Below are 57,671 nucleotides of genomic sequence, written 5' to 3' on the forward strand. Positions count from 1 at the left end.
GCCGGGAAGGCCCCGGTCGCCCGTCACCGCTGCACGAGCGACCGGGGGCAAGCGGACGGCCCCGCCAGCAGACAGACCCCGGAGTCCGCGACATCGCCCACGCTCCTCCGCCGGGACGCTCCTCCGGCCCCACGGCCCTACCAACGGCGGCGGCCACGGGCAACGGCCGGCCCTTGGGCGAGCCCAAGGCGGCTTCCACAAGGGGTAGTTGCCCAAGGCCCCCGCGTTCATCGGCGAGGGGCTCGAAACAACCCGGAGTCCGCGCGGGGATCCCTCCGCGCCCCTGACCGACCGGTGCGCCCACGCGCCGGCGACCACCTCGGACAGCTCAGTATCGAGAGGCTTCGATGCGTACCATCGACACATCCGTGCTCATTGTTGGGGCAGGTCCGGCCGGTTTGACGGCCACGGCCCTGCTCGCCCGCTCGGGCGTTCAGACGATCACCGTGACCAAGTACGGGGGCACGGCGAACTCGCCGCGCGCCCACATCACCAACCAGCGCTCGGGCGAGGTCTTCAGGGACCTCGGCATCGAGGACCGGGTGGCCGCGTTGGCCACCCCCCACCACCTGATGGGGAACAACGTCTGGGCCACCAGCTTCACCGGCCAGGAGATCGCCCGACTGATGACCTGGGGCGCGGGCATCGAACGCAACGCCGACTACCAGGCCTCCAGCCCCTCCCAGATGTGCAACGCACCCCAGCACATCCTTGAACCAGTGATCCTGGAAGCCGCCCGGGAGTCGGGCGCGGACATCCGGTTCGCCACCGAACTCGTGGCGATCAGCCAGGACGAGGACGGCGTGCTCGCCACCGTCCGCGAGCGCACCACCGGCTCCGAGTACGCCATCCGCGCCCAGTACGTGATCGGGGCCGACGGGGGCCGCAGCACCGTCGCCACCCGGCTCGGCTTCACCTTCGACGGCGAGAGCGGCCTCGGCGCCGCGGTCAACGTATGGCTGGAGGCCGACCTCACCCCCTACACCGCGCACCGGCCGGGCACCCTGTACTGGATGTGCCAGCCGGGCAACGACTACTGGGTCGGCAGTGGCACCTTCATCTGTGTGAAGCCGTGGACCGAGTGGGTCATGCTCTTCATGTACGACCCCGCTGACGGCGAACCCGATATCAGCGAGGAGGCGATGCTGGCCCGCGCCCGGACCACCATCGGCGACCCCGAGGTCGCGGTACGCATCAAGGCGGTCAGCCGCTGGGAGATCAACCACCTGGTCGCCGCCGAGTACCGCAAGGGGCGCGCGTTCCTCGTCGGTGACGCCGCACACCGGCACCCACCCGCCAATGGACTGGGCTCCAACACCTCGATCCAGGACTCCTACAACCTGGCCTGGAAACTCGCCGCGGTCGTCCACGGGCAGGCAGGCCCGGAACTGCTCGACAGCTACGACGCGGAACGCCGCCCGGTGGGAAAGCAGGTCGTGGACCGCGCCATGAAGAGCGTGGCCGACATGCTCCCCATCTCCCAGGCCCTGGGATTCAGACCTGGGCAGAGCGCGGAGGAGGGCTGGGCGAGCCTGGCCGAGGTCTTCGCCGACAGCGACGCCGCACAGCAGCGCCGCACCGCGCTGAAGCAGGCCGTGGCACTCCAGAACTACCAGTTCAACAGCCACGGCGTGGAGATGGGCCAACGATATGACTCCGGTGCCGTCATCGACGACGGCACCCCGTATCCGCCCTTTGAGCGCGACCCCGAGCTCTACTACCACCCCACCACCCACCCCGGGGCCTACCTCCCCCACGCCTGGCTGCAACACGGCACCCAACGCCTCTCCACCCTCGACCTCGCCGGAAGAGGGAGCTTCTCCCTGATCACCGGAGTCGGCGGCGAACCCTGGCTGGACGCGGCGAAGAAGATGGCCGCCGAATACCGCATCGACCTCCCCGCGCACAGCGTCGGCGCCCGGTGCGCCTACGACGACGTGTACGGGGACTGGGCCGACCTCCGCGAGATCACCGACCACGGATGCCTACTCATCCGCCCGGACCGGCACATCGCCTGGCGCAGCCATGACCTGCCCGCCGACCCCGAGCAGGCACTGCGCGAGGCACTGGACCGGATACTGGCCCGCCCTGCCGCGGTGCGCCGCCCGGCGAACTGACCCCGCGGCCCCGCGCGTTCCCTCACCGGCCAGACCCTGGCGTCCGCGCGAGCCGACCAACGCCAACCGCGCCTTTCCCCGAAGAGGTCCCATGGACAAGACACTTCCCTCCGCCGCACTGGCGGTCGGCGACATCGGCGATGGAGCATCCATCGCGGCGGGTGGCTTCGGCCTCTGCGGAATCCCGAGCTTGCTGATCGGAGCTCTACTGGACACCGGAGTAAGCCGACTCCATGTGGTGTCGAACAACTGCGGTGTCGATGACTGGGGACTCGGCCTGCTGTTGACAGCCGGCCGCATCGCCCGGGTCACAGCGTCCTACGTGGGTGAGAACAAGGAGTTCGCGCGTCAGTATCTGGCGGGCGAACTGGAGTTGGAACTCACCCCGCAGGGCACCCTGGCGGAGCGACTACGCGCCGGTGGGGTGGGAGTCCCGGCCTTCTACACCCCCGCTGGCGTCGGAACGCAGATCGCCGAGGGCGGACTGCCGTGGCGGTACGGGCCGAACGGACAGGTCGCGGTGGCCTCCCCCGCCAAGGAGTCGCGCACCTTCGGTGACCGGGTCCATGTCCTGGAGCAGGCCATCACCACCGACTTCGCACTGGTACGGGCGGCGAAGGCGGACCGGCACGGCAACCTCGTCTTCCACGCATCCGCACGGAACTTCAACCCGCTGGTGGCGATGGCCGGGAAGATCACCATCGTCGAGGCCGAGGAACTGGTCGAACCGGGCGAGCTGGAACCCGACGAGATCCATCTGCCCGGTGTGTTCGTCCAGCGCGTCATCGTCGCCTCGCCCGGGGACCCCCGGGCCGCCAAGCGCATCGAGCGACGGACCGTGAGTACCCCTTCCGGCGCAGGCTCACCAACGCCGCGGTGACCGCGAACAGACCTCGCTCCGGCGTTCCGGGGCCCCACTCATCGGTGTTGTGCGCAGAAGGAGAACGACCGTGGCTCTGACCAGGGACCAGATGGCGGCCAGGGCCGCACAGGAATTGGCCGACGGACAGTACGTCAACCTCGGCATCGGCCTGCCCACCCTCATCCCCAATCACCTCCCCGACGGTGTCGAGGTGATGTTGCACAGTGAGAACGGCATTCTCGGGGTCGGCTCCTACCCCCTCCCGGAGGATGTGGACCCCGACCTGATCAATGCGGGCAAGGAGACGGTGACCACGCTGCCGGGCGCCTCGTTCTTCGATTCTTCCCTCAGTTTCGGGATGATCCGGGGCGGCCATCTCGATGTCGCGATCCTGGGCGGGATGCAGGTCTCCGCCACCGGCGATCTGGCCAACTGGGTCGTCCCCGGCAAGATGGTCAAGGGCATGGGCGGGGCGATGGATCTGGTGCACGGCGCCCGGCGGGTGATCGTACTGATGGAACACCTCACCAAGGACGGCGCGCACCGGATCCTCGACAGCTGCACTCTGCCCCTGACCGGTCGCCGCGTGGTCCATCGCGTCATCACGGACCTGGCGGTCCTGGACATCGGACCGGACGGTCCGATACTGCGGGAGACGGCACCGGGCGTCACCGTCGACGACATCCGGGAAAGGACCCAGCCGGCGCTCCTGGTGCCGACTCCGCCGGTGACCATGGCGGTCTAGCCCCTGGGCCCGATGGGGCCCCGGTGACCATGGCGGTCCAGCCCCTGGGCCCGATGGGGCGGGCCCGCACCCCTGGACTTCGCCGTCCTGGGGTGCGGGCCTCGTACGCGTTGGACCGACCCGCTCGCAGCAGCGTGCCGCACCGAGGGCTTCGCCCCCTCTCAGGCCGCCCCCTTCGACGCCACAGGGCTGCTCACCACCCTCGTGGAGCCTGCCGCGCCCTATCCCGGCAACAGCGGGACGACCCGGCATCCGCTGGCGCGGCACATCCTCGGCGTTCTCGCAACTCGGGCAGGAATACCCGCCAAAACACTCATGTTACATTCATGCGCATACAAAAGGATTCGGATGGGAACTGCCCGAAGCGGCACCTGGGCAGTGACACCGCAGGGAACCCGGCCACCGGTACGGACCGCACGCCCCGTCGTGGCGACGGAACCTTCTCCCACTTCCGAATCACGGCAGCCCTCAGTGCCGCGCGGCGGCTGCCCTCTCTCCTCGATCACCATCCTCTGAGGTCTGAGAGAGGACGACGATGCTCCCCTCCGACGGTGTGAACACCCCGACCGCCGCCATCCCCTGCCCCCGGCCCACGAGCCCTCACGCCCTGCTGGCGCTCCCTTCCCAAGGGGAGTGGGTGGCGACCGCGCGCCGCTTCACCACGGACCTGCTCCGCTCCTGGAAGGTCACCGACGAGGACCAGGAGTCCGCGGTGCTCATCGTGGACGAGTTGACCGTCAACGCGGTGCAGCACGGCCACGCCGACACCACACTGGCCGTGGCGCTGGAGGACGGGATGCTGCTGATCGCCGTCGCCGACTCCGGGGCGTGTGTGTCCCATCAGCCAGCGGAGGGGTTCGACCCCGACGAGCACGGGCGGGGCACCCACATCGTGGAGTTCCTCGCGCACCGGATGCATGTCCAGCTGGAGGAACACGGCTGCCGGGTGAGTGTGGCACTGCGGGTGGCAGCCGATGATCCGAGCGGGCAACGGTAGGCGGCCCGCATGTCCGCCGGCCTGTCGATTCACGCCCCATGGGCGGATTCCCCCGCCGATTCCCCTCCTGGCCCGGAAGCGCGGCCCCACGTCAGGGCAGGAACAGGGGCCGCGCTCCCGGAGTCGGCGGCGTCTCGGTTCGCCCGCTGTCCGCGGGCGATGCCACCAGACGCCTCGATGGCCACGATCGCGCCGGGCGCGGCTCAGCGCGGCGGGCAGCGAGGGGCCGCGGAAGGCCGGCGGTGGAGCACGCCATACACCCCTGGAACCGTTATAGACCTATCTTTTTCGATAGGTCAATCAATTTTCGAATGTTTACTAGATATTCGACTATCGTGGCCGCTCTGCTCTCCGATCGATCGTCTGGGTGCGCACCCACTCCCCCTCCGGTCGATTCACGCAGGTCGGGCACCGAGTCCCGCTCACTCAAGGGTCCGCCAGGCCGGACGCCGGCCCTCCCCGGCACACCCAGCCCACCCAGCCCGATCAGGGGCGCCGCTCCCGCTTTCCGCCACGGCGATCGACGTCGAATCAAGGTCACAGCGAAAGTGCAGCAAACTTTCGAAAGCTTATTGACTCGCCGAATGTCGTGCCGTACACATATGACATCCGGATGGCAGCCGATGCGGCGGTCGTCCGACAAAGGAGTCGCGAGCCTCGCCCCGCGAGCGTCGTCCGACCGCCCCCGGCGGTGGACGCGCCCCCGGTACAGCACCGCTCGACCGGCTTCACCAACCACATACGGGACATCCGCGAACGGCGCACCAGAGGACCGCAGAGCGGGCTTCTGAGATCACTTCAGCATCCGTAAGGAGTGTGGAACGATGCCGCTCCACCGCCTCAACTCTCTTGTCATCGGAGTGCCCAACGTCGGCGAGACATCCGCCTACTACTCCGACTTCGGCCTCACTCAGGACGACGCGGGTTGGTTCACCACCCGCGACGCCGGGCGGCAGCTCAAGATCGTGCACGCTCCCACCAGACGTCTGATCGAAGTGAGCATGGGCGTCGACGACTCCGACGACCTGGACCGGATCGCCGGCCGCCTCGCGAAACTGGACATCCCCTCCTGGCGCGAGGGCACCGCGTTGGTGACCCATGAGCCCGTCGCCGGGTTTCGCGCGGTGATCCGCATCGCCGACCGCATCCAACAGGCCGAGGAACCGCCGACGCCCTACAACGGGCCCGGTCGACTGGAACGCGGGCCCGGGCGTGCCCCCGGAGTACTGCGCAGCCATCCCGTCCGCCCACGCAAACTCGGTCATGTCGTCGTCGGGTCGACCGACCACGAGGTGACCCGGCGGTTCTTCACGGATGGGCTCGGCTTCAAGACCAGCGACGCCATCAAGGGCCACGGCACCTTCATGCGGTGTTCGACCGACCACCACAACGTCCTGGTCCTCGCCGCCCCGGTGAACTTTCTGCACCACACGTCCTGGCAGGTCGAGGACATAGACGAAGTCGGCAGAGGTGCCTTCAGCATGTTGGAGGAGCACCCGGAACGTCATATCTGGGGGCTCGGGCGCCATCACGCGGGCTCGAACTTCTTCTGGTACCTGAAGGACCCGGCGGGCAACTTCTCCGAGTACTACTCCGACATGGACAGCATCCTCGACGACCAGCTGTGGACTCCCGAGACGTTGGAGGGCGCCAAGGGGCTCTTCAGCTGGGGACCGCCGCCGCCACCGTCCTTCCTGCGTCCCGAAGACCTCGCGGCGCTGATGACCGGCTCCCACCAGGCCTCATGACCCTCCCATCAGCCCGATCCCCCCGGCACACCGCCCGGCAGAGAGGTCGATCCACCCATGCGCACTCTTGAGACCGACGTCCTCGTCGTGGGCGCGGGGCCGGCAGGCCTCACCGCCGCCGCACTCCTCGCGCGGTCCGGCGTCGACGCGGTCACCGTCACCAAGTACCCCGCCACCGCGCACACTCCCCGCGCGCACATCACCAATCAGCGCGCGATGGAGGTCTACCGCGATCTGGGCGTCGAGGACGGGGTCCGCGCGGTGGCCACCCCGGGCGAACTGATGGGCGACAACGTCTGGGCCACCAGCTTCGCCGGCCAGGAACTCGCCCGAATGAAGGCATGGGGAACCCGCGTCGACCGCAAGGCCGACTACGAAGCGGCCAGCCCCTGCGAGATGAGCAATGTGGGACAGCACCTGCTGGAACCCATCATCCTCCAAGCAGCCCTGGACAACGGGGCGGACATCCGCTTCAACACCGAACTGGTGGAGATCAGCCAGGACGAGAACGCGGTGTACGGCACCGTACGCGACCGGGGCACCGGTGAGACCTACACCGTCAGGGCCAAGTACGCCCTGGGCACCGACGGTGGCCGCAGCACGGTGGCCGAGCAGCTCGGATTCCGCCTGGAAGGTGAGACGGGCCTCGGCCACGCGGTCAACGTATGGCTGGAGGCGGATCTCACCAAGTACCGGGAGCACCGCCCCGGCACCCTGTTCTTCACCATCCAGCCGGGGAAGGACTTCTGGCTCGGAGCGGGTACCTACATCTGTCTCAAGCCGTGGACCGAGTGGGTCCTCATCGTGGTCTACGACCCCGCGGTGGAGCAACTCGACATCAGCGAGGAGGCCATGCTCGCCCGGGTGCACGCCACCATCGGCGACCCCTCCGTCGAGGTGCGCATCAAGGACATCAGCCAGTGGCAGATGAACCATGTGCTCGCCACCGAGTACCGCAAGGGGCGCGTCTTCCTCGCCGGGGACGCGGCACACCGCCACCCCCCGGCCAACGGCCTCGGCTCCAACACCTCGGTCCAGGACTCCTACAACCTCGCCTGGAAGATCGCGCTGGCGGTGCGCGGCAGGGCCGGTGACGGTCTGCTCGACAGCTACCACGCCGAGCGCCATCCGGTCGGCAGACAAGTGGTCGACCGGGCCTTGGCGAGCGTTGGACTGGTCGCCGAGATCCCCTCCGTACTGGGTATCCGCGCGGGCCAGAGCGATGAGGAGGGCAAGGCCGCACTCACCGAGTTCTTCAGCCCGAGCGAGCAGGGCCGGGAGCGCCGGCACAAGCTGGAGACCGTGCTTCGGGAGAACGACTACCACTTCAACGCGCACGGTGTGGAGCTCGGGCAGTGCTACACATCCGGCGCGATAGTCCCCGACGGCACCGAGGAACCTCCCCACCTCCGCGACGCCGAGTTGTACCACCGCCCCACGACCTACCCGGGCGCAAGCCTGCCGCATGTCTGGCTCGAACACCGGGGCCAGCGGATCTCCACCCTCGATCTCGCGGGCCGCGACAGCTTCACCCTGCTCACCGGCATCGGTGGGGAGAAGTGGCTGGACGCCGCAGAACGGATCTCGATCGAGTTGGGTGTCGAGATCGTGCCCCGCGCGGTCGGCTATCGGCTGGCGTACGACGACGTCTACGGCGACTGGAGCCGGCTGAGGGAAGTCGACGACCGCGGCTGTCTGCTCGTACGCCCGGACCGGCACATCGCCTGGCGCTCTCAGGACCTGGTCGATGACCCCGTACAGACCCTGCGGCACGTCATGCGGCAGCTACTCGCTCTCGGCTGAGCGCCCCCAAGGAGAACCATCATGGAAATCGGCCTACTCGTGCTGCGACTGCTCCTCGGCGGGCTCCTCTTCGGGCACGCCGCCCAGAAGATGTTCGGGTGGTTTCGCGGGCACGGCCCGGACGGAACCGGCACGGTCTTTGAGACCTGGGGGTTCCGGCCCGGAAAACCGCTGGTCATCCTGGCTGCGGTATGTGAGTTGACCGCCGCGGCTTCGATGGTGCTCGGACTGCTGACCGCCCTGGGAGCGGCGATCGCGCTGGGCACGATGCTGGTCGCGGGCTCCGTCAATGTCTCCAAGGGCCTCTGGGCGCAGAGCGGCGGTTATGAACTCCCCCTGGTGTACGGCGGCCTTGCCATGGGGCTGGGCTTCACCGGGCCCGGGGAGTGGTCGCTCGACCACGCCTTCGGACTGTCGGAGCTGTCCGGCGCGGGCTGGGGCTCGGCGGCCGTGGCCCTCGGCCTTGCCGCCGGATTGATCCCCATCGCCAGGGCGGCCCGTGAACGCCGTAGCCAGCCCGCTTCTTAGCCCTCCCGCTGTCCCCACACACCCGGGCTCCCCCGCGGTGAGAGAGAAAGGCACCACTCATGGTCGGACCAGGTAGTCACGTTGTCGTCATCGGCGGCACCAAAGGACTGGGATTCGAGGTGGCGAAGGCCTGCGTCGCGCGCGGCGCTCGCGTCACCCTCACCGGCCGTGACCAGGCCACCGCACAAGCCCGTGCGAAGGAACTCGGCGATCTCGCGGTCGGCGCCGTCTGTGAACTGACGGACTGGAACTCCATCAGAGCCCTGTTCGCCGAGATGGACGTCGTCGACCACATCGTGCTCACCGCTCTGGACCGGGACTTCAACACCATCGCCGACTTCCGCCCGGACGACTGCGCCCGGACGACGCTGATGAAGACGGTCGGCTATGCCACCGCCGTCCATGAGGCGTTGCCGAAGTTCTCCGACGACGCCTCCGTTGTGATGTTCAGCGGACTGTCCATGTGGCGCCCCGTCCCGGGGTCCACGACGATCTCCATGGCGAACGCGGGGATCATCGGACTGGTCAACTCCCTCGCGGTGGAGGTCCCGCCGGTACGGGTGAACGCGATCACCCCGGGAATCGTCACCGGAACCGCTGCCGTGGACGACGCGGACGACGTCCGCGCAGACTGGTTCGAGACGATGCGTCAGCGCACCCCCGCGAAACGTCTGCCGACCGCTGACGACATCGTCGCCTCGACGTTGTTCCTCCTGGAATGCCCCGGCGTCAACGGAGCGAATCTCGTCGTGGACGCCGGAATGCACCTCGCCTGACCGCCGTCCCTCGGGTGCGGGCCACCGGGAACAGCCCGCACCCGAGGGCGCACAACGCCAAGGACCCAGCCAAGTCCGCACTGATCTCCCTACCGTAAGGAAGACCCGCCATGACCGACACCGGCCTCCCCCAGTCTCCACGAGCCATAGCGGATGCGTACTTCAAGCGAATGGACGCGGGCCAGGACTTCCTGGACCTGTTCGCCGACGACGCGTACGTCGTTTTCCCCAAGCACGCTCCGGCCAGGGGCATCGAGGAGGTCCGCGGCCTCTTCGGTGACATCTTCGTGCTGTTCACCTCAGTGGTGCATGAGATCGCCTACTTCAACCACATCTCCCAGGGGGACCTCCTGGTCGTGGAGGGGACCACCCACGGAGTCCTGGCCGATGGGACGAAGTGGCGTGCTACCGAGGGGCTCGGCGGGCGGTTCTGCAATGTCTTCGAGATCCGCGACGGGAAGATCCATCGGCTGCACATCTACCTCGACCCCGACTACGGCGACGCCGACACCGCTCGCTACCCCTGGCTCTCGGCCGCCTGACAACCGCGTCACACGGACTGCGGGGACTCCACCGCTGTGCGCCGGGCGCTCAAGTCCACCCCAACTGACACCGGCCCGGCGCACCAGGACCTCCTCTGCGAAGGCACCGAACCAACGGCCTCCACGCCTGCCCGCGCAGGAGCTCTGCCCGCGGAAAGCCGACCCGACCTGCCGCCTACCCCGTCTACCCGAGCGGGACCGAGCCCGGCCCGGCCGCCCCCGCTACGCCGCGGGCGGACCATACGCGTCCCTGGGCATCGCCGAACGCCACTCGGCCAGACCTTGGGCAACAAGCCGAGGGCTGTTGGAAAATCACCGTGCGGGTCGTTCTGCTGGTCAGCGGTGTGGTTCCGGTGTGTCCATCAGCCGGCTCTCCCAGGCCCAGGCGGCGACCTCGACACGGTTGCGCAGGCCGAGTTTGGTCTGGATGGTCGACAGATGGCTCTTGACGGTGCTCAACGAGATAAAGAGCCCGGCTGCTATCTCCCGGTTGGTGCGACCTCGCGCTATGGCGCGGGTGACTTCCAACTCGCGGTCGGAGAGGGGACGATCGGGTCGGGGCGCGTTCGCCGCCTTGACCGGGGCGAGTTGGCGCAGCAGACGAAGGGTGATCGAGGGGGATATCAGTGCGTCTCCGGTGTTGGCGGCGCGGATGGCCTCGACAAGCAGGGCCGGGCCGACGTCCTTGAGGACAAAGCCAACAGCCCCGGCCCGCAGTGCTCCGTAGACATACTCGTCGAGGTCGAAGGTGGTGACGATGACCACGCGAAGCGGATCAGGAAGGCGGGGGCCGGCCAGAGCGCGGGTGACCTCGATGCCGTCGAGGCGAGGCATGCGGATGTCGACGAGGCATACGTCGGGCCGTAGCCGCCGGGCCATGGCGACCGTTTCGGCGCCGTCGGCTGCTTCACCGATGACGGTGATGTCGGGCTGGTCCTCAAGGATGAGCCGCAGGCCGCGGCGGATCATCGCCTGGTCGTCGGCGAGGAGGACCTTGATGGTCAACGGCGGTCTCCCACGGGGATCGGAACGGTGGCGAACACGGCCCAGCCGCGACGGGGTTCGGGGACCCCGAGCGTACCGACGGGGGCCTCGACGCGCTCACCCAGGCCCGATGATGATCGCAGTCCCATGCCGTCCGCCCGGTGGTTCCTCCGTGTTCACGCATGCCACGCTAGGCGATTCCCCCGAGCAGCACACCGGCCGAAAGTACGAGCGGCCGGGTGGCAAGGTACGGGGCTTCGCTTTCGCCCAACACGCACCGTCATGGAGGCGAGGAGACCCGCTCCGGCCGCCCGCTCCCTATCCCGCTCCCTATGAGGTGGAGCGTGCCCTCGATATGGCAGACGGGCCCCGTGGAGGTCGCGAGATCAGACCCTCGGTGGGTCGCCGGGCGAGCCCGTGGTTGATCTCAGAGGCCTGCGGGGTGTTCGCCAGGGGCGGGTGTTGTCAGTCCTGGATGCCAGGATCACACCATGGTTATGTGCAACTACTTCTCCGCGCCCGATGACGGCACGGCTGTCGGCGTTCTTGAGCAGCCCGGTGGTCCGGACACCGCGAATTTCGATGTGGTGTCCCTGAAGGGGATCGATCCGGTCGTGGTGATGGCCCAGCTCGAAGCGATCCTGACCGACTCCACCTATGACGAGGCGATCCAACGCCCTCGCTCGGGGCAGCTGCTCTCGTCCCCGGACGCGGAGAGCGCGTTCATCGTGAGTGTGTCCGACACCCTCCAGGAGGCGCTGGCATCGGCCTCGCCCGGCGCCCTCGTCGAAACCGCCGGTCCGTGGTCTGCGAGCGATGAACTCCAGGCGTCCGGCATCACCTCCGAAACGGCGGTCCAGGTGTTGGTTCTGCTGTCGGGACTGGCCAGCCGCGCACGATTGGCTGATCGCCGGATGTACTGCTGGTGGGCCCTGTGAGAGGTGCCGGTACGGACCCGCTCGCGGGAGGGGACACAAGAGAAGGAACCCCTTCACCGGGCGGAGTCAGGTCGCGCCGACCCAACCGACCGACCAGGAAAGTAGTTAGGGTAACCTAACTTCATGTCGGTTGCTCATGTCTCCGGTCGTGACCGCGTCGAGGCGGCGCCGGTCGTCTCCCTGCGGTGGTCCTCGCCGGTGATCGGCGGGGCCGAGGTGACTCCCCCGTATCTCCTGACCACCGCCATCTTCGACGGCAGCGAGCGCATGGGCCCGGTCTTCAACGGCGCGCACACCCACAGCGACGCACTCCTGGTGTGGCCGCACGTCGGGTCCATGACGCTGCACACCCAGACCGGGGTACGGCGGCTGGTCCCGGGGCAGGGGCTCTGGGTGCCGCCCGGCACCGCGCACGCCTCCGCCGCCGATCCCAGCGGCGTCGGCTGCTACACCTATGTGGCCCGGTCCGCGATCCCCGCCACCTGGACATCGCTGCGGGCGATGAAGGTGGGACGGGCGCTCCAGGAGATGCTGCTCCACCTGGACGCGACCCCGATGATCGATGACCTACGGCTGCGCACCCAGCGGGTCATCCTGGAGATGCTCCAGGACGACCCGCTCCCCGTCCTGGAGGTACCCCTCCCGGCGGACTGGCGCATCCAGGCCCTCGCGGACGACGTCCTGCGCGACCCGGACAGCGACCGCTCGCTGGAGGAGTGGGCGGCACGGCACGCGCTCAGCGTGCGGACGGTCACCCGGGTGTTCAGCCGTGACATCGGGATGTCGTTCACCCGCTGGCGCTCCCTGGTGCGGATGTCAGCCGCGACGGCACTGCTCGCCCAGGGACATCCGGTCAACCTCGTCGCGCACCGCTGCGGCTACTCCACGACCAGCGCGTTCAGCGCGGCATTCCGCCGGGTCACCGGCGCCAGCCCGACCGAGTACCTCAGGGAGCGATCCGTCCCCGCGACAGCGGATTTGACCACCGATGGGCACTGACCATTCGGCCGGTGGCCGATTCGCGACGCACCCTGGCCGGGACGCGACGCCCGACCGCCGCCAAGTTCCCTAGCGTTGGTCGAAGTGAGGGTTACCTAACCTCCGGTACGGCAGCCAAGCGCCCCGTACCCGGCCGCGCACACGTATGTCCTGCACCGCTGTGACGGCTTTCACCCCCGACCGCCGTCGCGCGCCGTCCCCGCGGTGCGCAGAACCGAGGAGAACCATGTCCGTACCCACGGCCGCCCCGACCGCCGCCGCACCACCCCCGGCACCCCGGCGTGCCAGGGCCTGGGCCCGTGTCGCGGGGCTGGCGGTCGCCGCCGCCCTGGTCCTGACGGGCTGCGGCACCACCTCCTCGGGCTCGGACGGCGCCGGGGACGGCAAGTCCGCCAAGGCCGACTCCTCCGCCGCGTTCCCGGTCAGCGTCAAGCACGCCCACGGCACCACCGAGATCCCCGAGAAGCCCAAGCGTGTCGTCGCCATCAGCTGGATGAACCAGGACATCGTCGCCGCGCTCGGAGTCATCCCCGTCGGTGTCGACAAGCAGTGGGGCGGCGACAAGGACGGCCACCTGCCCTGGTTCCGCACCCAGGTCGAGAAGCTCGGCGGGAAGCTCCCCGAGACCCTGAACTACGGGGACGCCGGTGAGATGGACTTCGAGCAGATCCTCTCCCTCGACCCCGACCTCATCATCGGCCTGTACTCCGGTGTCTCCGACGTCGACTACAAGCGGCTCACCGAGATCGCGCCCACCATCCCGTATCTGGAGAAGGCCTACGACGGGGGCACCTGGCAGGACATGACCCGCACCATCGGCAAGGCCCTGGGCGAGAGCAAGAAGGCCGAGGCCCTGGTCACCGACGTGCAGGGCCAGCTCGCCACGGTCGCCAAGGAGAACCCCGAGTTCAAGGGCAAGACCTTCACCTTCGGTCCCGCCCTCACCGCCGGCTCCACCGAACTCGGCCTCTATGTCGACTACGACCCCAGGGTCAGGCTGCTCACCGAGATGGGCTTCGAGAACACCCCCTCCATGAAGGCCATCGCCGACACCGTCAAGGGCACCAACTTCTACGGCGGCGTCAGCCTGGAGAAGCTCGACACCATCAAGGCCGATGTCTTCGTGGGCTGGGCCTACGAAGCCAAGGAAGTGCCCTACTCGCTGAAGGACCCCCTCTTCCAGCGCTGGGAACCCATCAAGAACAAGCGCTACGCGTTCATCCAGGACGCCACCCTCGGCATGGCCGTCAGCGCTCCGACCGTGCTGTCGATCCCGTGGGCCATGGAGCGCTACACCCCGATGCTCGCCGACGCGGTCGCCGGCAAGGGCGTCACCGGCGCCCCGGCGAGCTGACCCTCCCACCCCTCTGCCGTACCCGCACCGCCCACCCGCGAGGAATCTCCCGTGACGACGACCGCATCACCTCCCGGTGAGACCACTCCCGCACGGCGTGACGCGCCAGGCCCGCACTCCGGTACGGGCCTGGTCCCGCGTCGCCGGCACCGTTTCCTGGCGCTGCTGGCCGCCATCGCGCTCCTGCTCGCGATGACCGTCCTCAGCGTCATGGTCGGCGCCCGCGGTATCGCCCCGGGCACGGTGTGGGACGCCCTGGTCCACTTCGACTCGTCCGCCGACGAGCACGTGATGGTCCGCGAACTGCGGGTGCCGCGGACGGTGATCGGTCTGCTGGTGGGCGCGGCCCTCGGGCTGTGCGGCGCGCTCATCCAGGCGTTCACCCGCAACCCCCTGGCCGACCCCGGTGTCCTCGGTGTCAACGCCGGCGCGGGCTTCGCCGTGACCTTCGCGGTCGCCGTACTCGGTCTCACCGACCCGGCTCAGTTCGTATGGTTCGCGCTGGCCGGGGCGTTCGGGCTGACCGTCCTCGTCTACACCCTCGGCTCACTCGGAGCCGACCGTGCGACCCCGGTGAAACTCACCCTCGCCGGGGTCGCGCTCACGGCCGTGTTCGGCGGACTGACCTCCGCGCTCACCCTCAAGAACCTGGGCGCCCTCGATCTGATGCGGTTCTGGGGCGTCGGCTCCATCGGCGGACGATCCCTGGACATCCTCCCCGTCGCCCTCCCCCTCATCGGTGCCGGACTGGTCCTTGGCCTGTTCACCGCGGGCTCCCTCAACGCCCTCGCGCTCGGCGACGACAACGCCCGCTCCCTGGGCGTCCCCCTCGGCGTCATCCGGGTGTGTGTGGTCCTCGCCGTCACCCTGCTCGCCGGGACCGCCGTCGCCGTCGCCGGTCCCATCGCCTTCGTCGGACTGATGGTGCCCCATGTGGTGCGCTGGTTCACCGGTCCCGACCAGCGCTGGATCCTGCCCCTGACCGTCCTGGTCGCCCCCGCCTTCCTGCTGGCCGCCGACATCGTCGGGCGGGTGGTCCTGCCGTCCGGGGAACTGCGGGTCGGTCTCGTCACCGCGCTCGTCGGCGCCCCCGTCCTGATCGTCCTCGTCCGGCGCCGGAACGTGAGCGGACTGTGAGCACCCACCCCACCCAGGAACGGGAAACCGTCGTGAACCCCGCTCGAAACCCGGCTCCCGGACCGGCGTCAGCCACCGAGCAGCCGCCCCTGTACGTCGACTTCGGACGCCCCACCTGGATCTGGCGACGGCTGGGCACCGCACTGCGCGTGGACCGCCGTACCGCCCTGGTCTGCGGGGTGCTCACCGCCGCCGTCCTCGTACTGGGCGTCCTGACCCTCGGTACCGGGTCCATCTCGCTGACCCCGGCCCAGGTGCTGACCGCACTGACGGACCCCGGATCCGACCGCCGCGCACGGCTCGTCGTCATGGACTGGCGGCTGCCGAGACTGCTGTTCGCACTGGTCTGCGGCGCCGCCCTGGCCATCAGCGGGGCGCTCTTCCAGTCACTCACCAAGAACCCGCTGGGCTCCCCGGACATCATCGGCTTCTCGTCGGGCTCGTATGCCGGGGCCAGTGTGGTGATGCTGCTCCTCGGCACCGCCAACTACCTGGCGATCGCGACCGGCTCGCTGATCGGCGGGGCCGCCACCGCGCTGGTGGTCTATCTGCTGGCCTACCGCCACGGACTGCACCCGTTCCGGCTCATCATCGTCGGTATCGCCGTCGGCGCCGGTCTCAGCTCCCTGACCTCGATGCTGCTGCTCTCCGTGAGCCCGCAGCAGGCGATGCTCGCGGCCACTTGGGCCGCCGGGTCGCTCAGCGGACTCGGATTCGAGCAGCTGGGGCCCACCATCGCCGTCTTCCTCGTACTGCTGATCTGCTCCACCGCCACCGTCCGGCCCCTGACCCAGTTGGAGCTGGGTGACGACGCGGCCGTCGCCCTCGGCGTCCGGGCGAACCGCGCCCGGCTCGCCGGAACCGTCGTCGGGGTCGCGCTCACCGCCCTGGTGACGGCCGCCGTCGGCCCGATCGCCTTTGTCGCCCTGGCCGCCCCGCAGATCGCCCAGCGACTGACCCGGAGTTCCACGACGCTACGGATCGTGCCCGCCGCACTCACCGGCGCCCTGGTCCTGGTCGCCGCCGACTTCGCCGCCCAGCGCGTTGAACTGCCGGTGGGGGTGGTGACCGTCTGCGTCGGCGGGGCCTACCTCGCCTGGCTGCTCGCCCGCCAGTACGCGACCCGCCGATGAACCCCGCCCCGCTGCCCTCCCGAGGACCCCTCATGCCCCCGAAGACCGACCAGCCAGGGCCGAACCGCCCGCCCAAGGCTGGCGCTGTGTCCGAACCCGCCCAGACCACCGGGCCCAACCGGGCCGCCACGACCGTGACGGACCAGCCGACTGCCCCCACCGCAGCGGTCCTGCGCCCCGCACCGCTGGAGATACGGGACGCAACCTTCGGTTACGCCCGCCGCCCCGTCTCCGAGCACTTGGACCTGCGGATACCGGAGGGCTCGTTCACCGCCATCATCGGTCCCAACGCCTGCGGCAAGTCCACCCTGCTGCGCGCGGTGGCCCGACTGCTCGCGCCCACCGCGGGTCAGGTGCTCCTCGACGGCCGCTCCATCGCTGAGTACCGCTCCAAGGAAGTCGCGCGCCGCCTCGGACTACTGCCGCAGACCTCCCTCGCCCCGGACGGCATCAGCGTCGCCGAACTCGTCTCCCGGGGCCGCTATCCGCATCAGAAGATCACCCGCCAGTGGACGTCGGACGATGAACGCGCCGTCGCCGAGGCGATGGCCGCGACCTCCGTCACCGAACTGTCCGGTCGGCTCGTCGACGAACTGTCTGGTGGGCAGCGTCAACGCGTCTGGGTCGCCATGGTGCTCGCGCAGCAGACCCCCCTCCTCCTCCTCGATGAGCCCACGACCTTCCTCGACATCGCCCACCAGATCGAACTGTTGGAACTCTTCACGGATCTGCACCGCTCCGGCCACACCCTGGTCGCCGTCCTGCACGACCTCAACCACGCCGCCCGCTACGCGACCCACTTGGTCGCCATGCGGGACGGACGTGTCATCGCGGAGGGGCCACCGGCCGAGGTCATGACGGCCGACCTGGTGCACGAGGTGTTCGAGCTGCCCTGTCGGGTCGTGCCCGACCCGGAGACCGGTACCCCCATGGTCGTGCCGCTGGCCCGCCGAAGGGACACCCCGTGAGTCGGGCGGAGGAGATGGAACAGAACGGTCAGACGGTCCCGGCAGGACAGTTGTTCAAGATCGCGCTGCTACGCGGCGGACGCGGTCTGCGGCTGGGCCTGACCACCCTCGCGTTCATGGCCCACCAGCTCTGCGAAGCCCTGGTTCCCATCGTCATCGGCGTGGTCATCGACCGGGCGTTGGAGCCGGGCGACTCCGGGGCCCTGTTCCGTTGGCTCGCCGTGCTCGCCGTGGTGTTCCTGGTGCTGTCCCTGTCCTACCAACGGGCATCGAAGGCGATGGTCGGCGTCTATGGCTACGCCGAACACGAGCTGCGCCAGCTGACCATGACCCGCCTCCTCAACCCCTATGGGTTGCGCCGCCGCCCCGGCCCCGGTGAGGCCCTGTCCCTGGTCACATCCGACACCTACCGGGTCGCGGGCGTCTCCTGGAGCGTCGTGGAACAGGCGGCCACCATCACCGCGATCCTCACGGCGTCGACCGCGCTGCTCCTCATCTCCGTGCCGCTGGGGCTCGGGGTGATCGTCAGCACCGTGCTCGTCCTGTTTCTGATGCGGCGGATAGCGATGCCACTGGAAGCCCGTGGCCTGACCGAACAGAGCTCCGCGGCACGCGCGGGGGAGGTCGCCACCGACATGGTCACCGGCTTGCGGGTGCTCACCGGGATGCACGCCCAGAAGGAGGCCGCCGACCGGTACCGGACCGCGAGCGACGCGTCCAAGCGGGGCGCGATCGCCGCATCGCGCGCCGTCCTCGCGTACTCCGCCCTCAGCTTGCTGCTGTCCGGCGTCTTCCTCGCCGCGCTGGCCGGCGCATCCGGCTACCTCGCTCTCGACGGGCAGCTCACCATCGGCCAGCTCGTCACCGTCCTCGGGCTAGCCCAGTTCCTCCAGGGCGCCCTCGCCCATGTCGGAACGTTCGCCTCCAACTGGGCCCACAAACGGGCCTCGGCCAGGCGGATCGGCGGTCTGCTGGCCGAACCGGCCCTGATCACCCCGCCGGTGGCCGCTCCGGGGACTCCGCCGGGCGGGGCGCCCGGATCGAGTGCGGGTGCAAGGACCCCGGCGGATACCGAGCCCCACCCCGACGCCCGCGTTCCCCGTCCTCGTCACGTGCCGGTCGTCTGGCATCCACCCGGCCACGGGAAACCGGTCACCCTGGTGCCCGACTCATCCGACGCCCACGGCACCCTGATCGGGATAGTTCCCCGGCACCCCGCGCACGCTCGCCACCTCAGCGACCGGCTGGCCGGCCGGGTCCCACCGGACCGGGGGGAACTCCTGATCGACGGGGCTGACGCCGTCGATCTCGGCCCCGAAGTGGTCCGCACCCATGTCGTGGCCCCGCCCCACCAGGGCACCCTCTTCTCCGGCAGCCTGCGCGCCAATCTGACCACGCCGGGCGGCGTTCCCGACCCGGACGTGATCCGGGCGGCCGTGCTGGACGACGTACTGGAGCACATCGGCGGTGCGGACACCGACATCGGCGAACACGGCCGCAGGCTCTCCGGCGGTCAGCGGCAGCGACTGCTGCTCGCGCGGGCACTGCACACGGACGCGTCCGTGATCGTCCTGGACGAACCCACGACCGCGGTCGACCCGGTGACCGAACGGCGGATCGCGCACGGGCTCAGTGAACTCCCCGGCACCACCCTGCTGATCACCACCAGCCGCATCCTGCTCTCCTCCTGCGATCACGTGGTCGATCTCACCGACACCACCGGGGACGACATCGTGGAAACAGGCGACCAGGGCACCCGAGACGACAACCCGAACGGAACCCTCCGGTGAGCTCGCCCGCGACAGTCCCCGAGACGGACATCGACATCGCCCCCGGCACGGACCCGGACGCCGGCCCGGACCCGACGCCCAGGCGACTTCCCGTGGCCACGCCGAGCCGTACCCGACGGGAGATCGTCCGCCGGCTCGCCCACCACCGCGAGCGGCTGACGCTCACCCTGCTCGTCCTGCTGGCCGGTACGGCCGCCGCCCTCACCACCCCACCGCTGCTCGGTGCGGTGGTGGACGCGGTCGTCGACCAGTCCGGCCGCGGCCGGATCACCGCACTCGGCGGCGCCCTCGTCGGTGCCTCACTGGTGAGCGCCGCACTCACCTACCTCGGCGGCCGCATGCTGGTCAGCCTGGTGCAGGACACCCTCGCCGAACTCCGCGAGGATGTGTTCGAGGCGGCGGTGGGGCTGCCCGCCGACACCCTGGAGTCATCGGGGAGTTCCGATGTGGTCTCCCGGGTCACCGGCGATGTCGAGGCCATCTCGGAAGCGGCGTCCGGCGTGCTGCCCGACATCACAGGGGCGGCGCTCACCATCGTGCTGACCGTGGCCGGCCTCGCCGTCCTCGACCCGCGGTTGGCGCTCGCCGGACTGGTCTGCCTGCCACTCCACTGGTACGCCACCCGCCGGTTCCTCGCCCGCTCACACCAGGTGTACGGGGATATCCGCCGGCTGGAGTCCAGCCGCGGGCAGACGGTCATCGAAGCGGTACGCGGCGCGGAGACGATCCGGGCGTACCGCACCCAGGACACTCATCTGACCGAACTCGCCGACCGCAGCGAACTGGCCATCGACCGGCAGCGCGACGGGGTGCGGCTGCGCAATCGGTTCTACGGCTGGCTGAACGCGGCGGAGTTCGTGGGCCTGGCCGCCGTACTGGCAACCGGGTACGCGCTGCTCGGCCAAGGCGCCATCACCCTGGGGACGGCCACCGCGGCGGCCCTGTACTTCCACCGGCTCTTCGGCCCGATCGGCCTGCTGCTCACCAGCCTGGACGACATCCAGCGCGCCACGGTGGGCCTGGCCCGCCTGGTCGGTGTCACCGACCTAGCCCCCTCGCACCTGGGGCCCGCGGTGTCCACAGCGGGATCGCCACTCCCCCCGGCCATCACCGTGACCGGAGTCTCGTACACCTATGGCAACGCCGGCCGTGCGGCCCTGCGCGATGTCTCCCTCACGGTCCCCGGCGGTGCGACCGTCGCCCTGGTGGGCGCCAGCGGTTCGGGCAAGAGCACCTTGGCACGCCTCCTCGCGGGGGTCGGCCGGCCGGACCGGGGCGAGATCACGGTCGGGGACGGGCCGGAGCGGGGCCCCCGATACCTCGTCACCCAGGAGGTCCACCTCTTCGGCGGGACGCTCGCCGACAACCTCCGGCTGGCCAAACCGGATGCCACCGACGGCGAACTGCTCGCGGCCCTGCGGGAGGCGGGGGCCGACTGGGCACTGGAGCCGGGACGAGGGTTGGAGGCGGTCCTCGGCGGCCCGGACGGCACGGCCCTGGACGACGGATCGGTCCAGCACCTCGCGTTGGCCCGGGTCCTGCTCGCCGATCCGCCCGTCCTCGTCCTCGACGAGCCCACCGCGGAATCGGGCCCCGCGAGCCGCGCGGTCCTGGGGGCGGCTCTCGCCCGGGTAACCCGCGACCGGACGAGTGTGATCGTCGCCCACCGCCTGGAACAGGCCCGTGAGTGTGACCACATCGTCCTCCTCAGGGACGGCCAACTGGCCGAAGAAGGCACCCACGAAGCCCTCCTGGCCTCGGCGGGTGAGTACGCGTCCCTGTGGTGGGCGTACACCGGCGGGCCTGTTCCCGCCGGTGGGCGGCACACCGCAGGACACTCGGGCACGGACGCATCAGCAGGAGCACAACACCCCGGCACCCATGCCGCACCGGAACCGAACACCGGTGTCGGAACTGACAAGGAGCACTGAACCATGGAGATCTACCGAGCCATCGTCGCCCGGGTCGAGACCCTCACCGCCACCATGGTGCGCGTGACGCTGACCGGCGGCGACCTGCCGACGTTCACCTCGACCGGCGTGGGTGACGAATACGTACGGCTGTTCTTCCCGCACGGCCCCGACCGTCACGACCTGTCCCTGCCGATCGCGACCGAGACCAGCTGGGAGACCCCCCAGGGCCGTCCCACCGCCCCCATGCGGACGTACACCATCCGCGCGGTACGGCCCGAGCTCCACGAGATCGACATCGACTTCGTCGTGCATGACCACGGTGTGGCCGCCACCTGGGCGGCGGCGGCCCAGCCGGGTGACCCGGTGGGCCTCAACGCCCCCACCGGGCTCTATGACCCGCCCGCGGACTTCGAGCGTCAGATCCTGGTGGCGGATCAGACGGGGCTGCCCGCCGTCGCGCGACTGCTGGAGAACACTCCGGACCACATCGCCACCAGGGTGATCGTCGAGGTACCTGACGAGGCATCGGTGCAACCCCTCCCGCCACACCCCAAGACCAAGGTCACCTGGACCTACGGGGGCAACGGGCACTCCCCGAGCCGCCTGGCGGAACTGGTCACCACGGCGCTGCCCGAGGACAGCGACCTCACGGGGACCTACCTCTGGACGGCGGGTGAGACCACCGCCCTGCGTTCGGTGCGCAAGCACCTTCGCAAGACCCTGTCCCTGCCCTCGGACCGTTTCAAGGTCGTCGGCTACTGGTCCCCCGACGCCGATTCCTGGACCGAGCGCTGGGAAGCCCTACCGGCGACGGTGAAGGCGGAGCTGGAGGCCCTGTGGGAGGCGCCGACCGAGGACCTGGAGGACGTCACGATCGCCTACGAGGACCGGCTGAGCCGCCTCGGTCTCTGAGCCGGGTGCGGCGTGCTGGGGGCCTGTTGGGCGGGGACGTCCGACACTGGCCCCGGCAGGCCCCGGTCAGCCGACGCCGGTCCACGCCTCGGCTCCGAAGGTCCCTTTCACATCCGAGGCGATGGTGGTGGCGTTCACCTTGGCCCGCAGGGCGTAGACGGTGGTCTTCCGCGCACCGCGGACGCTGAGGCGGACCGGGCTGTCACCGGGGTGGTCGGCGAGGATCCTCTTGAGTTCCCCTACCGTTCGCTCGGTGATCCGGTGGGCGGGGAGCGCGAGCCGGACGGGAGGCTTCCCACCGTGCTCGGCCGATGACACGTCCAGCACCGCCAGCTCCCGGCCGAAGACGCTCACGGTTCCCTCCCGGTCTTCGACCCTGCCCCTGACGGAGACGACGTTGTCCTCGGCCAACGCGTGCTGAACGAGTCGGTAGGAGGCGGGGAAGAACAGGACCTCGACGCCGGCGTCCCGGTCCGTGAGGTGCACCACCGCCCAGGGGTTGCCCTGTTTGGTCATCCTGAGCTGAACACCGGTGATCAGCCCGGAGAGCTGCACATCCCCGGCGGTGCGGCCGGAAGCGAGCAGTTCGGCGACGGAGCAGTCCCGTGCGCCGGAGAGGATGTGCTCGGCGCCGTCCAGCGGATGGGCCGAGACATAGAGGCCGAGCATCTCCCGTTCGGTGGCCAGGAGTTGTCCGCGGGGCCACTCGGCGTTGTCGATGGGGAAGTCCAAGCCGAAGACCGGTCCATCGCTTCCCTCTCCGCCGAGTTCGGCGAAGAGATCGTCCTGCCCGAAGCCGGCCGCCCTCTTCACGGGGACAGCCGCGTCGATGGCGTCCTCGTGGATGGCGGTCAGTCCCTTGCGTGAATGCCCCAGCGAGTCGAAGACACCGGCCTTGATCAGGGACTCCACGGCCCTCTTGTTCAGCGCGGGCAGCTCGGCCTTGGCCAGGAAGTCGGAGAACGAGGTGTATTTTCCCTTTCGGCGGCGGGCATCGACGATGGCCTCGATGACCTGGTCACCGACGTTGCGCACCGAACGCAGCCCGAACCGCACATCATCGCTGACGGCGGTGAACTCGCCGGTGGACTCGTTGACGTCGGGCTGGAGGACCCGGACGCCGTTCTTACGGGCGTCGGCGAGGTAGACCGCGGCCTTGTCCTTGTCGTCGCCGACCGAAGTGAGCAGGGCGGCCATGTACTCCGCCGGGTAGTTGGCCTTGAGGTAGGCGGTCCAGTACGAGACAAGGCCGTAACCCGCGGTGTGCGACTTGTTGAAGGCATAGCCGGAGAAGGGGAGCATGACGTCCCACAGGGCCTTGATGGCCTCCTCTCCATAGCCGTTGCCCCGCATGCCGTTGTGGAACTTCTCCCACTCCGCGGCCAGCACCTCCGGCTTCTTCTTGCCCATCGCGCGGCGCAGCAGGTCGGCGCCACCGAGTGTGTAGCCGGCCAGCTCTCGGGCGATGGCCATGATCTGCTCCTGGTAGACGAGCAGATGGAAGGTGTTCCCGAGGATCGGCTCCAGGGCGTCCCGCAACTCGGGGTGGATCGGGGTGATCTCCTGGCGGCCGGTCTTGCGGTGCGCGTAATTGGTGTGGGCGTTGGCTGCCATGGGGCCGGGCCGGTAGAGGGCGTTGACCGCCGCGATGTCCTCGAATCGGGTGGGTTCCATCTGCTTCAGCAGGACCCGCATGCCGCCGCCGTCGAGCTGGAAGACGCCAAAGGTGTTGCCCTCGGCCAGGAGCCGGTAGGTCCTGGGGTCGTCCAGGGGGATCACGGTGGTGGCGCAGACGCCGTCCAGTGGGTCCACGGTCGCCAGGCTGATGCCCCGGTTCTCCCGGATGTTCTCGATGGCCTGGTCGATCACGCCCAGGTTCCGCAGTCCCAGGAAGTCCATCTTGATCAGGCCCATCGCCTCGCAGGACGGGTAGTCGAAACCGGTGATCCGCACGCCGTCCGAGGCACGCATGTGCAGCGGGATGCGGTCGGTGAGTCTTGTCTTGGACAGGATCACCGCGGCGGCGTGCACACCGGTGCCGCGGGTGAGGCCCTCCACTCCGCGGGCGGTGTCGATGACCCGCTTCACGTCCTGTTCGCCCTCGTACATCTGCCGGATCTCACCCGCCTCGCCGTACCGCTCGTGGGAGGGGTCGAGAACGGCGGCCAGCGGTGCGGACTTGCCGTTGTGGTCCGGCGGAAGGGCCTTGGTGATCCGCTCGCCGTGGGAGTAGGGATAGCCCAGGATGCGCGAGGAGTCCTTGATCGCGTTCTTGGCCTTGATCCTGCCGAACGTGTTCACCATCGCGGTGTACTCGTCGCCGTACTTCTCGATGACGTAGCGGACCATTCTGTCGCGCTGGCGGTCGTCGAAGTCGAGGTCCACGTCCGGTGGGTTGATGCGCTCGGGGTTGAGGAACCGCTCGAACAGCAGGCCGTGCTCCAGCGGACACAGTTCGGTGATGCGGGTGGCATAGGCCACGATGGAGCCGGTGGCCGAGCCGCGCCCCGGACCGAGGGGAATCCTGTTGTCCCGGGCATGGCGGCAGATATCCGCCACCACGAGGAAGTAGGAGCTGAAACCCATGGGGCCGATGACTGACATCTCGGTCTCAAAGCGTTCCCTGACATGCTCGGGGATCGGGTCCCCGTACCGCATCGCCAGGCCGTTGAGCACTTCCCTGCGCAGCCAGGACTCCTGGCTCTCCCCCTCGGGCACATCAGGGAACTGCGGCATCTCGTCGGCGTGGTCGAAGACCTCGTCGTAGGACTCGATCCGTTCGGCGATCAGCAGGGTGTTGTCGCAGGCCTCGGGAAGCTCCGAGAACAGGCCGCGCATCTCGGTGGCCGACTTCAGGTAGTAGCCGGAGCCGTTGAAGCGGAATCGTCTGGGGTCGTCCTTGTTCTTGCCCACCCCGATGCACAACAGGCTGTCGTGGGCGTCGGCCTGGTCCTCGGTGACGTAGTGCGCGTCATTGGTGGCCAGGAGGGGGATGCCGAGCTCTCTGGCCAGGCGCAGCAGGCCGTCACGGACTTCGCGCTCGATGGCCAGGCCGTGGTCCATCAACTCCAGGAAGTAGTTCTCCCGGCCGAAGATCTCCTGGTAGGCGGCGGCAGCGGCTTTTGACTCGTCGTACTGGTTCAACCGCAGCCGGGTCTGGATCTCTCCGGAGGGGCAGCCGGTGGTGGCGATGATCCCGTCCGGCCGCTGAGCGATCAGCTCACGGTCCAGGCGCGGTTTGCCGGCCGGGAACTGCCCTTCGTAGCTGGCCCGGGTGCTGAGCCAGAACAGGTTCCGCAGGCCCTGGACGTTCCGCGCCCACATCGTCATATGGGTGAAGCGGCCGCCTCCGGAGACGTCCTTCGATCCCTCACCGTCGTCGCGCACGGCCCGGCGGCCGCCCGGCCCCCAGAACTCCTGCTTCCGATGGAAGCGAGAGGAAGGCGCCACATACGCCTCGATACCGATGATGGGTGTGATGCTGTCGAAGCCCTTGGCCACCTGCGCGAACTCATGGGCGCCAAACATGTTGCCGTGGTCGCTCATGGCGATGGCGGGCATCTTCTGCCGGGCCACCTCGCCGAACATCGGTGTGAGCTTCTGTGCTCCGTCCAGCATCGAGTACTCGGTGTGATTGTGCAGGTGAACAAAGGAATCGGGCATGCTTGAGTCACCTTTGGCGAGTGGGGAGCCGCCACCGGGCCGAGGCGGCGACGGCGTCCTTGCGAACGGCCGACCACGCCGACCGCGTGGACGGGAGCGGATGGGTGCGGTCGACCCGTTCCGTAGCGGTGTGCTCACCTCGCCAGGCGATCACCGGGTCGAACACACCGGTACGGGCGATCGGCCGAGTCGAGGTGATGCACCGGCGGCCCTCTGGCCTCCAAGCCCAGCACCCACCGCGACACCGAGCACCACACGTTGACCTGAGACATCAAAGCGGGCACCGCGCGGGGGAATCAAACAACCGTTTCGCCGCTGCCGATCAACGTTTGGTTGTCCTCCTAGGATGAGCCGTGTGGATCTCACCGCAGTGCGCACCTTTGTCACCGCCGTGGACGCGGGGCAGTTCCAAGAGGCGGCCGTCGACCTGTCCATCACCCCGCAGGCGGTCTCCAAGCGCATCGCCGCGCTGGAGAAGGACCTCGGTGTGCGGCTGTTCACCCGCACGGCGCGCGGAGCGCGTCTCACCATCGACGGCCGGGCGTTTTTGCCGCACGCCCGCGATCTCCTGCGGGCCGAGGAACGGGCGGCCACCTCCGTACAGCGGGGCCTGCGCGCGCTACGCGTCGATGTCGTCGGCCGACGGGCCGCACCCGCGGGGCTGCTGCGTGACTTCCACCGCGCGCATCCGGGGATCGGCCTCGACGTGCTGGCCCTCTACGGCGCTGACACGGCCCTGGCCGCCGTGCACAACGGCACGATCGACGCGACATTCCGCGCTGTCACCATGCCCGGACGGCAACTCCCCGACGGCCTCGCGGCCACTCCGGTCCTCGATGAGCCGCTTCAGCTGTTCACCGGGCCCGCCCATGAGTTCGCCACCGCCCGGGCGGTGTCCCTCGGTGAGCTCGCCGGTCACCGGATCTGGATGCCCGGCAATCTGCCCGGGACCGAGTGGACCGCCTACTACGACGAACTCGCCGCCGCGTTCGGGCTCACCATCGACACGATCGGTCCCGACTTCGGCATCGAGTCGCTCCTCGACACGATCGCCGGTACCCCGACACTGGCGACCTTCCTCAGCGGGCGGACCCCGCTGGTCTGGCCGGCCGGTCACCAGCCGCGGCTCATCCCGTTGCACCGTCCGACCCCGGTCTACCCGCACTCGCTGATCTGGCGCACCGACAACCCGCACCCGGCCCTCTCCGCGCTCCGCACCCATCTGGCCTCCGCGCGAGCCCAGCGTGTCGACCCCGCCGAGACCTGGACTCCGGCATGGGTCCAGCGGCCCGAACAGCCCTCAAGGCAACCGATGTGACCACTTGCGACCCCGTGACTCAGCACAGGGCGCTCGCCATGCGGTGTCGCGCACACCGCGGTTCACCACGAGCGGCTCGCAGAACGCTGCTTCCACAGCTTGCCGGCGGGCAGCCCGGTTGGTTCTCGTGCCGCTGCGGGTCCCACTGTCGAAGACCCGCGTCCCGGCGCCGTCAGCGGTGGGGCCCAGCCCAGGTCGTCGCCCAGGATGAACAGGATGTTGGGCCGGCGAGAACGCCTCCCCGGGGCCGCCCGGAAGGGCCGCTCCCGAGCGGCGTCGGCAGCGGCTGCGACAGCCGGTCCGGCAGTGAGACCAACGGCCGCGGCACCCGCGCCCGCGCTGACGACACCGCCGAAGGCGCGCCGGGACAGCCTGTTGTTGTGCGAGGTCACAGAGTCTCCAGTGGTGGAAGGGCACACCGACGGGCCTCATGACGGCACGGGAAGCGCACGGAGAGACCCGGTCAAGGCGGCAGGGATCGCGGAGAACCGCGACGGGCGAGAGGGAAGAGGTGATCGGCGGAGCGCGGGACGGCGGCTACGCGCAGCGACAGATGGCGCTCGCGACACGGACCAGGTCGACGTGGCGGCGCTCCACCAGCGGGACCGGATGGTCACCGACAGGCTGCATGGCCAGGATCCTGTCCGAGCCGCCGCGCACATGTCAAGATCCTCCCGCCAGCTGGACAGCCAGCCGGTGTCCCCCGGACAGCGGTGACGCTCCGTCAAGAGTCCTCAGCGCGGGGGCGTGTGATGGGGAGTTGGCGAAGACCGCTGCTCTTCGATGCTTCCTCAGTGGCGGTCGGGCACCCGTCGGCGTGGGGCGGGCCAGGAGGGGCGCGGCCGGGACGCCGGAGTCCACCGGGCACGAGCCGCCATGCGGCAACCAGCCCGCGTGGAGCGCCCGGTGACTGCCGTCGGCGCCCAGCACTGCGGACGCGTGCCTGCCCACGGCGTAGGGGGCCGCCGGGTGGTCTGCCCCTCAGCGCGCCACCAGCATCACCCATACCGGCCCGTCCGCGATGTTCAGCGGATCGCCGTCCCGGGTGGTGAAGGTCGTGCCGCCCCGCACCGACGTACGCTTCCACTCGCCCGGGTAGGCCCGCCCGTCCCGCAGCATCTCGGCGCCGCCGGAACCCACGGTCACCGTCAGTGGGGAGTTGCTGCCCCTGAAGTCCTGGAACTGGGACTCCTTGACCTCCACCCGCTGGATGACGACGGTCGCCGCCGTCACCGCCGTACCGTCCGGCTCGACCGCCCGGCTGCCGTCGATCGCGATCCCCCACCGCTTCTGCTGAGCGGACCAGGTGAAGGTGAACCGGGCGCTGGGAAAACGCACGGTGCGTTCGGCCACCGGCTCTCCGCCGCCCGGCGGTTGACCGGTACGGAAACCGGCCCGCTCCAGCGCTTTGGCCCCCGCCGTCTCGTCCTGCACCCGAGGCGGCCTCACATAGAGGTTGTAGGGGGCGGACCGCTCCCGGTCACGGACGAAGGCGCCCGCCGGGGCGTCCCTGGGAGTCACGGGCCGCAGTGGAGCCGCGTCGATCAGCGGTAGCAGTTTGGACTGGGCTCCGGAGAACACCAGCGTCGGGTTCGGGAACTGCGCCAGCAACTCAAGATCGGACTCCCGGGCGCTGCGGACCGGGCCCACGGAGTTCGGGAGCCGGGTCGCGTACAGCGCCATCAGTCTGCTCAGCCCCGCCTCGACCTGCTCCGCGTACACCACGTCCGCCGCGTTCAGCCCGGTCTGCGGACGCGCCGGCGGAGCGTTGTCGATCTTCACGGCCAGTACCGGACCCGCGGCGGTGGTGGGCGACTCCTCGGGAGAGCCCTCCGAGCCATCGGAGCATGCGCCGAGCAGCGTGGCGAGGAGCACCGCGAGTACGGCGCCGAGCGCGCCGAACCGTGTCCGAGCCGACCGTTCCATTTGTCTGCACCCCCGGGGACCAGCGTGGGTTTCGCGGTACGTCCGCGAGGACGGTCCGACCTCTCAGGATGTTCCTTCGGCCCAGCCGACGCACACGGCGCGCAGCCACGACCCACGCCCCGGATCTCGCTCGCCCACGTCGTACCGTACGGTTCATCGAACCGCACCAACGTACAGCCGTGCGGGGTCCAGATGGCGCGGTGGCGGCCCTGTGCCCCCCGGTATCCACCGGACGGCGGAGCGGGACGGTACGGCGGCGACCGTCATTTCAGCCTCGGCACGGGTCCTTCCAGGAGACTTCGGCGTCGACGCACCGGAGCCCCGACGCCAGCGGTCCGTTGTGAGCCGCAGCGGGGAACCTCGAAGTCAGCTGGCCCGTACGCCGTCCTCGCGGGAGTCTCCTGCGACGCGATGGCCGCGCTCGACACCCGAACGAGCCCTGCTATCAGTCCCGATGATCGGTGTGAGCACCGATGTGTATTGGTCTCAACGATGCCGGGACGGGAGACTTTTCATCAAGCCCCACAAGGGCCATCTCGATTGACCGCGAGGAAGCGCTCATAGGACTTCGCGATCATCTTCTCCGCGGAGTAGCCCACCAGAGCATCACCGAACGCCGGCCCAGCGGGAGTTTCCTTCCATACGACAAGGGACTTCAATGAATTCACAGCAGGCACCATCGCTTCCTCATCCGTTTCACCGGTCAGCGGGCTCCTTCTCGGTCCGACCGACAGGGTGGAACACTCAGCGCGCCAGTGGGATGCCCTTTCACCGGTACCGGCCCTATTTCGACGAGGTCGAGCCCTTCGCACTGCCCGACCGGACCTGGCCCGAAACGGTCGCCACCAGCGCTCCCCTCTGGTGTGCTGTGGATCTCCGCGACGGAAACCAGGCCCTCGCCGATCCCATGTCGCCCGCGCGTAAACGGCGGGTGTTCGACCTGTTGGTGCGGATGGGTTTCAAGGAGATCGAGGTCGGGTTTCCCGCGGCGAGCCAGGCCGATCTCGATTTCATCCGATCCATCATCGACGAGGACGCGATCCCGGGGGATGTGCGCATCCAGGTGCTTGCTCCCTGCCGCCCGGAGCTCATCGACCTGACCTTCGCCGCGATCGACGGCGCGCTCAGGGCGACGGTCCACATCTACAACCCCACCTCCGCCCTCCAGCGGCGGGTGGTGTTCCGGCAGGGCCGCGCGGGAGTCAAGGCCCTGGCGACATCGGCGGCGCAGCGGGTCGCAGCACAGGCCGAGCGGTCGTCGGCCGACCTCCGCCTCCAGTACTCGCCGGAGTCCTACACCGGCACTGAGCTGGGATTCGCCGTAGACGTGTGCAACGAGGTCATGGACATCTGGCAGCCCACCCCGGAGCGCCCGGCCACGGTGTGCCTGCCCGCCACCGTGGAGATGGCCACGCCGAATGTGTACGCGGACTCCGTCGAGTGGATGGGTCGCCATCTGACCCGGCGAGACTCCGTGATCCTCTCCCTGCACCCGCACAACGACCGGGGCACCGGGGTGGCCGCGGCCGAGCTCGGGCTCCTGGCCGGAGCGGACCGTGTCGAGGGGTGCCTCTTCGGAAACGGCGAACGCACCGGCAATGTGTGCCTGGTGACCCTGGGCATGAATCTCTTCAGCCGGGGCGTCGACCCCCAGCTCGACTTCTCCGACATCGACGACATCCGCCGCACGATGGAGCAGTGCACCGGCATGCAGGTCCACGATCGGCACCCCTACGCGGGTGACCTGGTGTTCACCGCGTTCTCCGGCGGTCACCAGGACGCCATCAGCAAGGGTCTGCAGGCCCAGGCCGCCATCGGACAGCAGGGCTCCCCGCCATCGACGTCCCGCTGGCAGGTGCCGTATCTACCCATTGACCCGAAGGACGTGGGTCGGGACTACCGGGCGGTGGTCCGGGTCAACTCGCAGTCGGGCAAGGGTGGCACGGCCCATGTGATGCGGTCGGAGCACTCTTTGACCCTGCCCCCTGGGCTGGGCGCGGATTTCTCGCGGGTGGTACAGGCGTTCACCGACAAGGCGGGCGGTGAGGTCTCTCCTCGGCAGTTGCGGGAGATGTTCCACCACACGTATGTGAATCCGGGCGGGCCACTGGGCCTTCTGCAACACCATGACCCCGTCGGCGATTCCAGCGGCTTGCACAACTTCACCCTGAGCTTGGGCAGTGGCACAGCGGAACTCGTGGCCAAGGGAGCCTCCGCGCTCGACGCGCTCATCGACGTGCTGTCCCCCCTCGGTGCACAACTGCGGGTGGCCCATCACGTCCAGGACACCACACCCGGTCGCGATGACACGCAGGCCGTCATCTATCTGGAGGCCTCGATCACCCTCGGGGACGAAGAGCATCCCGCCCCGGGCCGGTACTGGGGTGTGGGCATCGCGCCCGACGCTGACACGGCGACCCTCCATGCCGCCTTCGCCGCCCTGAACCGCGCCCACCTCGCCCGAGACCGCGAACCCACCCATCCCGGCTGAGACCACCTCGCCCGAGACCGCGAACCCACCCATCCCGGCTGAGACCACCTCGCCCGAGACCGCGAACCCACCCGCCCCGCCGCCTCGATGTGCGGCTCACCGCCAGAGAAACGGAACACACCATGCCGCAGAACTTCACCGTCCAGGGAAATGACCTCTGGGACCCGACCACCTTCGACTCGCTGCGCCGTCAGCTGATCCCGTCCTTCGACCTCCTGTATGACAGCGCGGTGCAAACAGTGGCGATGTCCGTGGGTGAACGACCGCGCGTCCTGGACCTGGGCGCGGGTACCGGACTGCTCAGTGCCCGTCTGCTGGAGAAGCTCCCCGACGCCGAGCTGACGCTCATGGACCGCTCCGAGCTGATGCTCTCCCAGGCCCGCGGGAGGTTCGCGGCCCAGCAGCGGGTCCAAGTGCTGGTCGGGGACCTGGTGGACCCCCTGCCTGAGGGCCGATTCGACGCGGTCGTCTCAGGTCTGGCCATTCATCATCTGCCGCATGAGGAGAAGCAGCGGCTCTTCGGGCGCATCCGGGCGAGCCTGAACCCGGGTGGGGTCTTCGTCCACGTGGAGCAGTTGCTCGGCAGCCAGCCGTGGTTGGAGAAGATGTACGACCGGATGCACGAGGCTCATGTGGTCCGCTCGGGCACGCCCGAAGCAGAGTGGGACGCGGGCCGGGAGCGGATGAAGTTCGACATTCCCATCGATCTCGGCACCCAGTTGGGATGGCTTCGCGCCGCCGGCTTCGCCGAGGTCGACTGTCTGGCGAAGGACTGGCGCTTCGCCACCTACGCCGGCTGGGTCACACCGTGAGGCATGCCCCCGGGACGAAGTCACCGAACAGCCGGCGCACCCTGCGATGAATGAGGACCGGTCATGAACCGCGCCACCCTGGTCGACAGGATCTGGAATCAGCACGTCGTGGACCGGGGTGGTGGCGATGAGGCGGATCTGATCTACATCGATATGCATCTGCTCCATGAGGTCAGCTCGCCCCAGGCGTTCGAGGGGCTGAGGCTCGCCGGTCGCGCGGTGCGGCGTCCTGATCTCTGTGTGGCCACCGCCGACCACCAGGTACCGACCTCCGCGACCCGCAATCGACTGCCGCTCGCCGATGACGGTGGAGCGCGCCAGCTGCGCCAACAGGTCGACAACTGCCGGGAGGCGGGGATCGAGTTGCACCCGCTCGGCTCCCCGGGCCAGGGGATCGTTCATGTCATCGGCCCGCAGATGGGCCTGACACAGCCCGGGATGACCATTGTGTGCGGTGACAGCCACACCGCCACACACGGAGCTTTCGGCGCCCTCGCGTTCGGCATCGGAACGAGCGAGGTCGAGCACGTACTGGCCACTCAGACGCTCCGCACGGCGAGGCCGCGCACCATGGCGGTCAATGTCGAGGGGGCCCTGCCTCCTGGCGTCTCGGCAAAGGACCTGGTGCTCGCCGCCATCGCCCGCACCGGGACGCGAGCCGGAACCGGAACACTCATCGAGTTCCGCGGCCGGGCGGTTCGGGCGCTCTCCATGGAGGGCCGGATGACCGTCTGCAACATGGCGATCGAAGCGGGCGCCCGCAGCGGTCTGATAGCACCCGACGACACCACCTTCGACTACCTCGAAGGACGTGAGCGCTCCCCCCGCGGGCGCCTGTGGGAGCGGGCCCTGGACCACTGGCGGACGCTGCGGAGCGATGACGGCGCCTCCTTCGACCAGGAGGTGAGCGTCGACGTCTCGGCCATCGCCCCGCAGGTGAGTTGGGGCACCAACCCCGGCCAGACCACATCAGTCGACGCAACGGTCCCCGACCCCGCGGTCATCGATGACCCGGTGGCACGGGATGCCGCCGAGCGTGCGCTGGAGTACATGGATCTCACCCCGGGAACCGCGATGCGTGACATCGCCATCGACATCGTGTTCATCGGCTCCTGCACCAACAGCCGCATCGAGGATCTGCGCGCGGCTGCCGGGGTACTTCGCGGTCGCAGGGTCGCCGACACGGTACGGGCGCTGGTCGTCCCCGGCTCCGCGCAGGTCAAACACCAGGCGGAGCTGGAAGGGCTCGACCGGGTCTTTGTGGCCGCCGGCTTCGAATGGCGCTCGCCGGGCTGCTCCATGTGCGTGGGCATCAACGGGGACACCGTGGCGCCCGGTCTCCGCAGTGCCTCCACCTCGAACCGCAACTTCGAAGGCCGCCAGGGGCCCGGCGCCCGCACCCATCTCGTCTCGCCCGAGACGGCGGCGGCCACCGCCCTGGCCGGTCATCTGGCCGCCGCAGGCGACCTCGTCTGATCCCAACGAGACCACGGAGCGTTGGATGCGACCGCTCACCACACTGACCGGCCGGGGTGTGCCCCTGGCGCGATCCGATGTGGACACCGATCAGATCATCCCGGCCGCCTGGCTCAAGAAGACCAGCCGTACGGGATACGGCGAAGGGCTGTTCTCCCAGTGGAGGAAGGACCCGTCCTTCATCACCAACCGACCCGAACGCCAGGGAGCCACCATCCTGGTCGCCGGACCGAACTTCGGCTGCGGCTCCTCCCGCGAGCACGCGGCCTGGGCGTTGCGCGACTTCGGATTCACCGCCGTCGTCGCCCCCGGATTCGGGGACATCTTCCGCAACAACCTGCCCAACGCCGGCCTGGTCCCCGTGCAGGTGACCACGACCGTCGCCGACTCCCTCCTAGAGGCGATCACCGAGGACGCGTACGCGGAGATCACCGTCAACGTCGTCGACCGGACCGTGGACTGCGCGGCGGCCGGCGTCAGCGGTGTCCCGTTCCCTCTCGACGGCTCCGCCCACCACCGGCTCGTCAACGGCCTCGATCTGCTGGACCTCACCCTGCGACTCGACTCCAGGATCACCGCCTACGAACGCGAGCGCGCGCCATGGCTCCCCACCGGACGGGCCGGGTGAAGGGGCGGCACTCCAACGGAAGGCGTCGTGAGTCGGAGTGTGCATGAGCCGCCGGCTCACACTCCCCCGAATCCAGAACCGAAGGCGACCCAATGAGCGACGAATCCCCGGCGATGCCCCCTTGGGCCCGTGCCATGGCCGATCTGCATGTGCACTCCTCCCCCAGCCTGCTGCCCAGGCACGGTGACGACCTGAGCACCGTCGACGCGATGCGGGCCCAGGGATTCACCACCATGGTCCTCAAGGCGCATGAGGGAAGCACCGTCGAGAGGGCCGCGATGGCCGGGGAGGGCGTGTACGGCGGGGTGGTGCTCAACAGCTGTGTCGGTGGAGCCAATCCCGACGCGGTCCGGGTCGCCGCGGAGCTCGGCGGCCGGATCGTCTGGCTGCCCACCCTGTCCTCTCCCACCCACCGGGCGGCGGTGGCGGCGCCGGAACTCACTGTTCATCGGAACATCGAGCTGCGTCACGTCGAGGTGATCGACGACGGGCGACTCCGTACGGAGTGGTTCGATGTGCTCGATGCCGTAGCCGCCCATGACCTGGTCCTCGCCAGTGGTCATCTCAGCGCCAGTCAGACGCTGGTGGTGTTCACCGAGGCCAGGCGGCGCGGGGTGCAGCGGCTGCTGGTCAACCATCCCAAGCTCGCCTTCCTCCACTGGCGAGACGATGCGGCCGACGCGTTCCGCGCCCTCGGTGCCCACCTTGAGTTGGGCATCGTTCCCGATCTGCTGTGCTCCGAGGAAGCCTCCAGCCTCACCCTGACGGCCCACTACCCACTCTCCTTGCTGGTCTTCGGCGGAGACATGGGACACACCGACTTCCCCGCGCCGGCGGCTGCCGTCGGCCCCTGGCTGCGGCGGCTGGAACAGCGCGTCGGTGCGGACGCCGCGGCCACCCTGATGACCACCACGACCACCAATCTGCTGCTGCCGTGACCAGCCGGCCCAGAGCCCGGCACTGCTGATGTCACCGGAGCACCCGGACCCACTGCTCAGGAGAGGGAACCCTCATGCTGTTCGAGACCATCAGGGGCATCGCCGCTGGCCGACCCGAGGCGCTGGCGGTGGAGACCACCGACGGAGAGAGCTGTACCTATGCGCAGTTGATCGAACGCACCGAACTCATGGGTGCGGGGCTGAGCGCCCAGGGGGTTCGCCCCGGGGACACCGTGGTCTGTCACGGTCTGCCCAACACTCCCGACTACGTCGCGTTCATTCTCGCGGTGGCCGCGCTGCGCGCCTGCTACGTACCCGTTCTCGCGGACTTCGACCGTTCGGCGGTCGACCGTGTGCTCACCCTGACCCAGCCGGTCCTCTGGGTCGGGTCACCACATCCGGGTGCGGGTGAGACCGCGCCGCCGCGAATCGACCTCGCCGCCCTCCCGGTCACCGGAACGACCGAGGCGCCGCTGGCGACGGGGCACGCGGACCGTGTCTTTCGCCGACTGTGGACCTCGGGGTCGACCAAGCTGCCCAAACTGGTGTCGTGGAAGCAGGGACCATTCGTCCGCGAACGTCTGCGCTGGGTGGCCGACGTCGGTATCGAGGAGTCCGATGTCGTCTTCTGCCGGCATACGCTGGACGTGGCTCACGCGACGGATCTCCATGTCTTCGCCGCCCTGCTCGTCGGTGCCCGTCTGATCCTGACCGATCCCCGCACACCCCCCGCCGAGCTGCTCGAACAGCTCTCACAACGCGGTGTCACCATGATGAGCGCACTGCCCAGCCACTACGAGGACCTCGTCAAGGCCGCGAAGTCGCACCCCACCGGTCTGCCGACGCTACGCAGGCCACTGTGCGGCGGTGCGTACATCAGCCCCGCTCTGACGAGGATCAGCGCGGAGACCCTGGGCATTCACATCAGACAGGTCTACGGCTCAACCGAGTTCGGCCTTGGTCTGGGCAACATGGACGACATCGTGCAGAGCCAGGCCGGCATGGTCCCGGTCAGCGGTGTGAAGGCCCGTCTCGCTCCGCTTGACGAGAGCTCGGGACCCGATCTGGGGGTGCTGGTCCTGGTCTCCGACTGCACCAGCGAGGGGTACCTCCACGATGACGAGGCGAATGCCAGCACCTTCCGGGGCGGGGAGTTCTGGACCGGGGACATCGCCGAGCGCACCGCGGACGGCTCGTACCGCGTTCTCGGCCGGACGACGGACGCCATCAAGTCCGCGAACGGCCCACTGCCGGCGCCGGTTCTCGACGCCCTGATCACCGAACGGTGTCCGGCGGTGGCCGACTCGGTCAGCCTGACCGCCGATCCGGAAACCTATGCGCCGAACGTCCTTGTCATCGCGCGGGCCTCGGCGGATGCCTCGGCCGGCACGGCGATCGCTCAGGTGGAGGGTCTGCTGCGCGAACTGAGCCTCGACGGCGTGGTACGCGAGGTGGAGTCCGTACCTCGCACCATCGTGGGCAAGCCGGACAAGCCCCTCATCCGCCGGAGTTGGGCCGCGCCCTCCGCACAGTGAGGCGTTCACCTTCAGGGCACATCACCGTAGGGCTCGCTCATGAATTCGGCCAGCTCTGTCCACATCTCAAGGAATGCCCGCAAAGGCGCGCCCAACCGTCGGTCCAAGCGCCAGGCGAATACCTTCTGGAAAGAGATGGCGGGAACCAAGGGAACCACTATGGTCCGCCGGTTGGCCGACAGTGCGGGACTGGAAGACGGAGCCAGGCCGATGCCGACATTCTCCGCCACCAACGCCAACTGCAAAGGAACACTGTTCGTCGCATAAGTGACGTTGAAGGCCAGTCCGTTCTCGGCGAAGGCCTCACTGATGAATCCGTGCACCCCGCTGTCCGAACTGTAGGTGATGATGGGCTCCTTGGAGACCTCATCGAGGGTCAACGGCTGGTCCGCCGCCCTGGCCCCGGCGGGCAGGACCGCGACGATCCGGTCCCGCTGGAGCACACGGGTCCCAATGATCTTGGACAGATCCTCCTTGGGCGCCGCCATGACCGCCGCGTCCAGGGTCCCGTTGCGAACACCCGTCAGCAACGAGGGGCTCGACGCTCCGACGAGGTTCACCGTTACACCCGGGTGGCGACGGTAGTACTCCCCCAGCAGACCCGGAACACAGGTGCCTTCGAGCCCGCCGACGGTACCGAGCGCGAGGGAGCCGCCCAGGAGACCGGCGCGATCGGCGAACTCCACTGCGGCTGCCGCGGCCGCCGCCAGACATGCCCGGGCGTGCGGCAGCAGGGCCACGCCGCCACGGGTGAGTACGACGCGTCTGTGCAGACGCTCGAACAACGGCTCGCCGAGTTCCTTTTCCAGGCCCAGGATCTGCTGACTGATCGCGGGTTGGACGACGTGGCAGCGCGCGGCAGCCCTGGTGAAAGACCCCTCCTCCGCAACCGCGACGAAGTATTCAAGAGTCCGCAACTCCATGGTGTCGACGTTACCAAGGGAGCGTTTACCGTCCGGCGCCCTTTGAATGCTCTATCAGTTCGGTAAATCCGATGGCCCTCTACGCACGATATTCCTGTGGGCGCACTAGAGTGCCGCGCCATTGTTTCGAAAATACTCGGCCATTCACCACTGGACCACGCGTCAGAACAGGGAGCGTTACGGATATCGCGCGCCTCTTGTATACGTCCGCACGCCCCTGCCGACGCCCCGCGGGCCAGAGGCTCCCCCCTCGCACCGTCGCCAGGACCCCTGTCCCCTTGCCCGCCCTGGCCGTAGCGGGCAGCGGCCGCAGGCCGTGCCGGTTGCCGTGCCGGTTGCCGTGCCGGTTGCCGCCAGCCGCAGCAACGCGGTCGGCCTCGGCACAGGCCTCCAGGACGTCCTCGCCCCCAGGTGGGGTGTGGAGTCGCCCCCGCCCGGCGACCCTTGGGCGCGGTGGTGGGCGATGGACCCGAACGTGCCGTTGGGCGCCGCTGCTCAGCANNNNCGCCGCTGCTCAGCAGCGGCGCCCAACGGCGTCCGGTGTCTCAGGTGTGCGGGGCGGAGCCGCTCACCGGGCGGCCGCTACTTCTGACGTGCCCGGCGCAGGGTGGTCAGGCCGTAGCAGGCGACAAGGACGACGGTGAAGGCGAGGCCGATGCCCGCCGCCTGGCGCATGTCGGGGACCTCCACCGCGGTGGCGGCGACGGCGAGCACCCCGATCAGGGCCACGATCGCCAGCTTCCCACCTGCCGGGACGCTGAACCCGGTGAACTCCTCGGGGTGTGCCGTCCGGTAGCGCTGGAAGGCGATGTACGACACGAGGATCAGCAGCCACACCAGCAGGACCGCGAAGAGGGCGATCGACATCAGGATGCCGAAGAGGCCGCTGACGTCGTAGAAGGCCAGCAGCGCGGCGGCTGCGATACCCAGACTCGACGCGGCCAGGGCGACGACCGGGACGCCGCGCTTGTTGAGCTTGGCCATCGGCGCCGGGGCCAGTCCGTCGCCGCCGAGCGAGTGCAGCAGCCGGGAGGCGCCGTACAGGTGGGCGTTGGCGGCGGACATGGCGGCGATGAGGACGACCGCGTTGGTGATGGTCGCCGCGGCGGGCACACCGATCTCCGAGAAGACCTGCACGAAGGGGCTTGTCTCGACGCTTCCGTCGCTGTCCGCCATCTTGCGCCACGGGATCAGCGCGAGGACCAGGGTGATGGCGAAGAGGTAGAAGAAGCTCAGTCGCCAGGCCAACTGGCGCATCGCGGTGCGGATGGTGCGCTGCGGGTCGATCGCCTCCGCGGAGGCGATGGCGACGACCTCGAAACCGGCGTACGCGAACATCACCACGGACATGGCCAGCCAGATCGAACTCGCTCCGTGCGGAAGGAAACCGCCGTCGTCGGAGAGGTTGGCGAAGCCGGTGGCCTCCGTGTCGGGCAGCCCGAAGAAGACCAGCAGGGCGGCGCACAGGATGAACACGCACAGCGCCACCACCTTGACGGTGGAGAGCCAGAACTCGGTGGTGCCGAAGGACTTCACACTGATGACGTTGACCGCGAGGACGATCGCGGCGACCGCCAGGATCGCCACCGTCATCGGCACTTCGGGCCACCACCAGCGGATGTAGAGCGCGGAGGCGACGACCTCCGTCCCGATGACCACGACCGCGCTGAACCAGTACAGATACCGGCTGAGGAACCCGGCCATCGGGCCGAGGTAGCGCTGCGCGATGGTGCCGAACGATCCCTGGACCGGGTGGGCGGCGGACATCTCACCGAGCAGGACGGCGATGATGGCGACCAGTACCGCACCGATCGCGTAAGCGACGATCACGGCGGGCCCTGCGACGGATATCGCGGAGCCGGAGCCGAGGAAGAGGCCGGTACCGAGCGCGGAGCCCAGCCCGATCATGGTGGTCTGCCGGTGGGTGAGGGAACGGACCAGTCCCTCACCGGCGGGTGCCGGTCTGGTGCCTTCGGCGTCGGATGAGGCCGGGGCGGGCGGTGCGGAGTCGCTGGGTGCGGCCATGGCGGCGGTGCCCTTCTGGAAGGTTGCGGGGATGGGAGTGGGAGAGGTCCGGCGGCTCAGAACTCGCTGTTGCGGAACGGCTTCGCCGGTGCGTCCAGGTCGGGCTTGCCCAGGACCTTCGGCGAGGACAGTGCGTAGATGCCGTGGTTGGTCAGCGTCCAGGCGATGTTGCGATCCCACTCCACGTAGACACCGTGGGTCTGGTTGCCGTACGCGTACTCGGCGGTCTCGGCGCCGTACGCCTTCGGGACAAAGTAGGCGGAGATCTCCGGCGACGCGGGTTTGGAGACGTCGAAGAACTGAACTCCCGCGTTGTAGAAGCCGTAGCTCAGGACACCGGGGGTGTGCTGGCCCGGGTTGGTGTAGTAGCCGGTGCGCTTGGGGCCGAAGCTGCCGCGGCGCTGGCAGAAGTCGGTGATGCCGGCGGCCTTGGGCGGGGTCGGGCGGGGGAGGACGCCGACGACGCGGGGCTTCTTCGGGTCCCGGGCGTCGATCTGGTAGACGTCCTTGTACGGCTCGTAGCAGTCCTCGGTGAGCGGGTAGCCGGAGTAGTAGATCATTCCGGTCTTCTCGTACTGGGAGACATCGATGTTGTCGCCCTCGGTGCCCGCGACCGAGGCCGGCAGGTCCAGATGGCTCACGGTCCTCATGTTCGACGGGTTGGAGACGTCCAGCACCGTCAGGCCGTAGCCGCCCATGGCCGCGAAGGCGTAACGCCCGCCCTTCTCCACGGGCTTGGGCAGGAAGAGCGGCATCCGGGCGCCCATCCAGCTGGTTCGGTTCCCGCAGCGCGGGTTGCTCCGGTACGCGGCGTCCTCGCCGGTCCGCTGGCCCGGCAGGTGCCAGGTGTCGAGGAGCTTGGGGCGGGCCGGGTCGGACATGTCCCAGGACTGGTATCCGGCCGAGTGCAGATTGGTCGGATACTCGGTTCCGGAGTAGGTGTCGTTCGGCGCGGTGGCGATGAACATGTACTTCTCGCCGGTCCAGTACGGCACGTCGATCGAGCCGGAGCCCTGCTGTGCTTTGGCCGGGTCGCTGTTCAGGGGGTTGGCCTGGGTGGAGTCGGTGGAGACCGTCGTCAGCAGCTTCCAGTCCTTCTTGCGCGGGCCGTCCAGGCGGTACACCTTGAAGCCCTTGAGCCCCGGCTTGGCACGCACCTTCCGCACGCCCTCGGGGTTGTTGTACTTGTCCCCGGGGGGCTGGTCGGAGAGTTCCGAGATCTGGCGCTTGCTCTCGAAGCTCTGGACCATGACGTACGCGTTCAGCTTCTTGTTCCACTGGATGGTGGAGGCGCCCCAGTAGTCGTGCGCCGCCCAGTCGCCGTTCGCCCGGGTCTCGTCGCCGCCCACGTCCCCGCGGCTCAGCTTCTCGACCACCTTCACCTTCTTGACGTTGGTGATGTCGTAGACGCGGCCCTCGGAGCGGCCGTACTGGAAGAGGTAGCGGCGGCCGTCGAAGTCGACGATGTTCTGCCAGCTGTGGAAGTAGTCAGGGGTGAAGCCGGCGCCTTCGTAGGCGGCCTCGACCTTCATGTTCTTGATGTACGAGCGGGTGTCGTACTTCTCGTTGAGGCCCGGGAAGGGGTGGTTGGACCCCTCGTCGACCGGAGTGAGCGCGGGGTGCCGGAAGCTGCCGTCCAACTGCATGCCGTACGAGCCGGGGTCGGCCTGCGCGGGACGGCGGTCGGCGCACACGTCAAGGAGATTCGGGTCGGTGGCGGCGGTGGCCGCGGCAGGGGCGGCCGTGGCCGCGCCGGTGTTCGCGCCGGACACACCGGGAGCGAGGAGGGTGGCCGTGGTGGCGGCCGCGACCACCGCGGCAAGGGCGGCGTTTCTGCGGAGGGGACGCATCTGACGGTCCTTTTCGGAGAAGGAAGGCAGGGGACGTGCGCGGTGTGGACCTGGGCCCTGTGGCGGGCGAGGGTGGGGCCGGATCAGGTGACGGTGGGGCGCTGCTGGAACTCGGGGGCCCGGTGCTCATCGCTGGTCACGACGGTGTGTAGCTCCCGCACGGCGTGCAGGACGTCGGCGTGCGTGACGTACAGGGCGTTGAATCCGAAGCGGAGCAGGTCAGGGGCGCGCATATCGCCGATCACACCGCGGGCGGTGAGCGCGGCGATGAGCGGGTACGCCTCCGCGTGGCGCAGGGAGACCTGGCTGCCACGGTGGGCCGGGTCGCGCGGGGTGGCCATGGTGAAGCCGAGCCCGTCGAGGAGCGTGTCGGCGCACTCCTGGAAGAACCCGGTCAAGGACAGGCTCTTGTCACGTACGGCCGTCATCTCCACCCCGTCGAAGGCCGTCAGCGCGGCCTCCAGGGCGATCAGCGACAGCAGTGGCGGGGTGCTGATCCGGGCCCGGCTGATGCCGGCCCCCGGGGTGTAGGTGCCGGACATCGCGAAGGGCTCCGCGTGCCCGTGCCAGCCGGTGAGGGGCTGGTCGAAGTCCGGCTGGTGCCGGCGGGCGACGTAGGCGAACGCCGGTGCCCCCGGGCCTCCGGACAGGTACTTGTAGCCGCAGCCGACCGCGAAGTCCGCCTCCACGGCGTCGAGCTCGACGGCCAGGGTGCCCGCCGCATGGCACAGGTCCCAGTGCATCAGGGCCCCGGCGGTGTGCGCGGCGGCGGTGAGCGCGGCCATGTCGTACAGCTCGCCGGTGCGGTAGTCGACCGGGGCGTAGGCGGCGACGGCGACGTTCCCGGCCTCGGCGGCCAGCACCGCTGCGGCCTCCCGCGCCGGTACCCGGCGGACGTCGAGTCCGAGGAGGCGGCCCACCGAGTCGGCGATGTACTGGTCGGTGGGGAAGTGGTCGGGATCGGTCAGCAGCAGTCGGCGCCCGGGGCGCATCCGGGCGGCGGCGAGCAGTGTGTTGAACAACTGGACGCTGGTGGATTCCCCGACCACCACCTGACCGGGGGCGGCGCCGATCAGCCGCCCGACGGCGTCGCCCGTCCGGGTCGGCGCCTCCCACCAGCCGTTGCCGTTCCAGGAACGGATCAGGTCGGTTCCCCACTGGCGGTGCACGGCGTCCTCGACGGCCGCGGGAACGGCGGAGGGTAGGGCACCCAGGGAGTTGCCGTCGAGGTACACGACCCCCTCGGGGAGGAGGAAACGTGAGCGAATGCGGGCAAGCGGGTCGGCGGCGTCCAGCGCGGCGGCGCGTTGGGTCAGCATGGGGTGTCTCCGTCGTCAGGTGAGGGGGTGGGTCCGGCGTCGCCGTCCCGGGCTGGATCGAGCGCAATGGCCGTGAGCAGGTCTTCCCGCCCGCCGACCAACCGCCGCCGTTCCGCCTCGACCAGCAGGTCGCGGGTGTCGAGACTGTGGCACACTGCCCCACCGGCCGCGCGCACCGCCCGGTCGACCACCTTCCGGGGCGCTTCCGGTACCTCGCCGACGACGCGCCCGTTGACCGGGTGGACGAACGGGAACGGCACGCCGGACGCGTCGAACCCGCGTCCTACGTAATGCCGCACGGGTGGACTCACCTTGCAGACCTCCGTTGCTGGGCCGGGGATGTCCGAAACTCGCCCCCGGGCGTGCCGGTATAGTGCGCCACCCAGCTATGCCGATCCAATGCCGATTAGCGTGAGAGATATAGCGATCCGGGTATATCGCTCTCCCGCGCGGGCCCGGGCCGCCCGACTACCGGAAAGAGCCCACTGCGTTGGACCTCCTGGACGGCCGGCTCAAGTTCCGGCACCTGACCCTGCTCATCGCGGTGTACAAGCACGGGAGCGTCGTACGGGCGGCGGAATCGCTGCACCTCACCCAGCCCGCGGCGACCCGGACCCTCCACGAACTGGAGGCCATAGCCGACCTGCCGCTCTTCGTCCGCGTACCGCGTGGCATGCGGCCCACCGTCTACGGCGAAGCGCTGGCGGAACACGCCCGCGCGGTGGTCGCCGAGGTACGCCGGGCCGGGGACCACCTCACCGGACTGCGGCAGGGACAGGACGGCACCGTGACCGTGGGAACGCTGCTGGCCGGCGCGAACGTGCTGCTCCCCCGGGCGGTCGCCGGGCTCAAACGGGAACGGCCCCGGCTGACGGTGGTGGTACGGGAGGGAACCCCGGACGTCCTGCACCCGGCACTGCTGGCGGGCGAGTTGGACGTCATCGTCGGCCGGATGGGGTCGGCCCCCTCGGAAGGGGACGGGCAGCGCCAGCGGATGCTGTACCGGGAGCCCATCCGGCTCGCCGTCCGCTCCGGCCACCCGCTCCTCGACAACACGGGCGTCACCCTGACGGACGCTCTCGGGTTCCCCTGGATCCTGCCGGTCGAGCAGACCGCACTGCGCCAGGAACTCGGTGCCCTCTTCGTGGACCGGGGCCTCACGCTGCCCGCGGACCGCGTCGAGTGCACGTCCATCCTCACCATGCGGGCGCTGCTCCTCCAGACGGACATGGTGGCGCTCCTGCCCGAACTGGTGCTGCGCGAAGACGAGCACCTCGCCGCGCTGCCGGTCGAGCTTCCCTCGGTGGGACGCACGGTGGGCACCACCGAGGCGGCCCACCGCACACGCACCCCCGCCCTACAGGCGCTGCTACACCACCTCGACCAGGAGGCGGTGCTGCTGCGCGAGACGCTCGGCGGGACACCGGCGGTCCATGAGGCACGTACGGGAAGGTAGGCGCGTACGGGAGGGCCTTCGGACGGCACCCGGTGTGCCGGTTGGCTTTCCGTCGCACACCTGCCCGGGCCCGCCACCCCGGGTCTCGCACACCGGCCGCGGACGCGGCGTCACAGCCGACGGCGTCGACGGCATCGCGCCGCTCACCACCGGCCCCGGCCCGGCGGGAGCCCCGCGCGTCGGTGTGCCGGTGGGTCGGTGCGTCGGTGGGTCGGTGCGTCGGCGGCGCGGGTGTACGCCTGGGGCGTCGGCAGCCGCTTGTACGGTTCACAACAGCTTGTAGGTTCACAACACCGCACCAGCCACGACGGCTGGTGTGGTGGAGCCGCCGAGGGCGGCTCCACCACACTGGTCGGCACGTCCGTACCCGTCCGCTCACCGACGGCGAGCCGGTGCCTCAGACCGACGCGTACCGTTCCGGACTACTGGTCCACACAGACCACATAGGACTGGAACCCGCCGCCGAGCAAGGTGACGGAGGCCTGGGTCTGCCATCCGGTAGCCGGCCCGGCCTGAGTGCCGGCAGCCTTGGGAATCGGCGCGTTCTCGATGACGTTGATCGCGCTGAGGAGCCCGAAGGTGTCATAGCCGCCGCCGGTGGCCACATCACCGGCCAGGCAGTTGGCCGTTGACGTCACGCCCACACCGATGAGCACCGGGGTGGCCTGGGGCCCCCTGATGACATAGGTGCTCAGCGTCGCCGGACCCTGCGGTCCCTGTACGCCTTGGGTGCCCTGGGCTCCCTGCGTGCCGTTCGTGCCGTTAGTCCCATTGGCACCCTGAGTGCCCTGGGGTCCCTGCGTACCGTTCGCGCCCTGCGTACCCTGAGGTCCGGCAGCACCCTGCGCACCGTTAGTACCGTCGGCGCCCTGAGCTCCCTGTGCACCGTTCGTACCGTTCGTGCCATTGGCGCCCTGGGTACCCTGAGGCCCCTGAGTGCCGTTCGCACCGTCGGCGCCCTGAGCACCCTGAGCGCCATTTGTGCCGTTAGTACCGTTGGCGCCCTGGGTACCCTGAGGCCCCTGAGTGCCGTTCGCACCGTCGGCGCCCTGAGCTCCCTGAGCACCGTTCGTACCGTTCGTGCCATTGGCGCCATTCGCACCCTGAGTGCCGTTCGCGCCCTGGGTACCCTGAGGTCCGGCAGCACCCTGTGCGCCATTTGCACCGTCGGCGCCCTGAGCTCCCTGAGCACCGTTCGTACCGTTCGTGCCATTGGCGCCATTCGCACCCTGGGCTCCGGTGGCACCCTGAGCACCATTCGTACCGTTGGCACCGTTGGCGCCGTTGGCGCCCTGCGGTCCAGTAGCTCCCTGAGCGCCATTCGCGCCGTTGGCGCCCTGAGCACCCTGAGCACCCTGAGCACCGTTCGTACCGTTGGCACCCTGAGCACCTTGAGCACCGTTCGTACCGTTCGTGCCATTGGCACCGTTGGCGCCCTGGGCTCCAGTGGCACCCTGAGCGCCCTGCGATCCGGTGGCACCCTTTGCGCCGGTGGCACCCTGGGGGCCCTGCGGGCCAGTGGCGCCTTGTGGGCCCTGCGGGCCACGCGGTCCTCGCGGACCCTTACCGTTACCCCCGGGGTCGAGGCTCTGTCCACTCACCGTCATGGCACCGTTCGGCCCTGGCAGGCCCAGGCTGTGCTGATTGCCCGAGCGCTCGACGGCATCGGCGACGGCCATCGCGCTCGGCGCGACGTTGAGCACCGCGGCCAAGGTACCCGCCGAAACCATGGTGATGGCTCTCACCCGGTTGCGGCCGATGGTTTTACGGTTCACCAGAATTCCTTTCGCGAAGAAATGGTGGAGACGGGTCCTAGCTACCAGGCGAGAGGTAGGCAGAGGGCCCACAGCTACCGTGGAGGGCAACTGCTGACCTACGACGCATTTGTGCGACGTTCGTAGGGAATGATGAACCAGGTCATTTTCAGCAGGCATCAGGCCAGGCGCGTACACGGCTCACGGCAGACGGAAAACATCACCCGAATAGAGACACCAAGCTCCGAAGCGGCGGTATCCGTAATGGATCGAGCGGCTACCCAACCCGTTGCGTGTCGGAATATGGAGGCCGTCATGGTTCCTCTACGGTGACCCTCATGGTGCGTCCTGAAAGCTGGCCTAATCCTGCGAGTGGAAATCCCATCCGGGTAGAAACCGCGGTACCCGGCAGTAGGTCCCGGTTCGTGGTGGAGACGCGGCGGGCTGAATAAGCGTTCCGAGTTAACGGGCTGAACATGACGGCGAGAACCTCGTTCTCCAGGGGTACGGAGTACTGCCCGTGCGCATGGTTTGGGTGGGAAACGAAGAAGCCCGTCTACCCAGGCCAGACGTCAGGCATGAGACCCGACGTATAAGCCGATGGTTAAATCGTCAAGGGACAGCGGGAGCCCGAGCAGGGCGCAATACCGCTGATCGGCGCGCGACGGGACGCGCTGGGAGAGAAGGGCCTGAGAAAGGACGCGGCCGGTACTCTCTGCGTGGAAAAATCCGCTATCCGAAGGCAGTGCAACCCATGTCAGGAAGGTCACCGGTAAGCCGTATGCGGGAAAAGCACACATGGCGAGCGAAAGGGGGACGGGGAAGCAGGCCTGCACAGGCACCGCGCCCCTGACTACCCATGCGTGGAATTCTGCTGGCCGGCGGTACCGGGTCGCGGCTCTGGCCGTTGACCCGTTCCGTTTCCAAACAGCTTCTACCGGTTTTCGACAAGCCGATGGTCTATTACCCGCTCTCCACTCTGGTACTGGCGAGGGTGAGTGAGGTTCTTGTCATCACGACCCCGGAACACCAGGAACAGTTCCGCTCGCTGCTCGGCGACGGCAGTCAACTCGGTCTGCGCATCGACTATGCGACGCAGGAGCGTCCGGAAGGAATCGCCCAGGCGTTTCTGCTGGGTTCCGATTTCATCGGGGACGAGTCCGTCGTGCTGATCCTCGGTGACAACATCTTCCATGGCTCGGGGCTGAGCGCCCGGCTGGCACAGGACGACCGCACGCGCGGCGGCCATGTCTTCGCGTACCAGGTCGCGAACCCCTCGGCCTATGGCGTGGTCGAGTTCGACGACCACGGCAGAGCGCTGTCGATCGAGGAGAAGCCCGCCCGCCCGAGGTCCCGGTACGCCGTGCCCGGACTGTACTTCTACGACAACCGCGTCGTGGAGATCGCCCGTGGGCTGCGGCCCAGCGCACGTGGCGAGTTGGAGATCACCGATCTCAACCGTGCCTATCTGGAGGCCGGCGAACTCCGTGTCACCCGGCTCGACCGGGGCACCGCCTGGCTGGACACGGGCACCTTCGCTTCCATGGTCCAGGCGTCGGAGTTCGTCCGGGTCGTCGAAGAGCGCCAAGGTCTCAAGATCGGCTGTGTGGAGGAAGCGGCCTGGCGGGTCGGCTTGATCGATGACGACCAACTCCGCACCCTGGCCCGTCCGCTCCTCACGAGTGGATACGGGCGGTACCTGCTGGACCTGTTGGACCATGACGGCCAGTGCGCCGTCGTATCGCCGCGGGACGGCGGATCGCAGGGGCAGTCAGTGGCGACCGTCTGACGGAAAGTCGGCGGAGACGGAAGGAACGCTACAGGTGAGACCGCTGGGTATCGAAGGCGCCTGGGTGGACAGACCACGGGTGTTCACGGATCGGAGGGGACGCTTCCATGAGTGGTTCAAGGCCGATCGGTTCCGTGAGCTGACCGGTCACCAGCTGCCCCTGGAGCAGGCGAACTGCTCCAGGTCCGGGCGCGGCACCCTGAGGGGCATCCACTACGCCGCGGTCCCGCCGGGGCAGGCCAAGTATGTGACGTGCGTCAGCGGGGCGGTGCTCGACGTCGTGGTGGACATCCGCACCGGCTCCCCGACCTTCGGCACCTGGGAGGCGGTACGCCTCGATGACCGGGAGCATCGGGCGGTGTATCTCTCGGAGGGCCTCGGCCACGCCTTCATGGCGCTGGAGGAAGGCTCCATCGTGGTCTACCTCTGTTCCGAAGGGTACGCGCCGCACAGGGAGTTCGGGATTCACCCGCTCGATCCGGAGTTGGCGATCGACTGGCCCGACGGTCTCACCCCCGACCTCTCCGACAAGGACGCCGCGGCACCCACACTGGCGGAGGCCGAGCTGCGGGGCCTGTTGCCCACCTACCAGCAGTGCGTCGCCCATCGGCAGCAGCTGCGGTCCACACACCAGGGGGAAACATGCGTCTCCTCGTGACCGGCGGAGCCGGGTTCATCGGTTCGGAATTCGTCCGCGGCTGGCTGCGATCCGATCCGGCGGCACATGTCACCGTCCTCGACGCACTCACCTATTCCGGGGTCGAGGAGAACCTCGCGTCCGTCGCGCACCATCCCGGGTACCGGTTCGTTCGCGGCGACGTATGCGATCCCGATGTGGTCGACCAGGTGATGGCGGGACAGGACGCGGTCGTGCACTTCGCGGCCGAGTCGCATGTGGACCGGTCGATCGAGGGCGCCGGGCCCTTCGTCCGCACCAATGTCGTCGGCACCCAGGTCCTGTTGGACGCGGCGCTGCGCCACCGTGCGGGCCGGTTCGTGCAGGTGTCGACGGACGAGGTGTACGGCTCGATCAGCGAGGGCTCATGGACCGAGGAGTGGCCGCTCGCGCCCAGTTCCCCGTACTCCGCGACCAAGAGCGCGGCCGACCTCCTCGTCCTCGCCTACCACCGCACCCACGGTCTGGACGTCGTGGTCACCCGGTGCACCAACAACTACGGGCCCCACCAGTTCCCCGAGAAGGTGATCCCGCTGTTCATCACCCGCCTGATCGACGGGAGAACCGTCCCCCTCTACGGCGACGGTCGCCATATCCGCGACTGGCTGCATGTATCCGACCACTGCCGCGGCATCGAACTCGCCCTACACGGCGGTAAACCCGGCGAGGTCTACCACATCGGCGGCGGGACCGAGGTCAGCAACCACGAGCTCACCGGACTGCTCCTCGACGCCGTCGGCGCCGACTGGGACCGGGTCACCCGGGTGGCCGACCGCAAGGGCCACGACCTGCGCTACTCGCTGGACGACAGCAAGATCCGCGAACAGCTCGGCTACGCGCCCGAGGTCCCGTTCACGGAGGGCCTCGCGGCCACGGTCGACTGGTACCGGGGCAACCGCTCCTGGTGGGAGCCGCTCAAGGCCGGGTCGGAGCGAGCATGACGGAAGCGACCGCGAGCACGGCGTGGCTGGTGACCGGCGCGGGCGGGATGCTCGGCCGGGACGTACTGGCGGAACTCGTCGCCGCCCCGGGCACCGCGGTGACCGGGCGGACCCGCGGCGAGCTGGACCTCACCGACCCGGAGGCCGTGCGCGCGGCGGTCGCCGCACACCGCGTGGTCGTCAACTGCGCCGCCTGGACGGATGTGGACGGCGCCGAGGCGGACGAGGCCGCGGCGACCGCCGTCAACGGCACCGGCGTACGGCATCTCGCAGACGCCTGCGCCGAGACGGGGGCGGTCCTGCTCCACATCTCCACCGACTACGTCCTCCCCGGCGACGCCGACCGGCCGTACGCCGAGGACGCGCCGACCGGGCCGCTCAACGCGTACGGTCGGGGCAAACTACTGGGCGAGCGGATGGTGGCCGAACTGCTCCCGCGCAGCGGCTACACCGTGCGCACCGCCTGGCTGTACGGCACCCGCGGACACAACTTCGTGGCGACGATGCTCGAACTCGCCCGCCGAAGGGCGACCGTGGAGGTGGTCGCGGACCAGTACGGCCAGCCCACCTGGTCGGCGGTGCTCGCCCGGCAAGTGGCCGCGCTGGGCCGTGCCGCGCTGGCCGGACGGGCCCCGGCGGGCGTCTACCACGGCACGGCGGCCGGGAGCACGACCTGGTACGGGCTGGCCCGGGAGGTGTACCGACTGAGCGGGCTCGACCCCGATCGCGTCCGGCCCGTCGACTCCAAGGCGTTCCCCAGACCTGCTGTCCGACCGGCGTACGGGGTGCTGGGACATGGCGGATGGGCGCGGACCGGGGTCTGCTGTCAGCCGAGCTGGCGGGACCAACTGGCGACGGCTCTGGAGACTCCCCGGTTCGCGGAACCGGCCGCCGCCGCTCGTGCCGCGGCCCTCGCCCTGGTGGCAGGGTGAGGGCGCGGTACGAGCCGGCGTGCTGCCTCAGACCAGCAGCGGTCCGCCGCAGCGTGTCGCGCCCTCCTTCATGGCGATGAGGTTCGCCACCACGTAGGAGATGTTGTTCGAGGAGTGCCACTCCGTCGGGAAGTACGTCACCAGACGGGAACTCTGGAAGCGTGCCTCGATCTCGGGGACGAACGCCCGGTACTGGTCATCCGTGTAGTACCAGAAGGAGTTCTCGTTGTAGAACGCGACATGGGTGGGGTCCTGGTAGGCCCCGCGCCCGTCCGAGCTGGGCGTCGTGGTCAGCAGCATCCCGCCGGGTGCCAGCAGCCGGTACAGCTCGTTGATCAGCGGCACCTTCGCGGGTACGTGCTCCAGGAAGTCCACCGCGCGGATCAGGCCGACCGAGTTGTCCGGCAGGTCCAGCCGATCGGGCAGCGTCGCCACGATGTCCACGCCCTCGCCCGGGTGCTGGTCCACACCCAGATAGCCCGGGGGCTTCCGGTGGGCCGCGCCGAGGTCCAGCGCGAGCAGCCCACGGCGCCGGCTCCAGGCCAGGGCGTTGGCCTCGACGTACTTGTCGTAGAGGGCGACGGTCTCCCGCTGGATGTGAGCGTTGACCTCCGCGTCACGCTGGGTGTTTTCCGCGTGCATGCGTTGGAGGTAGAGACAGCGCTCGATGTGGTGGAAGTCGCCCACCTGGAACAGTCGGCACATCAGGTCCTGGTCGTCCAGGACCGAGCGGGTGGCGTCGTAGCCGCCGACCTTTGTGTAGGCGTCCCTGCGGAACGCGCGCACATGGTTGGGCGCGTACCAGATGTACGAGACGTTGTGCGGCGTCGGCGCCATGGTCTTGGCGGCCAGCAACTGCTGGCCGTCGACGACCACCTCCTCGTACTGCCAGCCGTGCGCCTCGTTGAACCGGGAGTCGTCCCGCCCGCCGTCCTCGGTGATCTGGGCGGTGTTGCTGTGCACGAAGACGGCGTCCGGGTTGTCGTCGAACGCCTTCTCCAACTCGGCCAGACAGTCGCGGGCCAGCAGGTCGTCATGGTCGAGTTCCACCAGGATCTCGCCCCGGGCGAGTTCGCAGGCCCTGCGCTTGGTCGCGCCGACGCCCCGGATCTCGTCGGCGATCTCCACCCGGACCCGCTCGTCGGGTCGCTCGGGCCGCCACCGGGCGCCGTTGTTGAGGAGGACGATCCACTCCCAGTCCCGGCAGGACTGCGCCTGGAGCGTCGCCAGGCACTCGTCCAGGAATCGCGGCCGGTGACTGGGCGTGAAGATGGAGAACTTGGGTGTCGCGGTCGACGTCATCTGCGGCTACCTGTCTGGGGTCTCGGAGTTCACGGCGGCTTCGGTGTCCTCGTTGGGTGCTGGGCTGCGGTCGACCGATTCCTGGAAGGATTCGGGCACTTGGGAGCGCAGGGAGGCGTTGAGCTCGACGGCGTGGCGGTAGGCCTCCCGCGCCTGCTTGTCCTGGCCCTTGCCGGCCAGCGTCTCGCCGATGTGGAAGTAGGCGGTGGACGCCTTCGGGTCGACGATGACGGCCCGTCGCAGCAGCCTGAGTGCCTCATCGGGGTCACTCGTCTTCAGCAGCAGCGCCTTGTTGAAGAGCGCCGAGGTGTACGACGAGTCGGTCTTCAGTGCGGCGTCGTAGGCCTTGCGGGCGTCCGCCCGGCGACCCTCGTTCTGGGCGAGGACGCCGAGGTTGTACCAGGCGAACTTGTTCTTCGGGTCCAGGGTCAGGACGCGTTCGAAGGTGGCCTTCGCGTTGGGGATGTCCTGGTAGCGGACCAGCAAGAGGCCGGACTCCAGCAGGGCGTCGGTCTTGAGCCGGTCGTTGTTGACGTTGTCGAAGGCGGTGTCGTTCGATGCCGGGTCCGAGGGCGTCACGACGGCCCAGACGACCGCGCCGGCAGCGAGCGCGAGCGCCGCTCCGACTCCTGTCCAAATTCTTCTCATTTGTCATCATTCAGGTCGATACCGGATACGGCGGTCAAGGTAACGACGCGCCCGCCGTGCCGCCATCTCCCAGGGGCCCGGCTTCCCGTAGACCACTCGAACGTACGCAGAGCCCGCCGAGCCCCCCACCTAAAGGGAGTCCGGTTCGCGTATTTCGCAGCCGATCATCCTATTTACCTCTCGCCAGCTGGAGGGGGTTCCAGCCGTTTCGCGTCCAGAGCGGACAAGGCCCACTCGTCGCGAAAGATCCACGGCCAGCCGCGGCGCCACGAGACCGAAGCGACCAGCCCCGCGACCAGCCCCGGGCGCCGGACCGGATCGCCCATCACCCATGCCGCACAGGCCAGACACACAGCACCCACCTCAACCCCGCCCGCGCACCCCTCAGGGACGCCGTCCAGCCCGCCCCCGGGAGGCGCCACCAGACCGCCTGACCCCCAACCGGTCCCCAAGAACGACGGAAAGGCGGTACCGGATTTCTCCGATACCGCCTACGACCTGCGAAAACGCTGGTCGGGACGACAGGATTTGAACCTGAGACCCCTTGACCCCCAGGAGTGAGGGTCAAGGAAATTTTCTAGACATAGCAGACTTTATTGGGGTGGGATTTGTGCAGGCGGGGGCCTGCCGTGGGCCACCGCGCATACCGTGTGGACCCCAACTGGTCCCCAAGCATGGCGGGCAACAATCGGTCAGATATAGAAGCGAGCGAGGGCCGCCGTCCCCGCTGCGGCAAGGGTGAGCACGACAGAACCCTGCCGGAGGCGGTGAGGGTACGGAGGCTGGCCGAAGCCGCGTGATCACCCTCGCGGGAACTTCCTCGACAGGTAAGTGGATGTCCGCGAACACGAGCCAGGCGCGGCTGCACTACCAGGACGCTCAAGCCTGTTCCGCAGTATCTGATGCCAGCTAGCGTCATAGCCGTCGAAGAATTTCCGGGCGAGAATACTGTGGCCTTGCGCCCCGTCTGACAGCAGACCGCGAAGGGAGCCTGCCCTAGCCTCAATTCAAACCAATGCATTCGCTCGATCGATTCAACGCGCATTGAGGACAAAACAACACTGAAGCAGACCGAGAACCGAAGGCCATAAATCTTACGCAGGGGGTGCGTAGGATTCGCTCATGGGTGAGATCGCGGCAGCCGAGATCAGAGCGGTACGTGAAGCGCTGGGGTGGGACCAGGCGGAGCTGGCGCGCCGGGTCGGTGTCAGGCACCAGACAATCAGCCGTTGGGAGCGTGGCGACACCTCACCCAAAGGAAAGCGCTTGGACCGTGTGCGCGCCGCTCTGGGGCTAGACGGTGCGGCGCCGCCGCCTCGGCGTCCCCTCCTGGACGAGTTGCCCTTCAACCGCCTCAACGATGAGCAATTTGAGGCGTTCTCCGAGGCCTTAGCCTCGCTCTTGTATCCCGATGCAGTGGTCCTTCGATACGGCATCAAGGGGAACAAGCAGCACGGGATCGACATCCGCGTCGTCACGGCCGAGGGCGAACGGATCGGGATTCAGTGCAAGAAGTACGAGAAGTTTGGGCTCCCTTCCTTCACGAACGCGGTGGCGGAACTCGATCGCGCCAACGCCCGTGTCGACCGCTGTGTCCTTTACCTGTCCACACGAGCTAGTACACCGGTGGCGGACGCCTGCGACAACCTGGGCGACTGGCTGCTCTGGGACTCAAGGGTCCTCTCCCGCGAGGTAGGCAATCTCCCGACCGAGCAGGCGCTCACTCTGGTCGACCGCTTCTTCCCGGGCATGCGGGAGGAGTTTCTGGGAGTTCGGACGCCCAGCGTCTGGCAGACCGTGGAAGAGGCGTACTCGGTCTCTGTGCCCAGTCCTATCCACTCGCACGAGTTCGAGCTCGTCGGCCGTGCCACGACACTCGACGCGATGCGGGCGTTCGCCGCCGGGGACAAGGGGGCCCGGATCGCCGTACTGACCGGTGCCGCCGGCGAGGGCAAAAGCCGACTGTTGTGCGAACTCGCTCGCGAGCGTGATCTCTCTTCCAAGGCAATCACCCGGGTGCTGCTGCCTGGGCCCTTCTCTCCGGAGGAGTTCGAGCGCCTGCCGGCGGAAAACGGACTGCTCGTGATCATCGAGGACGCGCACGAGCGCTCGGACGATCTCGCCATGGTGGTGAGCGGCGTGCTCCGAGCACACTCCGGCGCTCGCGTACTGCTCTCGGCCCGGCCGTACGGCAGGCACCTCGTCCAGCAGACCCTCCGGGCCGCCAAGACCGACGAAAACGTCATCCCCTGGTGGAACTTGGCCGCTCTCCGACCTGAGGAAGCATACGCGCTGGCGGGCGAGGTTCTCGGCGAAGGCAAGGAATACGCCGCTCGCGTCGTCGCCCATGTGGCCGCGGACTCTCCGTTGCTTCTGGTGAACGTGGCAGCCGCCATCCGGCGAGGGAGCGTCTCTGTGAACGACATCCAGGACCACACCGATGTGCACCGCCAACTTCTGGAGCTGCTTGTCGAGTCGGCCTTGTCTCAGCCGGGTCGCTCAACCGACGACCGAGCCCTGCTTCACGCGGTGGCGGCCCTGCAGCCTGTGGTCACCAGCGTTGATCACTTCCAAGAGGCCCTCTCCGGCCTTCTGGGCGTCGAGTTCAACCTGATCCGCCCTCGGCTCGATGCCCTGCAACACTCCGGGATCGTGGTGCGCCGCGGCGCCTCCATGCGAATTTCCCCCGATCTGCTCGGGGACGCCCTCCTAGCCGAAGCGTCCATCGACCCGCACGACGGCTCCTCCACCGGATACCTTCGTGATGTCCGGAACCACGCGAGCGGAGACGCGCTGGCAAACGCGCTCATCAACGCCGGCCGCGTCGATTGGCAAAGGAGCGGCCCCGGCTCCCGGCGCGGAGATGTCCTCGACCCCCTCTGGTCCGTACTAGAGAGCGAGTTCAAGCAAGCCGGTGCTTGGACCCGCACGACTCTTATGCGTCTCCTGGTGAAGATCGCCCCCTTCCAGCCGCAGCGGGCCCTCCACTTGACCCGGTGGGCCCTCGCCAACCCTACGGAGCAGGACGATCGGCCGAGCGAGATCAACTGGGTTCCAGGACAGTTCAGCCATGCGGATGTCCTCGGTGAGGTACCTCGGGTCCTGGCAGCCGTAGCGGTCGATTTGGACCAGGTGCGCGGCGTGTACGACCTCCTGTGGTCCCTGGGCCGCGACGACGAACGGCCGCTGGACCGCCACCCGAACGCGCCACTGCGCATTCTCATCGACCTTGCCTCATACACCCCAGGCAAGCCCCTTGCGTACCAGGAGATCCTGCTCGACGCGCTTTCGGAGTGGCTGGAGGAGACCCCGCCGAAGGTCGCCAACCGCATGCCGCTCGCACTGCTCGATCCACTGTTCGCCGATGTCGCCGAAGGCCAGACGATGGAGGCCTGGACCCTCACTCTCAGCCGACATCCGGTGCGTGCGGACGTGGTGGCACCCGTCAGAGAGCGCGCGACCCGAATCCTGCTCGACCAATACGCGTCGGAAGACGATGCACGAGCAGCCCTTGCCGCTGCAACTTTTCAAGAGATTCTTCGATATGAGAACGAAGAACCTCCGTCGCACACCGTCGGGTTCCTCCGTGAACTCGCAACCCAAGTCACCGTAACTCGGCCGGGGCCCTTGGTGGCCCTGGCGACGCGACGCTCGCTGAGTTGGACAGTCAGCTACGGCGCGCCCCCCGTGCGCGAGGCAGCACAGAAGGTCGTTCACTCCTTGCCGAACACTCTTGAGCACCGACTGGCCCTTCTGCTCCACACCGGAATCTACGACACGGACCTCGCACCCCGGTCCGGGAACGCCGACAGCCTCGAAGAGGCACCGAAGCACTGGGAAGCACTGCACCACCAGACGGCGGACGAGCTAAAGCTCAACTCCGCAGACGAAACAGCCAGGCTTCTCGTCTCACTGGTCACAGACGGCCACAGGTTGCTCACGCGCCACTCCGAAGGCGTCCACGCCATGTTGGACGTGATACTGAGGAAGGCCCCGGACACGATTCCTCCACTTCTCGACCTTTTGGGTTCGTCGGCGGAGGGAACAGTCGGCGTCATGCTCCCCACCGCCCTGCGCGCCGCATTCGAAGCCGACCTGGCCGACTCGATGGACATCTGCCGCCGCCTCGCCGCTGACGGCAACCCCGCAGAGGTCCTGGCCGTGACCCAAGCTCTCCAGGCGACCATCATGAAGCCAGAGGTCCAGGAGGGGGGCGCGCTGGAACTCGCCCAGGCTCTCGCGAACCACCCCGACCCGGCGGTACGCGCTGGTGTCCTTGGCGTGGCCGTACCCATGCTGCGGACGTCCAAGGACATGGCCCTTGAGCTGATCGCCTCCGTACCGTTCGGCGAGACGGGTGCCGTGCCGCATCGCCTCTGGTGGGCCTTCACGTTGGAGGGCCTCCTGTCATGGCGAGACCTCACAAACGCCCACCGCGCCTTCTTCCTGCACCAGTTGACCACTCTCCCGACGCTCAACGACTACTCCGTGCAGCAATTCGTCTCCCACATAGCTGAAGCCGACGCCCCCGCCGCCGTCGGGCTCCTGCGTGCACGGGTGGAGCACGGGGAAGAGGAACCCGGGTTTGATTCCCTGCCATTCAAGTGGACCGTCCGACTTCCCTTCGCTGACAGCCCTGACCGACTGAAGCTACTGCGATCGGTGCGTGACTGGCTGGCCGAGCCCCGTGAGAAACCCTGGCGTCGCGAAATGCAGGCTCCAGAGCTGTTCTGGACCGTGGCGGGCAATGCGGACGAGCCGGTCCTCCGCCTCCTCCTCGAGCCCTACCTCAGAGGCGAAAGCGACCTCGCACACGCTGTCGCACCGCTGCTGGAGAAAGTACCGAAGGACATAGTGTGGGAACGGGTGGACTTCGTAACTATCCTTCTCAAGTCGGCCTCCCGCCTCTCCGAAGAACTAATGCGCCGCAGTGGAGGACGTCTCCACTCAGCGATCTCCACCGGATTCCGGTGGGGAAGCCCCGGCCAGCCTTACCCGGAGGACGTCGACATCAGCAAGCGTG

At 68.7% G+C, this 57,671-nt stretch carries 43 protein-coding genes (1 of these 43 running past the window's edge); 31 read left to right on the forward strand and 12 right to left on the reverse strand.

Annotated elements, in window-relative coordinates:
* Positions 1–347 precede the first annotated feature (347 nt).
* The 9 genes from NBG84_RS15480 to NBG84_RS15520 all read left to right on the forward strand — a co-directional run bounded on the left by NBG84_RS15480 (position 348) and on the right by NBG84_RS15520 (position 10,118).
* Positions 348–2,117, forward strand: a complete 1,770-nt coding sequence (locus NBG84_RS15480; RefSeq protein WP_250920011.1) for an FAD-dependent monooxygenase — start codon at positions 348–350, stop codon at positions 2,115–2,117.
* 91 nt (positions 2,118–2,208) lie between these two features.
* Entirely contained in the window at positions 2,209–2,997 is a 789-nt protein-coding gene (locus NBG84_RS15485; protein WP_250920012.1) for a CoA transferase subunit A, read from the forward strand.
* 70 nt (positions 2,998–3,067) lie between these two features.
* Complete coding sequence (locus NBG84_RS15490) at positions 3,068–3,724, forward strand: CoA transferase subunit B (RefSeq protein WP_250920013.1); 657 nt, start codon at positions 3,068–3,070, stop codon at positions 3,722–3,724.
* Positions 3,725–4,259: 535 nt separating this feature from the next.
* Complete coding sequence (locus tag NBG84_RS15495) at positions 4,260–4,721, forward strand: ATP-binding protein (protein ID WP_250920014.1); 462 nt, start codon at positions 4,260–4,262, stop codon at positions 4,719–4,721.
* Between the two features lie 824 nt (positions 4,722–5,545).
* Positions 5,546–6,469, forward strand: a complete 924-nt coding sequence (locus NBG84_RS15500) for a VOC family protein (protein WP_250920015.1) — start codon at positions 5,546–5,548, stop codon at positions 6,467–6,469.
* 57 nt (positions 6,470–6,526) lie between these two features.
* Positions 6,527–8,272: an FAD-dependent monooxygenase gene (locus NBG84_RS15505; RefSeq protein WP_250920016.1), complete on the forward strand. Its 1,746-nt coding sequence runs from the start codon at positions 6,527–6,529 to the stop codon at positions 8,270–8,272.
* 21 nt (positions 8,273–8,293) lie between these two features.
* On the forward strand, positions 8,294–8,800 hold the full coding sequence (locus NBG84_RS15510; protein WP_250920017.1) for a DoxX family protein: 507 nt from the start codon (positions 8,294–8,296) through the stop codon (positions 8,798–8,800).
* Between the two features lie 59 nt (positions 8,801–8,859).
* Positions 8,860–9,576, forward strand: coding sequence for an SDR family NAD(P)-dependent oxidoreductase (locus NBG84_RS15515; protein ID WP_250920018.1), 717 nt, complete (start codon positions 8,860–8,862; stop codon positions 9,574–9,576).
* A gap of 110 nt (positions 9,577–9,686) precedes the next feature.
* Positions 9,687–10,118, forward strand: coding sequence for a nuclear transport factor 2 family protein (locus NBG84_RS15520; protein WP_250920019.1), 432 nt, complete (start codon positions 9,687–9,689; stop codon positions 10,116–10,118).
* A 336-nt stretch (positions 10,119–10,454) separates the two neighbouring features.
* On the opposite strand, the gene NBG84_RS15525 is transcribed toward NBG84_RS15520, so the two are convergent.
* Positions 10,455–11,123, reverse strand: coding sequence for a response regulator (locus tag NBG84_RS15525; protein WP_250920020.1), 669 nt, complete (start codon positions 11,121–11,123; stop codon positions 10,455–10,457).
* 470 nt (positions 11,124–11,593) lie between these two features.
* On the opposite strand from NBG84_RS15525, the gene NBG84_RS15530 reads away from it, so the two are divergent.
* The 9 genes from NBG84_RS15530 (at position 11,594) to NBG84_RS15570 (ending at position 22,246) form a co-directional block, all read left to right on the forward strand.
* Positions 11,594–12,040: a hypothetical protein gene (locus tag NBG84_RS15530; protein WP_250920021.1), complete on the forward strand. Its 447-nt coding sequence runs from the start codon at positions 11,594–11,596 to the stop codon at positions 12,038–12,040.
* A gap of 123 nt (positions 12,041–12,163) precedes the next feature.
* A complete protein-coding gene (locus NBG84_RS15535) occupies positions 12,164–13,039 on the forward strand; it encodes a helix-turn-helix domain-containing protein (protein ID WP_250920022.1) in 876 nt (291 codons plus the stop codon).
* Positions 13,040–13,265: 226 nt separating this feature from the next.
* Positions 13,266–14,393: an iron-siderophore ABC transporter substrate-binding protein gene (locus NBG84_RS15540; protein ID WP_250920023.1), complete on the forward strand. Its 1,128-nt coding sequence runs from the start codon at positions 13,266–13,268 to the stop codon at positions 14,391–14,393.
* Positions 14,394–14,444: 51 nt separating this feature from the next.
* Entirely contained in the window at positions 14,445–15,530 is a 1,086-nt protein-coding gene (locus tag NBG84_RS15545) for a FecCD family ABC transporter permease (protein WP_250920024.1), read from the forward strand.
* Positions 15,531–15,562: 32 nt separating this feature from the next.
* On the forward strand, positions 15,563–16,663 hold the full coding sequence (locus NBG84_RS15550) for a FecCD family ABC transporter permease (protein ID WP_425608644.1): 1,101 nt from the start codon (positions 15,563–15,565) through the stop codon (positions 16,661–16,663).
* Positions 16,664–16,749: 86 nt separating this feature from the next.
* Entirely contained in the window at positions 16,750–17,631 is an 882-nt protein-coding gene (locus NBG84_RS15555) for an ABC transporter ATP-binding protein (RefSeq protein WP_425608640.1), read from the forward strand.
* A gap of 14 nt (positions 17,632–17,645) precedes the next feature.
* Entirely contained in the window at positions 17,646–19,421 is a 1,776-nt protein-coding gene (locus NBG84_RS15560) for an ABC transporter transmembrane domain-containing protein (protein WP_250920026.1), read from the forward strand.
* Positions 19,418–21,352 carry an ABC transporter ATP-binding protein gene (locus NBG84_RS15565; RefSeq protein ID WP_250920027.1) on the forward strand — a complete coding sequence of 645 codons (1,935 nt, stop codon included), beginning with the start codon at positions 19,418–19,420 and terminating at the stop codon, positions 21,350–21,352. The genes NBG84_RS15560 and NBG84_RS15565 overlap by 4 nt, the downstream gene beginning before the upstream one ends.
* Before the next feature lie 3 nt (positions 21,353–21,355).
* Positions 21,356–22,246: a siderophore-interacting protein gene (locus tag NBG84_RS15570; protein ID WP_250920028.1), complete on the forward strand. Its 891-nt coding sequence runs from the start codon at positions 21,356–21,358 to the stop codon at positions 22,244–22,246.
* 66 nt (positions 22,247–22,312) lie between these two features.
* Here the strand turns inward: NBG84_RS15570 and dnaE are convergent, their stop codons facing one another.
* Positions 22,313–25,909 carry a DNA polymerase III subunit alpha gene (gene dnaE / locus NBG84_RS15575; protein WP_250920029.1) on the reverse strand — a complete coding sequence of 1,199 codons (3,597 nt, stop codon included), beginning with the start codon at positions 25,907–25,909 and terminating at the stop codon, positions 22,313–22,315.
* A 355-nt stretch (positions 25,910–26,264) separates the two neighbouring features.
* Between dnaE and NBG84_RS15580 the strand changes: the two genes are divergently transcribed.
* Positions 26,265–27,227: a LysR family transcriptional regulator gene (locus NBG84_RS15580; RefSeq protein ID WP_250920030.1), complete on the forward strand. Its 963-nt coding sequence runs from the start codon at positions 26,265–26,267 to the stop codon at positions 27,225–27,227.
* A 537-nt stretch (positions 27,228–27,764) separates the two neighbouring features.
* On the opposite strand, the gene NBG84_RS41550 is transcribed toward NBG84_RS15580, so the two are convergent.
* Positions 27,765–27,857 (reverse strand): putative leader peptide, encoded by a 93-nt coding sequence (locus NBG84_RS41550; RefSeq protein ID WP_425608641.1) that lies wholly within the window; start codon positions 27,855–27,857, stop codon positions 27,765–27,767.
* A 351-nt stretch (positions 27,858–28,208) separates the two neighbouring features.
* A complete protein-coding gene (locus NBG84_RS15590; protein WP_250920031.1) occupies positions 28,209–29,153 on the reverse strand; it encodes a DUF3048 domain-containing protein in 945 nt (314 codons plus the stop codon).
* A gap of 760 nt (positions 29,154–29,913) precedes the next feature.
* Here NBG84_RS15590 and leuA point away from each other — a divergent pair.
* The 6 genes from leuA to NBG84_RS15620 all read left to right on the forward strand — a co-directional run bounded on the left by leuA (position 29,914) and on the right by NBG84_RS15620 (position 37,033).
* Complete coding sequence (leuA, locus tag NBG84_RS15595) at positions 29,914–31,644, forward strand: 2-isopropylmalate synthase (protein WP_250920032.1); 1,731 nt, start codon at positions 29,914–29,916, stop codon at positions 31,642–31,644.
* Between the two features lie 122 nt (positions 31,645–31,766).
* Complete coding sequence (locus tag NBG84_RS15600) at positions 31,767–32,456, forward strand: class I SAM-dependent methyltransferase (RefSeq protein ID WP_250920033.1); 690 nt, start codon at positions 31,767–31,769, stop codon at positions 32,454–32,456.
* A gap of 63 nt (positions 32,457–32,519) precedes the next feature.
* Positions 32,520–33,932, forward strand: a complete 1,413-nt coding sequence (gene leuC / locus NBG84_RS15605) for a 3-isopropylmalate dehydratase large subunit (RefSeq protein WP_250920034.1) — start codon at positions 32,520–32,522, stop codon at positions 33,930–33,932.
* Positions 33,933–33,957: 25 nt separating this feature from the next.
* Positions 33,958–34,560, forward strand: a complete 603-nt coding sequence (leuD, locus tag NBG84_RS15610) for a 3-isopropylmalate dehydratase small subunit (RefSeq protein WP_250920035.1) — start codon at positions 33,958–33,960, stop codon at positions 34,558–34,560.
* Positions 34,561–34,652: 92 nt separating this feature from the next.
* The gene (locus NBG84_RS15615) at positions 34,653–35,498 is read left to right on the forward strand and encodes a DUF6282 family protein (protein WP_250920036.1); all 846 of its coding nucleotides are present in this window, start codon (positions 34,653–34,655) and stop codon (positions 35,496–35,498) included.
* Positions 35,499–35,572: 74 nt separating this feature from the next.
* Positions 35,573–37,033, forward strand: a complete 1,461-nt coding sequence (locus NBG84_RS15620; RefSeq protein WP_250920037.1) for a class I adenylate-forming enzyme family protein — start codon at positions 35,573–35,575, stop codon at positions 37,031–37,033.
* Positions 37,034–37,044: 11 nt separating this feature from the next.
* Here the strand turns inward: NBG84_RS15620 and NBG84_RS15625 are convergent, their stop codons facing one another.
* The 5 genes from NBG84_RS15625 to NBG84_RS41115 form a co-directional block, all read right to left on the reverse strand.
* Complete coding sequence (locus NBG84_RS15625; protein WP_250920038.1) at positions 37,045–37,956, reverse strand: LysR family transcriptional regulator; 912 nt, start codon at positions 37,954–37,956, stop codon at positions 37,045–37,047.
* Between the two features lie 582 nt (positions 37,957–38,538).
* Complete coding sequence (locus tag NBG84_RS15630) at positions 38,539–39,981, reverse strand: amino acid permease (protein ID WP_250920039.1); 1,443 nt, start codon at positions 39,979–39,981, stop codon at positions 38,539–38,541.
* 56 nt (positions 39,982–40,037) lie between these two features.
* A complete protein-coding gene (locus NBG84_RS15635) occupies positions 40,038–41,831 on the reverse strand; it encodes an LVIVD repeat-containing protein (RefSeq protein ID WP_250920040.1) in 1,794 nt (597 codons plus the stop codon).
* An 83-nt stretch (positions 41,832–41,914) separates the two neighbouring features.
* Positions 41,915–43,150: a kynureninase gene (gene kynU / locus NBG84_RS15640; RefSeq protein ID WP_250920041.1), complete on the reverse strand. Its 1,236-nt coding sequence runs from the start codon at positions 43,148–43,150 to the stop codon at positions 41,915–41,917.
* On the reverse strand, positions 43,144–43,449 hold the full coding sequence (locus tag NBG84_RS41115) for a hypothetical protein (RefSeq protein ID WP_308312068.1): 306 nt from the start codon (positions 43,447–43,449) through the stop codon (positions 43,144–43,146). Before NBG84_RS41115 ends, kynU begins: the two co-directional genes overlap by 7 nt.
* A gap of 191 nt (positions 43,450–43,640) precedes the next feature.
* Between NBG84_RS41115 and NBG84_RS15650 the strand changes: the two genes are divergently transcribed.
* On the forward strand, positions 43,641–44,606 hold the full coding sequence (locus NBG84_RS15650) for a LysR substrate-binding domain-containing protein (protein ID WP_250920042.1): 966 nt from the start codon (positions 43,641–43,643) through the stop codon (positions 44,604–44,606).
* A gap of 422 nt (positions 44,607–45,028) precedes the next feature.
* Here NBG84_RS15650 and NBG84_RS15655 read toward each other — a convergent pair whose 3' ends face one another.
* Positions 45,029–45,244 carry a hypothetical protein gene (locus NBG84_RS15655; RefSeq protein ID WP_229869182.1) on the reverse strand — a complete coding sequence of 72 codons (216 nt, stop codon included), beginning with the start codon at positions 45,242–45,244 and terminating at the stop codon, positions 45,029–45,031.
* 1,975 nt (positions 45,245–47,219) lie between these two features.
* On the opposite strand from NBG84_RS15655, the gene rfbA reads away from it, so the two are divergent.
* The 4 genes from rfbA to rfbD are packed head-to-tail and all read left to right on the forward strand — an operon-like array spanning position 47,220 to position 50,698.
* Positions 47,220–48,149: a glucose-1-phosphate thymidylyltransferase RfbA gene (gene rfbA / locus NBG84_RS15660; protein WP_250920043.1), complete on the forward strand. Its 930-nt coding sequence runs from the start codon at positions 47,220–47,222 to the stop codon at positions 48,147–48,149.
* A gap of 34 nt (positions 48,150–48,183) precedes the next feature.
* Entirely contained in the window at positions 48,184–48,807 is a 624-nt protein-coding gene (locus tag NBG84_RS15665; RefSeq protein ID WP_250920044.1) for a dTDP-4-dehydrorhamnose 3,5-epimerase family protein, read from the forward strand.
* Complete coding sequence (gene rfbB / locus NBG84_RS15670) at positions 48,792–49,766, forward strand: dTDP-glucose 4,6-dehydratase (RefSeq protein WP_250920045.1); 975 nt, start codon at positions 48,792–48,794, stop codon at positions 49,764–49,766. Before NBG84_RS15665 ends, rfbB begins: the two co-directional genes overlap by 16 nt.
* Positions 49,763–50,698, forward strand: coding sequence for a dTDP-4-dehydrorhamnose reductase (gene rfbD, locus NBG84_RS15675; protein ID WP_250920046.1), 936 nt, complete (start codon positions 49,763–49,765; stop codon positions 50,696–50,698). The genes rfbB and rfbD overlap by 4 nt, the downstream gene beginning before the upstream one ends.
* A 27-nt stretch (positions 50,699–50,725) precedes the next feature.
* Here rfbD and NBG84_RS15680 read toward each other — a convergent pair whose 3' ends face one another.
* Positions 50,726–52,000, reverse strand: coding sequence for a glycosyltransferase (locus NBG84_RS15680; protein WP_250920047.1), 1,275 nt, complete (start codon positions 51,998–52,000; stop codon positions 50,726–50,728).
* A 6-nt stretch (positions 52,001–52,006) separates the two neighbouring features.
* Positions 52,007–52,648 (reverse strand): tetratricopeptide repeat protein, encoded by a 642-nt coding sequence (locus NBG84_RS15685; protein ID WP_250920048.1) that lies wholly within the window; start codon positions 52,646–52,648, stop codon positions 52,007–52,009.
* 1,122 nt (positions 52,649–53,770) lie between these two features.
* Here NBG84_RS15685 and NBG84_RS15690 point away from each other — a divergent pair.
* Positions 53,771–57,671 carry the 5' portion of a helix-turn-helix domain-containing protein gene (locus tag NBG84_RS15690; protein WP_250920049.1) on the forward strand. Its footprint extends 110 nt past the window's final position, so the window shows 3,901 of its 4,011 coding nt (coding positions 1–3,901); its start codon is at positions 53,771–53,773; the stop codon falls past the right edge of the window.

Source organism: Streptomyces albipurpureus, from assembly GCF_023701525.1.
In the GTDB taxonomy this organism is placed as follows: Bacteria; Actinomycetota; Actinomycetes; order Streptomycetales; family Streptomycetaceae; genus Streptomyces; species Streptomyces albipurpureus.

Coding starts and splice junctions, on each gene's coding strand:
- rfbD (WP_250920046.1), top strand. CDS start 49,763: ATGACGGAAGCGACCGCGAGCACGGCGTGGCTGGTGACCGGCGCGGGC.
- NBG84_RS15535 (WP_250920022.1), top strand. CDS start 12,164: ATGTCGGTTGCTCATGTCTCCGGTCGTGACCGCGTCGAGGCGGCGCCG.
- NBG84_RS15635 (WP_250920040.1), bottom strand. CDS start 41,831: ATGCGTCCCCTCCGCAGAAACGCCGCCCTTGCCGCGGTGGTCGCGGCC.
- NBG84_RS15540 (WP_250920023.1), top strand. CDS start 13,266: ATGTCCGTACCCACGGCCGCCCCGACCGCCGCCGCACCACCCCCGGCA.
- NBG84_RS15685 (WP_250920048.1), bottom strand. CDS start 52,648: ATGAGAAGAATTTGGACAGGAGTCGGAGCGGCGCTCGCGCTCGCTGCC.
- NBG84_RS15600 (WP_250920033.1), top strand. CDS start 31,767: ATGCCGCAGAACTTCACCGTCCAGGGAAATGACCTCTGGGACCCGACC.
- NBG84_RS15500 (WP_250920015.1), top strand. CDS start 5,546: ATGCCGCTCCACCGCCTCAACTCTCTTGTCATCGGAGTGCCCAACGTC.
- leuA (WP_250920032.1), top strand. CDS start 29,914: ATGCCCTTTCACCGGTACCGGCCCTATTTCGACGAGGTCGAGCCCTTC.
- NBG84_RS15515 (WP_250920018.1), top strand. CDS start 8,860: ATGGTCGGACCAGGTAGTCACGTTGTCGTCATCGGCGGCACCAAAGGA.
- rfbA (WP_250920043.1), top strand. CDS start 47,220: ATGCGTGGAATTCTGCTGGCCGGCGGTACCGGGTCGCGGCTCTGGCCG.
- NBG84_RS15680 (WP_250920047.1), bottom strand. CDS start 52,000: ATGACGTCGACCGCGACACCCAAGTTCTCCATCTTCACGCCCAGTCAC.
- leuD (WP_250920035.1), top strand. CDS start 33,958: ATGCGACCGCTCACCACACTGACCGGCCGGGGTGTGCCCCTGGCGCGA.
- NBG84_RS15485 (WP_250920012.1), top strand. CDS start 2,209: ATGGACAAGACACTTCCCTCCGCCGCACTGGCGGTCGGCGACATCGGC.
- NBG84_RS15625 (WP_250920038.1), bottom strand. CDS start 37,956: ATGGAGTTGCGGACTCTTGAATACTTCGTCGCGGTTGCGGAGGAGGGG.
- NBG84_RS15615 (WP_250920036.1), top strand. CDS start 34,653: ATGAGCGACGAATCCCCGGCGATGCCCCCTTGGGCCCGTGCCATGGCC.
- NBG84_RS15630 (WP_250920039.1), bottom strand. CDS start 39,981: ATGGCCGCACCCAGCGACTCCGCACCGCCCGCCCCGGCCTCATCCGAC.
- NBG84_RS15505 (WP_250920016.1), top strand. CDS start 6,527: ATGCGCACTCTTGAGACCGACGTCCTCGTCGTGGGCGCGGGGCCGGCA.
- NBG84_RS15570 (WP_250920028.1), top strand. CDS start 21,356: ATGGAGATCTACCGAGCCATCGTCGCCCGGGTCGAGACCCTCACCGCC.
- rfbB (WP_250920045.1), top strand. CDS start 48,792: ATGCGTCTCCTCGTGACCGGCGGAGCCGGGTTCATCGGTTCGGAATTC.
- NBG84_RS41550 (WP_425608641.1), bottom strand. CDS start 27,857: ATGCAGCCTGTCGGTGACCATCCGGTCCCGCTGGTGGAGCGCCGCCAC.
- NBG84_RS15520 (WP_250920019.1), top strand. CDS start 9,687: ATGACCGACACCGGCCTCCCCCAGTCTCCACGAGCCATAGCGGATGCG.
- NBG84_RS15510 (WP_250920017.1), top strand. CDS start 8,294: ATGGAAATCGGCCTACTCGTGCTGCGACTGCTCCTCGGCGGGCTCCTC.
- NBG84_RS15590 (WP_250920031.1), bottom strand. CDS start 29,153: ATGGAACGGTCGGCTCGGACACGGTTCGGCGCGCTCGGCGCCGTACTC.
- NBG84_RS15620 (WP_250920037.1), top strand. CDS start 35,573: ATGCTGTTCGAGACCATCAGGGGCATCGCCGCTGGCCGACCCGAGGCG.
- NBG84_RS15530 (WP_250920021.1), top strand. CDS start 11,594: ATGGTTATGTGCAACTACTTCTCCGCGCCCGATGACGGCACGGCTGTC.
- kynU (WP_250920041.1), bottom strand. CDS start 43,150: ATGCTGACCCAACGCGCCGCCGCGCTGGACGCCGCCGACCCGCTTGCC.
- dnaE (WP_250920029.1), bottom strand. CDS start 25,909: ATGCCCGATTCCTTTGTTCACCTGCACAATCACACCGAGTACTCGATG.
- NBG84_RS15495 (WP_250920014.1), top strand. CDS start 4,260: ATGCTCCCCTCCGACGGTGTGAACACCCCGACCGCCGCCATCCCCTGC.
- NBG84_RS15560 (WP_250920026.1), top strand. CDS start 17,646: ATGGAACAGAACGGTCAGACGGTCCCGGCAGGACAGTTGTTCAAGATC.
- leuC (WP_250920034.1), top strand. CDS start 32,520: ATGAACCGCGCCACCCTGGTCGACAGGATCTGGAATCAGCACGTCGTG.
- NBG84_RS15480 (WP_250920011.1), top strand. CDS start 348: ATGCGTACCATCGACACATCCGTGCTCATTGTTGGGGCAGGTCCGGCC.